The 57,671-nt window shown below is 29.0% G+C and carries 47 protein-coding genes (1 of these 47 running past the window's edge); 5 read left to right on the top strand and 42 right to left on the bottom strand.

What is annotated here, in order from left to right:
* The 8 genes from RWJ08_RS06485 to RWJ08_RS06450 form a co-directional block, all read right to left on the bottom strand.
* A protein-coding gene (locus RWJ08_RS06485) for an ABC transporter ATP-binding protein (protein ID WP_313961491.1) crosses the window boundary here: on the bottom strand, positions 1-297 show its start. It extends 465 nt beyond the left edge of the window; only the first 297 of its 762 coding nucleotides appear in the window; it begins with the start codon at positions 295-297; its stop codon lies off the left edge, out of view.
* Positions 297-1,316: an ABC transporter permease subunit gene (locus tag RWJ08_RS06480; protein WP_313961490.1), complete on the bottom strand. Its 1,020-nt coding sequence runs from the start codon at positions 1,314-1,316 to the stop codon at positions 297-299. The genes RWJ08_RS06485 and RWJ08_RS06480 overlap by 1 nt, the downstream gene beginning before the upstream one ends.
* A 12-nt stretch (positions 1,317-1,328) precedes the next feature.
* A complete protein-coding gene (locus RWJ08_RS06475; protein WP_313961489.1) occupies positions 1,329-2,411 on the bottom strand; it encodes an ABC transporter substrate-binding protein in 1,083 nt (360 codons plus the stop codon).
* A gap of 273 nt (positions 2,412-2,684) precedes the next feature.
* Complete coding sequence (locus RWJ08_RS06470) at positions 2,685-3,755, bottom strand: ABC transporter substrate-binding protein (RefSeq protein ID WP_313961488.1); 1,071 nt, start codon at positions 3,753-3,755, stop codon at positions 2,685-2,687.
* Between the two features lie 204 nt (positions 3,756-3,959).
* The gene (locus RWJ08_RS06465) at positions 3,960-6,866 is read right to left on the bottom strand and encodes an insulinase family protein (protein WP_313961487.1); all 2,907 of its coding nucleotides are present in this window, start codon (positions 6,864-6,866) and stop codon (positions 3,960-3,962) included.
* An 8-nt stretch (positions 6,867-6,874) separates the two neighbouring features.
* Complete coding sequence (locus RWJ08_RS06460) at positions 6,875-8,002, bottom strand: M20/M25/M40 family metallo-hydrolase (protein WP_313961486.1); 1,128 nt, start codon at positions 8,000-8,002, stop codon at positions 6,875-6,877.
* A gap of 1 nt (position 8,003) precedes the next feature.
* Positions 8,004-9,374 (bottom strand): UDP-N-acetylmuramoyl-tripeptide--D-alanyl-D-alanine ligase, encoded by a 1,371-nt coding sequence (gene murF, locus RWJ08_RS06455; protein WP_313961485.1) that lies wholly within the window; start codon positions 9,372-9,374, stop codon positions 8,004-8,006.
* A 2-nt stretch (positions 9,375-9,376) separates the two neighbouring features.
* Entirely contained in the window at positions 9,377-10,450 is a 1,074-nt protein-coding gene (locus RWJ08_RS06450; RefSeq protein ID WP_313961484.1) for a D-alanine--D-alanine ligase family protein, read from the bottom strand.
* Positions 10,451-11,060: 610 nt separating this feature from the next.
* Here RWJ08_RS06450 and RWJ08_RS06445 point away from each other — a divergent pair.
* Positions 11,061-14,177 (top strand): hypothetical protein, encoded by a 3,117-nt coding sequence (locus RWJ08_RS06445; RefSeq protein WP_313961483.1) that lies wholly within the window; start codon positions 11,061-11,063, stop codon positions 14,175-14,177.
* Positions 14,178-14,510: 333 nt separating this feature from the next.
* On the opposite strand, the gene RWJ08_RS06440 is transcribed toward RWJ08_RS06445, so the two are convergent.
* From RWJ08_RS06440 to RWJ08_RS06425, 4 genes are all read right to left on the bottom strand, one after another.
* A complete protein-coding gene (locus RWJ08_RS06440; RefSeq protein WP_313961482.1) occupies positions 14,511-15,281 on the bottom strand; it encodes a TIGR02206 family membrane protein in 771 nt (256 codons plus the stop codon).
* Between the two features lie 2 nt (positions 15,282-15,283).
* Entirely contained in the window at positions 15,284-16,189 is a 906-nt protein-coding gene (locus RWJ08_RS06435) for a C39 family peptidase (RefSeq protein WP_313961481.1), read from the bottom strand.
* Positions 16,190-16,192: 3 nt separating this feature from the next.
* Positions 16,193-17,263 (bottom strand): peptide chain release factor 1, encoded by a 1,071-nt coding sequence (gene prfA, locus RWJ08_RS06430; RefSeq protein WP_009354571.1) that lies wholly within the window; start codon positions 17,261-17,263, stop codon positions 16,193-16,195.
* Between the two features lie 288 nt (positions 17,264-17,551).
* Positions 17,552-19,150: an ABC transporter ATP-binding protein gene (locus tag RWJ08_RS06425; RefSeq protein WP_313961480.1), complete on the bottom strand. Its 1,599-nt coding sequence runs from the start codon at positions 19,148-19,150 to the stop codon at positions 17,552-17,554.
* A gap of 432 nt (positions 19,151-19,582) precedes the next feature.
* On the opposite strand from RWJ08_RS06425, the gene RWJ08_RS06420 reads away from it, so the two are divergent.
* Both RWJ08_RS06420 and RWJ08_RS06415 read left to right on the top strand, forming a co-directional pair.
* Positions 19,583-20,188, top strand: coding sequence for a helix-turn-helix domain-containing protein (locus RWJ08_RS06420; RefSeq protein ID WP_313961479.1), 606 nt, complete (start codon positions 19,583-19,585; stop codon positions 20,186-20,188).
* Positions 20,188-21,090, top strand: coding sequence for an alpha/beta hydrolase (locus RWJ08_RS06415; protein WP_313961478.1), 903 nt, complete (start codon positions 20,188-20,190; stop codon positions 21,088-21,090). The genes RWJ08_RS06420 and RWJ08_RS06415 overlap by 1 nt, the downstream gene beginning before the upstream one ends.
* Positions 21,091-21,137: 47 nt before the next feature.
* On the opposite strand, the gene RWJ08_RS06410 is transcribed toward RWJ08_RS06415, so the two are convergent.
* The 4 genes from RWJ08_RS06410 to RWJ08_RS06395 form a co-directional block, all read right to left on the bottom strand.
* Positions 21,138-21,515 carry a hypothetical protein gene (locus RWJ08_RS06410; RefSeq protein ID WP_293440427.1) on the bottom strand — a complete coding sequence of 126 codons (378 nt, stop codon included), beginning with the start codon at positions 21,513-21,515 and terminating at the stop codon, positions 21,138-21,140.
* Positions 21,516-21,582: 67 nt separating this feature from the next.
* A complete protein-coding gene (locus tag RWJ08_RS06405) occupies positions 21,583-22,668 on the bottom strand; it encodes an MGDG synthase family glycosyltransferase (protein ID WP_293440429.1) in 1,086 nt (361 codons plus the stop codon).
* Between the two features lie 52 nt (positions 22,669-22,720).
* On the bottom strand, positions 22,721-26,383 hold the full coding sequence (gene rpoC / locus RWJ08_RS06400; RefSeq protein ID WP_313961495.1) for a DNA-directed RNA polymerase subunit beta': 3,663 nt from the start codon (positions 26,381-26,383) through the stop codon (positions 22,721-22,723).
* 23 nt (positions 26,384-26,406) lie between these two features.
* The gene (locus RWJ08_RS06395; RefSeq protein WP_313961477.1) at positions 26,407-30,165 is read right to left on the bottom strand and encodes a DNA-directed RNA polymerase subunit beta; all 3,759 of its coding nucleotides are present in this window, start codon (positions 30,163-30,165) and stop codon (positions 26,407-26,409) included.
* Positions 30,166-30,447: 282 nt separating this feature from the next.
* On the opposite strand from RWJ08_RS06395, the gene RWJ08_RS06390 reads away from it, so the two are divergent.
* The gene (locus tag RWJ08_RS06390) at positions 30,448-30,597 is read left to right on the top strand and encodes a hypothetical protein (RefSeq protein ID WP_313961476.1); all 150 of its coding nucleotides are present in this window, start codon (positions 30,448-30,450) and stop codon (positions 30,595-30,597) included.
* A gap of 130 nt (positions 30,598-30,727) precedes the next feature.
* On the opposite strand, the gene RWJ08_RS06385 is transcribed toward RWJ08_RS06390, so the two are convergent.
* From RWJ08_RS06385 to RWJ08_RS06345, 9 genes are all read right to left on the bottom strand, one after another.
* Positions 30,728-31,255 carry a GNAT family N-acetyltransferase gene (locus RWJ08_RS06385; RefSeq protein ID WP_313961475.1) on the bottom strand — a complete coding sequence of 176 codons (528 nt, stop codon included), beginning with the start codon at positions 31,253-31,255 and terminating at the stop codon, positions 30,728-30,730.
* Positions 31,256-31,263: 8 nt separating this feature from the next.
* Positions 31,264-31,584 (bottom strand): DUF1294 domain-containing protein, encoded by a 321-nt coding sequence (locus RWJ08_RS06380; protein WP_269755359.1) that lies wholly within the window; start codon positions 31,582-31,584, stop codon positions 31,264-31,266.
* Between the two features lie 48 nt (positions 31,585-31,632).
* Positions 31,633-32,058, bottom strand: coding sequence for a Fe-S cluster assembly sulfur transfer protein SufU (sufU, locus tag RWJ08_RS06375; RefSeq protein ID WP_313961474.1), 426 nt, complete (start codon positions 32,056-32,058; stop codon positions 31,633-31,635).
* Positions 32,048-33,277, bottom strand: a complete 1,230-nt coding sequence (locus RWJ08_RS06370) for a SufS family cysteine desulfurase (protein WP_313961473.1) — start codon at positions 33,275-33,277, stop codon at positions 32,048-32,050. The genes sufU and RWJ08_RS06370 overlap by 11 nt, the downstream gene beginning before the upstream one ends.
* A gap of 1 nt (position 33,278) precedes the next feature.
* A complete protein-coding gene (locus tag RWJ08_RS06365; RefSeq protein ID WP_313961472.1) occupies positions 33,279-34,310 on the bottom strand; it encodes a SufD family Fe-S cluster assembly protein in 1,032 nt (343 codons plus the stop codon).
* Positions 34,311-34,321: 11 nt separating this feature from the next.
* Positions 34,322-35,737: a Fe-S cluster assembly protein SufB gene (gene sufB, locus RWJ08_RS06360; protein ID WP_313961471.1), complete on the bottom strand. Its 1,416-nt coding sequence runs from the start codon at positions 35,735-35,737 to the stop codon at positions 34,322-34,324.
* Between the two features lie 2 nt (positions 35,738-35,739).
* Positions 35,740-36,480, bottom strand: coding sequence for a Fe-S cluster assembly ATPase SufC (sufC, locus tag RWJ08_RS06355; protein ID WP_293440441.1), 741 nt, complete (start codon positions 36,478-36,480; stop codon positions 35,740-35,742).
* A gap of 97 nt (positions 36,481-36,577) precedes the next feature.
* Positions 36,578-36,937, bottom strand: a complete 360-nt coding sequence (locus RWJ08_RS06350) for a hypothetical protein (protein WP_009354411.1) — start codon at positions 36,935-36,937, stop codon at positions 36,578-36,580.
* 2 nt (positions 36,938-36,939) lie between these two features.
* Complete coding sequence (locus RWJ08_RS06345) at positions 36,940-38,217, bottom strand: DUF1576 domain-containing protein (protein ID WP_313961470.1); 1,278 nt, start codon at positions 38,215-38,217, stop codon at positions 36,940-36,942.
* 480 nt (positions 38,218-38,697) lie between these two features.
* On the opposite strand from RWJ08_RS06345, the gene RWJ08_RS06340 reads away from it, so the two are divergent.
* Positions 38,698-39,513, top strand: coding sequence for a hypothetical protein (locus RWJ08_RS06340; RefSeq protein WP_313961469.1), 816 nt, complete (start codon positions 38,698-38,700; stop codon positions 39,511-39,513).
* Positions 39,514-39,647: 134 nt separating this feature from the next.
* Here the strand turns inward: RWJ08_RS06340 and RWJ08_RS06335 are convergent, their stop codons facing one another.
* The 17 genes from RWJ08_RS06335 to RWJ08_RS06255 form a co-directional block, all read right to left on the bottom strand.
* Positions 39,648-40,175, bottom strand: a complete 528-nt coding sequence (locus tag RWJ08_RS06335) for an isochorismatase family cysteine hydrolase (protein ID WP_313961468.1) — start codon at positions 40,173-40,175, stop codon at positions 39,648-39,650.
* Positions 40,176-40,196: 21 nt separating this feature from the next.
* Positions 40,197-41,285 (bottom strand): type II secretion system F family protein, encoded by a 1,089-nt coding sequence (locus tag RWJ08_RS06330; protein WP_313961467.1) that lies wholly within the window; start codon positions 41,283-41,285, stop codon positions 40,197-40,199.
* A 1-nt stretch (position 41,286) separates the two neighbouring features.
* Positions 41,287-42,477, bottom strand: a complete 1,191-nt coding sequence (locus tag RWJ08_RS06325; protein ID WP_313961466.1) for a GspE/PulE family protein — start codon at positions 42,475-42,477, stop codon at positions 41,287-41,289.
* Between the two features lie 8 nt (positions 42,478-42,485).
* Positions 42,486-43,292 (bottom strand): Cof-type HAD-IIB family hydrolase, encoded by an 807-nt coding sequence (locus RWJ08_RS06320; protein WP_313961465.1) that lies wholly within the window; start codon positions 43,290-43,292, stop codon positions 42,486-42,488.
* A 46-nt stretch (positions 43,293-43,338) separates the two neighbouring features.
* Positions 43,339-45,165: a glutamine--fructose-6-phosphate transaminase (isomerizing) gene (glmS, locus tag RWJ08_RS06315; RefSeq protein WP_313961464.1), complete on the bottom strand. Its 1,827-nt coding sequence runs from the start codon at positions 45,163-45,165 to the stop codon at positions 43,339-43,341.
* A 211-nt stretch (positions 45,166-45,376) separates the two neighbouring features.
* Positions 45,377-45,826, bottom strand: a complete 450-nt coding sequence (locus RWJ08_RS06310) for an ASCH domain-containing protein (protein WP_313961463.1) — start codon at positions 45,824-45,826, stop codon at positions 45,377-45,379.
* Between the two features lie 335 nt (positions 45,827-46,161).
* The gene (locus tag RWJ08_RS06305) at positions 46,162-46,446 is read right to left on the bottom strand and encodes a CC/Se motif family (seleno)protein (RefSeq protein WP_264175399.1); all 285 of its coding nucleotides are present in this window, start codon (positions 46,444-46,446) and stop codon (positions 46,162-46,164) included.
* A gap of 63 nt (positions 46,447-46,509) precedes the next feature.
* Positions 46,510-47,466, bottom strand: coding sequence for an RluA family pseudouridine synthase (locus tag RWJ08_RS06300; RefSeq protein WP_313961462.1), 957 nt, complete (start codon positions 47,464-47,466; stop codon positions 46,510-46,512).
* Positions 47,467-47,555: 89 nt separating this feature from the next.
* Positions 47,556-48,140 carry a TetR/AcrR family transcriptional regulator gene (locus RWJ08_RS06295; protein ID WP_313961461.1) on the bottom strand — a complete coding sequence of 195 codons (585 nt, stop codon included), beginning with the start codon at positions 48,138-48,140 and terminating at the stop codon, positions 47,556-47,558.
* 94 nt (positions 48,141-48,234) lie between these two features.
* Positions 48,235-50,295 carry an elongation factor G gene (fusA, locus tag RWJ08_RS06290; RefSeq protein ID WP_313961460.1) on the bottom strand — a complete coding sequence of 687 codons (2,061 nt, stop codon included), beginning with the start codon at positions 50,293-50,295 and terminating at the stop codon, positions 48,235-48,237.
* Positions 50,296-50,443: 148 nt separating this feature from the next.
* Entirely contained in the window at positions 50,444-51,277 is an 834-nt protein-coding gene (locus RWJ08_RS06285) for an RnfABCDGE type electron transport complex subunit B (protein WP_313961459.1), read from the bottom strand.
* Between the two features lie 10 nt (positions 51,278-51,287).
* Positions 51,288-51,863 carry an electron transport complex subunit RsxA gene (gene rsxA / locus RWJ08_RS06280; RefSeq protein ID WP_009354833.1) on the bottom strand — a complete coding sequence of 192 codons (576 nt, stop codon included), beginning with the start codon at positions 51,861-51,863 and terminating at the stop codon, positions 51,288-51,290.
* Entirely contained in the window at positions 51,863-52,477 is a 615-nt protein-coding gene (gene rsxE, locus RWJ08_RS06275) for an electron transport complex subunit RsxE (protein ID WP_293440467.1), read from the bottom strand. The genes rsxA and rsxE overlap by 1 nt, the downstream gene beginning before the upstream one ends.
* A 10-nt stretch (positions 52,478-52,487) precedes the next feature.
* Positions 52,488-53,066 carry an RnfABCDGE type electron transport complex subunit G gene (locus RWJ08_RS06270; protein WP_009355019.1) on the bottom strand — a complete coding sequence of 193 codons (579 nt, stop codon included), beginning with the start codon at positions 53,064-53,066 and terminating at the stop codon, positions 52,488-52,490.
* Positions 53,066-54,523, bottom strand: a complete 1,458-nt coding sequence (locus RWJ08_RS06265; RefSeq protein ID WP_313961458.1) for an RnfABCDGE type electron transport complex subunit D — start codon at positions 54,521-54,523, stop codon at positions 53,066-53,068. The genes RWJ08_RS06270 and RWJ08_RS06265 overlap by 1 nt, the downstream gene beginning before the upstream one ends.
* 10 nt (positions 54,524-54,533) lie before the next feature.
* Complete coding sequence (rsxC, locus tag RWJ08_RS06260) at positions 54,534-55,859, bottom strand: electron transport complex subunit RsxC (protein ID WP_313961457.1); 1,326 nt, start codon at positions 55,857-55,859, stop codon at positions 54,534-54,536.
* 301 nt (positions 55,860-56,160) lie between these two features.
* Positions 56,161-57,671: Ig-like domain-containing protein (locus RWJ08_RS06255; protein WP_313961456.1), on the bottom strand; the 1,511-nt coding region annotated here is incomplete at its 5' end.

Below are 57,671 nucleotides of genomic sequence, written 5' to 3'. Positions count from 1 at the left end.
TTGTCTAAGTGTCAACCAAGGAAATAAAGTATGTTTTTGAAAAACCATTCCTCTATTAACATTCGTTCCTTCAATTAATTTATCATTTAACTTAAGCTCCCCAGTAGTTACAGGAATTAATCCAGAAACTAATCTTAACAGGGTAGATTTTCCACATCCAGAAGGTCCTACTATACAAACAAACTCTCCTTCTTCAACAGTTAAATTTATATCGTGAAGAACTTCGGTGATACCCTTATTATCAAAATTTGGAAAAATCTTTGTGACATTCCTTAATTCTAATTTTCTCTTTTCCATTATTGTATCACTCCTTCTTGCCATTTAAGAACTTTCTTTCTAATATATCCCAAAGCAAAATTTACTATAACAAATATAATACAAATTATAATTATTGCACCGTACATATTAGAGAATTTTGCCCAACCCCTTTGCCAAGTTATATACCAACCCAGCCCAGATTCAACTCCTATCATTTCAGCAGCTAACAATGATACACAGGCCGTACTCATACCCATCACTAAACCTTGAAAGATATGTGGTAGTGCGGATGGAATTGCTATATTTAAAATTAACTGTCTTTCACTAGCACCCAATGTCCTCGCTGCTTCATAATAGGCTACATCGATATTTTTAATTCCCGTATAACTAGACATTGTTACTGAAAACCAAACTCCAAGTGCAATTACTATTACAGCACCTTTGAAAAGAGAACTTGCGAATACCATTATTACAGGAATCCAAGTAATAGATGGAATTGCTCCTAATAATTTCATAAAAGGAGAAATCCAATAACTTACAATTTTACTATAACCACAAGCAATACCAGTTATAAGTCCAATTAAAACTCCCCAAAAATAACCAGTAAATAATAACTTCAATGAATTTTTAATACAATCTAGCAAATAAGCTCTATCAGTTAACATTGCATTTAAAATATTATCTACCCAAGGAAAATAAGGTAGTAAAAGTGAATTTGTCTTTAAGGTTGCATAATCATATAAAATAAGCAAAATATAGACAAATGTAGCTAGAGGAGCAATATGTCTAATTTTATAATAAACTCTCTTTATAAAGAATGATAAAATTCCAAAAATTAAAAATAAAGCAAGTTGTACTCCCAAAAATATGCCATAAACATCAGTTATTCCATTTTCTCCATAATTAGGAACATAATAAAATTCTAATAAAGCCATTACTATAGCTATTACAGGCAAAAATATAATAATTTTATCAAATAATTTATTTAAATTGCTTTTTGGCTTCTGTTCTATTTCCTTTAACTGTTCCTTAGTCAAGTTTTTTACATCAATACTCATATTTACTCCAAATTATTTTTTCATAGGTCTCCAAATTTCCGCTAAAGTTTCCTTTGAATTAGCTTCTGGTTTTATTAATTTAAATTCTGCATAATCTTTTAAAACATCTGTCAATGATTCAGTAGTTCTCTCATCAGTAACCTTAAAATTATATGTTTCTAAAAATTTTTGGTCAGAATCAGCATTTCCTGAACCCCAATTGTTTTGATTAATTACTTGTGCAGCTTCTTTCTTATTTTCTTCAATCCAATCACTAGCTTCCTTATGAGCCTTCGTAAGTTTTGCTGCAGTTATAGGATTTTCTTCAACAAATTTTTTATTTAAAATAAGTACACAGCAAGGTTCGATTTTAAAATCATCATCAGTAGTTATTGAACGAATCGGTCTAATAATTCCTTGATCAACAAACTTTTGTGCAAACTGATCTGAAAACATAGCTGCATGAATTTCTCCATTTTGCATAGATTGAATAGTTGCAGCAGTTTCTACATTTTTAAATTTAACTTTTGAATAGTCAACCTTATCTCTTGATAAAAATCTTAAAGCTATATTATGGTCAGATGCTCCAATTCCATCATGAATAGCAACCTCTTTTCCAATTAGATCACTTGTTTTTTGAATATCTGAATCTTTTAAAACAAAAAGAGATTTACAACCAGTATGCGCTCCCCTTGTAAATACCATATTAGTTCCGTTTACCGCAGGAACAACAGAAGTAGAAATATGGTCTGTAGTCGCATCTAACTTACCTGTACCAATAGCATCTGCAACAGATAATTGTAAGTTTTTAATCTCACCTTCTAAACCTTGTTTAGCCAAAAATCCCTTAACATGAGCAATTCCTAAACCGGAAGTACAAAGTCCCCCGTTGTATCCTAAAATGATTTTTGTTCCATAACGTGGCTCTTTTTTCCATTTTTCCTCTAAATCAGGATCATTCAAATCAACATCCGCGATGGTCATCTTACTTTCATTTTTTTCTTCTTTCTTTTCAGAACTTTGGCTGTTATCAGCCCTCTTTGCAGTATTTCCACATCCTGAAACACTAAATAGCATAGCTGATAATAACAATAAACTAATTCCTTTCTTATTCATAAACACCCTCCATATAAATAATCATCAAAAAACTTTGTTAATTTATGTAATAATCTTTTTTATAATTTAAAATATTTTTGACTAAATAAATTATAACATCTTAAATAATTAAGTCAACAATTTATTTATATTAATTTTTAATAGTAAAAGTCCTATTTATTAGTAAATTTTATGAAATAGTTTTACTCAATCAATAATACATTATTAACATATCATAATATATAATAAAAAAGAGTTATAATTAAACAACTCTTTTTTATTAACAATTACTATTTATTTTTGATTAATTGGTTTCCAAACATCTTTCAAAATATCTTTAGCTTCTTTATTTTTATCTATCAAATCAAACTTTTTATAATCTCTAACTATATCATTTAAGGATTTTTCAGTTTGTTCATCTGAAATTCTAAAGCTATAAGCATTTAAAAAGTAAATATCTGTATCTCTATCTCCAGAACCCCAGTTATTTGCCTTTACAATGTCAGCTGTTTCTTCTTTGTGATCTTCTACCCATTCACTTGCTTGTCTATGTGCCTCAGTAATCTTTGCAGCAGTAATAGGATTTTCTTCAACAAACTTTTTATTTAAAATTAGTACACAGCATGGTTCAATTTTAAAATCATCATCCCAAGTTATTGAACGAATTGCTCTAATTATTCCTTTATCAATAAATTCTTTTGCATATTGATCTGACAATACACAAGCTTGTATTTCACCGTTTTTCATAGCTTGGATTAAAGCTGCACTTTCTACTGGTTTAAATTTAACCTTAGTTTGATCTACATTATCTTTTGCAAAAAATCTAAGACTTATATTGTGATCACCTGAACCAATTCCGCCATGAACTCCAACAGTTTTTCCTTCTAAATCTTTTGTTGACTTAATATCTGAATCTTTCAAAACAAACATAGTTCTACATCCTGTATTTACAGCTCTTGTAAAAGTTATGTCTAGACCATTAACAGCAGGAATAAGTGATGTTGAAATATGTTCAACCATAACATCAATTTTCCCTGTTGATATCGCATCTTTAGGTTCTGGATTATTAACAACTTGAGTTTCTAATCCTTGTTTTGCAAAATATCCCTTTGCATGAGTTACCCCTAAAGTAGAAGCACAAAGTCCACCATCAAAGTTTATAATTATCTTTCTTCCATAAGCTGGTTCTTTTTTCCACTTTTCTTCCAAATCAGGATCATTTAAATCAACTTTTCCAATAGTCAATTTTTCTTTAGTATCATCAGTTTTTGTAGTAGTTTTGTCGTCAGCTCTCTTAGCCGTTTTTCCACAAGAACATAGAACTAATGCAGAAACTAATAATAAAACAAGATTTCTTTTTTTCATAAAATTCCTCCATTTAATAAAATAATTTTTAAATTTTAACTATCTATTTTATTTAATTATATTTGTAATAATTACTTAAGTCAATAATTTTATTATATTAATTTCTTATACAAAAAGCTCTATTTATAAAGATTTTCTATATAAAAAGCACTGCATATGCAGTGCTTTTTATCTTGTGTGATATAATAATATAAAACTTATTGGTTATTTTTTTAAAACCAGAATATTCTTAAATTCTTCAGAATTTTCCTTTATTATATTTGCATTTCCTACAACTACAAAAGTATCTTGATCTAATACTTTACCTATTATTTCTGAAAGTCCTTTTAAATCTTCTAATCTTGCATTTAAAAGCTCCTCTAGATAGATTTCTAATTCTTTTTCATCTGACCCAGTAATATACATAATCATAGAAGTATAACCTTTATGTTTTGGTGTAAGTAATGGATTAAAATCTTTTACCATTGAAATTTTAAAACTTTCTAAATCTTCTTCTGAAAGTTCCATTTCTGAAACAAATTCCCCTACTGTTGAAAAAATTTCTTTTGTGGATTTTAAATTAGGATCTCTATAGCTGAACATAATTATTTCACTATCTCTAGTTATACTAAATCCAGCACCATAAGCTCCGCCTATCGCTCTGATATTATTATGCATATGAGTAGTACTCAAAATTTTAGAAAGCAATGCAAAACTTCCTGAATACTCTATACCGTACTTTTTCATATCCCCCGCAAAAGTAACATAATTTACATCAGATGATGTTGCAATTCCTTCTTTTAAATTCTCTTTTTCAAATGTAAAATCATAAGGAGAATCTTCTATTTTAGGAAACTCTTTTACAAGTCCAACAAATTCTTTTTCTATATTATCAAAATTATCCTCTGTTGTTGTTATATTTACAATTGTTTCGTTTAACTTAAACATCCTATTGTAAACAAATTCCATTTTTTCAATCACATTATCAATTTTTTCATCAAAATTCTCAGCTAAATCCTGAATAAATCTCAAATAATCAATACCTTTAACTTTTTCATCATAATAAGCCTTATTTGAATAATATGATTTTGCTCTGTTTATTCCGTAAAGATGACCAGCTCCGATAATATCTTGTTCCAATTCACCTTTTATAGCTAAAACTTCTTCTTTTATTCTATTCTTATCTGTAAAAATTGTTTCTTTTAATAAGACTTTTACAAGCTCTGCAGTTTCTTTAAGTTTTTCAGAGAAAAATTTTACACTTACAACAAATTTTGGAACAAATTTTTCCCTATTTTTTGAATTTGTCAAAGTTGCAATTGTAGTTGAAATTCCTCCACAACGTAAAAATGTTTCAACTGTAAAATCTTTGTAAGACATTGATTTTTTATCCAAAGATTTTAATAGATTTTCGATTAATGATAAATATACTATTTCATCTTTTGAGATATGTTTTAAATCAAAACAAATATCTACATAGTTAATACCTGAAGTAAAAATATCATGTTTTAAAACTGTTATATCTTCCACTTTATCTATGTCATTCGGAATTTTTAAAGTTTCCTTATCAATATCTTCAATTTTTAATTTTGGAATTGTAGCTTTTTGTTCATCAGAACTTTCTGTTTGTTGATATTTAATTAAATTTTTAGTATTTTCAATTATTTTTTCAACTTGAATTTTATTTAATGAGTCTTTATATCTCTTTAACCACTCTTTTTGAGCCAAATCTTTTTTGTCATTAAGTCCAGCACTCGGTGAAAGAACAATAAATGCCTTATGATTGTTATTTAAAATCTTTTCTTCAATAATTCTTTCTAACAATCTATTATTTAGAATTTCTTCTCTAATTTCTGATAAAGCATCATCAAAAGCTAAAGATTCCATAGGATTTTTACCATACAACCAATTGTCACAAACATGTAACATACATTCTATTCCAGCAGTTGTAGAATTTAAAAGTTCTCTTACAGAAAATTCTGTTCTATTCAATACCGCAATTAGTTTTTCTTTTTCAATTCCTTTATTAACAACATCTGTTAAAGTTTTTTCTACAACTTCCTTAAATTTATCTAAATTTTCCCTTTCTGAATTTGTAACATAAACCCCAAAACTTGAAAATTTTGTAGATTCCATAGAAATCGAAGAAACATCTTCGCATATATTTTCTTTAAGAAGAGCTTCTTTTAAATATGCACCTTGCATTTCAATCAAAACTTCATTTAGTAATCTTGATATAATTCCATCTTTTAGCCCATCACTTTCCCCAAAGCAAGAAACATAAGCTAAGAATGTCTTATTTTTAGTATCTTCATCTTTTGAAAGTGAATATTCATCAAAGACATTTTTAGGTTTTTCAAAAGGTACTTGACTTCCTTCAAAATTATCAAGTTCTTCTTTTTCAAAGTTTGAAAGATATTCTCTATCCAAAAATTCAAGTCTTTCTTCCATGTCACAATCCCCATATAAATAAATATATGAGTTTGAAGGATGATAGTATTTTGAATGAAAGTCACAAAAATCTTCATAAGTTAAATTTGGAATTTCATAAGGTTCTCCCCCTGATTCTTTAGCATAAACAGTATCAGGACAAAGGGCATTATTTACTTTATAATAAAGAGTTGTTTCAGGAACAGAATAAGCTCCCTTCATTTCGTTATAAACTACACCTTTAATATTAAGTTCATCTTCTTCATTTTCAAGTTCATAATGCCAACCTTCTTGCATAAAAATCCTTCTATCAGATTTCATCGCAGGATAGAAAACAGCATCTATATATACATCCATCAAATTTTTAAAGTCTTTTTCATTTCTACTGGAAACAGGATAAACAGTCTTATCAGGAAAAGTCATAGCATTTAAAAATGTAGCTGTACTTATCTTTACCATATCCATAAAAGGTTCTTTTGTTTGAAATTTTCTTGAACCGGATAGTACACAATGCTCAATTATATGGCAAATTCCTGTGTTATCTGTAGGAATAGTTTTAAATCCGATACTAAAAGTTTTATTGCCATCATCATTTTTCATCAAAAAAACTCTAGCACCAGTTTTTTCATGTTCAAGTAAAATACAATCAGAATTTACATCCTTTATATATTTTTCTTGAATTAATTTATATCCTTTATACATATTCCCTCCTATTTTGTAATGAATTCCAAAACCGCCTCAGCTGTTTTTTCCATATCGGAAATAACTAAATATTCTTCAATCGTATGAATTTTGTACATTCCAACTCCTAAAATTACAGAATGGAATCCATTTTTTAAATAAATATTTCCATCACAACCGCCACCGATTTTAATTGGTTTGGCTGTAATTCCAACTTTTTTATATGAATCTAAAACTCTATTTAATAAATTATTTCCATCAATTTGTTTTAGTGGCGGATAATCGTATTTTACTTCGATATTACATTTAACTTCAAAGTCTTTTGCAGTTTTTTCAAAAATAGCTATATAATTATCAACATTTTCTTTTGCTTCAATTTCATTTAAGCATCTAACTTCCATCTTGATTTTACAATCTTTAGGAACTACATTTGTAGGAAATTCAGATATTATGCTACCTATATTTGAAGTAGTATGGTCATTAATTCTTCCTATCTTCATCTTTGAAATAGCATTACTCATAGCTATAATTGCACTTCTTCCCTTTTCAGGTTCAATTCCAGCATGTGCTGAAGCTCCTTCATAATGAACATTTATCTTATACATACAAGGTCCTTCAACAGCTACAAGATCTGATCCACCACCATTATCTAGTACAAGCATATCTTTTGCAGGCATAAATTCAGATGGAATTTCTTCCCATTTAATTGATTTTGCTCCCAAAAGTCCGATTTCTTCAGATGGAGTTATAACTGCAAATATATCATTATGTGGTAAATTATTTTCAACTAAATTTTCAAAAGTTTCTAAAATAATTGCAACTCCACCCTTATCATCTCCACCTAAAGTTGTTTCTGTTCTTGTTTTAACAAGTCCATCCTCAACATAAACATCTAAATCCTTTGAAGGTTCTACGACATCCATATGAGCTGAAAGAGAAATTGGTTTAAGTTTTTCATTATCACTATTTTTTTCAAGTTTTGCAATGATTACAGGAGTGTTTCCACCATATTCTGCAGAATGGTCATGCAAAATATATTTAACCCCAAGTTTGTCTAACTTTTTAGTTATATACTTCATAACATTTATTTCATTTCTTGAAGGTGAGTAAATCTTTACTAAATCTAAAAATGTATTCAAAAGTCTTTCTTTATTCATATTAAATCTCCTTTAACATTTCAATAATATTTTCTAGTTTCATTCCTCTACTTCCCTTTACCATAATTAAAGTATTTTCTGAAATGAGTTCTTTAATTTTATTTACGACTTCTCCATTAGTTTCAAAATAGAAAAGATTGTTTACATTGAAGTTTCTGTTTGCACCATTGTAAATTTCCTTAGCTAAATCTCCAATACATATTACATAGTCAATCTTATCTCTATCTATTTTTTCACCAATGGAAAAATGTAATCTTCTCTCATCCTCTCCAAGTTCCAACATATCAGAAAGAATTAAAATCTTATTTTTATAACCTTTCATAGTATAAACAGTTTCAATACAGGAAGTTAAACTCTGAGGATTTGACTTATAACAGTCATTTAGAATATCAAAATTAGACAAATGCATTAGTTCCATTCTCATTCCAGTAAGCTTTACTTTTGATAGACCTCTTACAATATCTTCATAACTCATTCCCATAAGACCTGCTATTGTAATTGCTACTGAAACATTGTAGATTTGATGTTTTCCTATAAAAGGGATGCTATAAGCATACTCTCCGATTGAAAAACTACTTCCCTCTTCATCAGAACGAATAGGTCTTATAATCACATCAGAATCTTCTCTTGTACCTATTTTTATAATCTTTTGATGAATTGTATATTCTTTTATTACTTCCCTTAAAATATCATCATCATTGTTATAAATAAAAATTCCGTCAGGCTTTAATCCTTCTAAAATTTCAAACTTTGCTCTTGCAATATTCTCTTTAGTTTTAAGTTCTTGTAAGTGGCTATCACCAATATTTGTGATAACTGCTATATCAGGTTTTGCAATATTTGTAAGAGTTTTAATATCTCCAAAACGATCCATTCCCATCTCTAGAACAACAGCTTCATCATCTAAGTCCATTTCCATAATAGTTTTAGGAACACCAATATCATTATTAAAATTTTTTGCAGTCTTATGAACTCTATATTTTTCTTTTAAAATTGCAGCTAAAATATCCTTTGTACCTGTTTTACCATTTGAGCCTGTTATTCCAATAACCTTTGCTCCTGTCGCTTTTAAATAACTGCTTGCGAGTTTTTGATATGCTTGTAATGTATCATCAACAACAATAATTCCAGCATCAAGATAAGGAGTAGGATGCTTTTTATCCCATAAAGTAGCAACTGCTCCCTTTTGAATAGCATCAAAAGCAAAATTATGTCCATCAAACTTTTCTCCTACAAGCGGAATAAATAAATTGTGAACTTGAATATCACGAGTATCTGTAGAAACTCCCTCTACAACATTATCTTTCATACTTGTAGTAACCAAATTTCCACCTACTATTTTAGCAATTGTCTCCAAAGTTGCTTTTAACATAATTACCCCCTATTTGTAGTCAAAGAATCTTTTTCTTTTTTATTCTCAACAGCAAGTTCAATCAACTCATCTAAAAAGTCGCTATAAGTCTTTCCAAAAGTTTTCATATACATTGCAGGCGCCATAGATACAGCAGTCATTCCAGGAATTGTATTAATTTCATTAACTAACATTTTTCTATCGCTATCTCTTACAAAAATATCAACTCTAGCAAAGCCCTTACAATTTGTAACTGCATAAGCTCTCTTTGCTACTGATTGAATTTCTTTAATTTCTTCTTCAGTTAAATCCCAAGGTATAATGTGGTCTGTTGTTTCGTCCAAATATTTTGCTTCATAATCAAAAAATTCTCTAGTAACTTTAACCCCACCAGGTAAACTAGCTTTTAAAATATTATTTCCCATTACTAAAACTTGAAGTTCATCTCCAATAACAGCCTCTTCAACTAAAACTCTATTATCATATTTAAAAGCTTCAATAAGAGCAGGTTCAATCTCTTCTTTTTTAGTTACCTTTGTAACTCCAACACTTGAGCCAGCATTACAAGGCTTTACGAAAGAAACCTCACCGATTCTTTCAAGAATATTTTTTATTTGCAAATCTTTATTTTTATCAAACTCATACTTTGTAACTAAGTAATATTCAGGTTGTAAAATACCATTACCCGCAAAAACATCATTTGCAGTTCCCTTATCCATGCAAACAGCAGAGGATAAAACATTATTTCCCACATATGTAAGATCCATTATATCAAAGAAACCTTGAATAGTTCCGTCTTCTGAAAATGTTCCGTGCATCGCAGGGAAGAAAATCGCATTTTCATTTACAAAGTCATTTGCAAAGAAATTTGAAATAGAATCTGCAACTTTCCCGTGTCCCTCAACTATAAGCTCTTTTTCATCTTCAATATTTTTTGTATTTTCTCCTAAGTAATTCCATCTTCCACCTTTATCAACATAAATAGGAAATATCTTATATTTTTTTCTATCTAAATTATTTATAACGGACTTTGCAGTTAAAACTGAAATTTCATGTTCTGCACTCTTTCCTCCATATAACAAATATAAATTTTTCATAATTAAAACCCCTTCTTTATAATATAAATATCACCTTATAGTATACCATAAAATGAGATTTTTTCATAATTCAAGCAAAAAATATTACCTAATTTTTTATAATAGTTATTCCAATTTAACATTATTTTTTATATTGTATAAATTTAATGACTTTATATCATTATATAATTGGTATTATATAAATTCTTAAAGTTTTTTACTTCTATAAAAAATTTTAATCAATATTTAATCTTATTTAACGATGTATATTTACTGCTGATTAAATTACTATTTATTCATCTTAAAAATTTATCACTTATAAGTTTTTCTGTTGGATTTATTTTGATAAAGTTATTTTGTAAAAGTTATAAATCCATACAATTAAAAAACTTTAAATCTATATAAAATAAAAATTTATCTATAGGGGTATATATGGTTTTTTATTTAACAAAAAAATCATATACAGCAAAAAAATGTCAATTATTTTAATACTTATTTTTAAATTTCTCAAAAAAAGAAAATAGTCGTAAAATAATGAAACCCAGAAAAATTAAAAATTTAAATGCATATTGACAATAAAAACTTGTTCATTATACAATTATATTGTAAAAAATATTTTATGGAGGAAGAAATGAAAACAAAAAAAGGCATTTTTAAAAAATGTGTAGCTACTTCTTTGCTTTTTAACTTAGCATTGAATCCTATGGCTACTATGATTAGTAATACTGTTTATGCTGAAAAAACTAATTCAGTTAATGACGTAAAATTTGCTGATTTTACTTTGGAGGCCATTGATAAGGCTACTGGAAAGAAAATAAGCAAAGAAATAACTCTAAAAGTAAAAACACATCCTGACTTTGCTTATTGGGGAGAAGAAGAATATTCTATTAAGAGTACTAATGGTGTTTTTGATTTTTCAGTAATTGAAGATATGGATAATCTTTATACGGTTGAAATCGAGGGAGAAAATAACTTACAGATTTCTAATATTAAAAAAGATGAAAACAATCTTAATATTCTAAAGTTCGATAAGTCTAAAAAGAAACTTAGAACTTCTAATTTAAAAGGTGATGAAGCTGAAATAACTAATTTGATTTTTGAAAAGAAATCAAATGATAGTGACCAATCAGACAAAGAAAATAAACTTGTTAGCATCAAAGATATAGATGTTGTATTTCCAGATGGAACAAAGGTTCCTGATGGAATCAACTTTCATACATTTAATAAAGAAAATAAGGATATGTCTGATTATGTAACTTCAAATGGAAAATTATCAGGAATTAAAGTTCCAGTAGGTGCAAGACTTAAATTAGGTATTTCAACAGATAAAGATAAATATACTTTAAAAACAGATAATGGGTATGAAAACTACATTTGGTTCAAAGTAGATAAAAATGGTGTAGCAAAATTATATAACGAAGTAACTGGAGAAGTATCAGAAAAAATTCTAAAAAGATTAGTAGTAGTTAAAAAATCGGATTTGATTGGTGAAAAACCAGAAAACGAAAAAATTACTAAAAAAGTCTTAGAAGTTTTTGACACTACTTCAAATAAAGCTGTTACTGAAGATAATATAAAATTTATTGTAATAGGTGGCGGTGAAACTAAAGAATTTGTAAGTAAAAACGGTAAGGTTGAATTACAACTCTATAAGAATACTGAATATACTATAAATATAGTTAGAGCGGTTGAACATCCTTATAAGATGAGTGGTTTTAAATTCAAAATCAATGATGATAACATTGTTGAAAATGAATCAAAAGAAAAAGTAGAAAAACTTAATGTCTATCAAGGTTCATATTTAATTAGACTTTATGTTATTCACGGTGGAAAACATCTAAAAAAATCCATTGATTTTAAAATTGAAGAAGTTGGAACTAATTTAGCTCAAATTAGAAAGAATGAAAATAATTTTCTAAATTTTGATGCAAAAATAGGCAAATCATACAAAATAACTATGAACGTTAAGGACTCTGAATACTATTTAGAAAAGCCTTTAGAGTTCACAATAGAAAAAGATAACGAAGATGGATTATATTGGCCTAAGGTTGCAAAAGGAGATACTTCTCAAGGTGAAAATAGAAAAGTCAAAGCTGTATTTTTAAAACGTTATGATGGTGTTGACAATCATATTCCTGGTCTTGACGGAAATGATGTAAATCCACCTTGTCCAAACTGTCCTGATAATTCAAATGCTGTTTGTGAAATTAGTAAAATCAAAGTAAAAACATTACCTATTTCAGTTAAATTACCAGAAGGGGCAGATAAAAACGATATAAAATTCAAACTATTTAACTCAAGTAAACAACAATATGAGGGTGAATTTACTCTTGACGAAAATAGCAAGTTACCAGCTCTTGAATTGTTTGAAAAAAATTCATATTTCTTACAATTAGTTTCAAATAAATATTTTATGCATAATAAACATTTTGAAGCTGTAAAAGAAGGTAAGTTTCCATTTGCTTTTAAAGATAAAGCAGAATTAAAAGAACTTATCATTCAAAATAATACTTCTAATGTTAAAAACGATGGAACTTATGAAATCGACATTAAGTTCGTAAAGGATAATAAAGCTCTTGTTAATGAAGAAATTCAATTTATAAGTTCAACTCATACTACGAAAGCTACAACTGACGACACAGGACATTTAAAGATTAGATTAATGGAAGATGTAACTTATATTGCTAAACCAACTAATGAAAATCTTATAATTGATACCTTCCCTATTGTTGTAAAAGATAAAACTGAGTGGGGTACTCCAGGAATTAAATATGTTTTTGATCATTCATCTTGTGGAAGCACAGAAATTATTAAAGTTAAGAATAAACTTATAGGTAGAACTAATGGTTCTATTACTTGCAAACCTGGTAATACTACTATAAAGGGTATGGATTTTAAAGATTTATTCTTAGTTGCTGACCACTTAGATAAAGGTGATTATCCTGAATTAAAAGATAAAGATGCAATGGTTCTTGATTTAGTTCTACTTAATCACGTAAGACAAAATTGCGAAAGATCTAAAATAGCATACGGAGATTTTGAAATTCTACGAAAAATTCCCGTTGGTAAAAAAGTTTCTTTAGTTTATTATCTAAATGGAAATAAAAAAGAAGAATTAAAATTTGAACAAGTTGGAGATATAGTAAAAATTACAGATGTTCATAGTTTAGGAATTCATCCTTTAGTAATAGAATTTGAAAAGTCAGGATTAGATATCCCAGATAACAATGAAAAAGTAAAAAACAGCTGGAAACTTATAAACAATGTTTGGTTTAGATTTGATAAAGATGGAAACATGCTTAAGGATAGTTGGTTTGAAGAAAATGGAAAATGGTACTACCTTAAATCAAATGGCTCAATGGCAAATGATGAATGGATACTAGTAGGTGGAACATGGTATTTTGCAAATACTAATGGAAGAATTTCACAAAACGAATGGGTATATGTTGATAGAAACTGGTATTTTGCAAATGAAAGTGGTCGTATTGCTACTAATGAATGGGTGTTCGTTAACGAAAACTGGTATTTTGCAAACGAAAGTGGTCGCATCTCTACTAATGAGTGGGTGTATGTTGATGGAAATTGGTATTTTGCAAATGAAAGTGGTCGCATTGCTACTAATGAATGGGTGTATGTTGGTGAAAAATGGTATTATGCCGAAGACGATGGACGTATTGCTCAAGAAAAAATACTTAACATCAACAATATAAATTATATATTCGATTCAAATGGTGTATTAATTGAATAGTTAATGATAAAGGCTGAGTAAAACTCAGCCTTTATATTTGAAAAATTTTTATTATGATAATGGAATATTCAATTTATATCATAGATATTTACTGAGAAACTATACACAAATACACACTCTTTACCTAAGTCAATTTATACCTAATTTTATATTTCTAAACAAATTGAAGTTATAACAAAATAATAAAGAATATAAAAGAACTCTTAAATATTTTATTTAACAATAAGAGCCCCTACATTATGCAACACTTCACATCATGTGGGTGCCAGAAACCTTGTTATTTCACAATAAAAAGCACTAACTATAAAGTCAGTACTTTTTTCCTTAACATTACTAATTTTCAATTTTTCTATGTGATATTTTAAATTTTCCATCTCTTGATTTCATAAAATATGAATGTACAAGATATAAACCAAAATTTAACACCAACATCATAATTGCTATATAAGTTATGGGATGCAATCTATCTGCCACATCCGTAAAAATTGGTGGCTTTGATAAAAATGCATAATTACATTTAGTAAAACTATTAAAAATAATAACGGCAATATGCAAGATATTTGTAAAAACAAAAACTTCTGTATATTTTTTAAATGAAATTTCTATTTCTTCTACAAAGAATATATAACAACTTATCCAAAGTAACAAAGTATGTCCAACAAAGAAACTTATCCAAGTATAATGTGGAAATATAAATCTGTCTAACTCTGGTGTTATTAAAGCCACTATTGAACCAACAAATCCTAAATAAATCCCAATTCTTTTCATTTTGTTACTATGAAAAAATACTCCATATATTAAACAAAGGCTCGCAACTCTACAGTCATGCAAAGGCAAGCTTGTTTCAATTGAAAATGCTCCACTAAATATATACCAAGTGTATAATATAATTTGTTGAAATAATAATACCATAACTAAAAATTTTAAAATATTTTTATTACTATTTTTAAATTTATCTCTATATTTATAAATTAAAATTGCACCCAAAAAAGCAATTAACATTAATACAATATGAGTAAATCCATATTTTTCAATGTCATACCCTTCAGGTTCTGATCTAAAAAAATAAACTAAAAAATTTATTATTCTTTCTAAAAAATTCAAAACTATTCTCCTTTGGTAAAAGACCAAGCATTTTTTATCTGAGATTTCAATCTCTCATAACTCCACTTTTCACTTGTGTTTGTAGGACTATTTGGGTCATTTATTATGAACATACCATCTTCATCAACACTAACTAAAACAATATAATGTCCTATTGAAGAAAAATCTCCAGGCCCTACATTTGCAATTATTGGTCTTCCACTTTTCAACTCCTTTTTAAAAACTTCTTCATCAGTTTCCAAGTCTTTAACTTTTAATCCATATTTTTTTGGAACTTCTGTAAAATATTTCCAACCTGTTCCTGAACCTTCAGCATATTCTTCATACTTTGCCAATTCCACAGGAGTTATCGAATTATCTTTTAGAAGCCCCGCAACAACCATCGCCATCGAAGTTGGTCCACAACCATTTATGGCAATATTGTCATCAGTGTATTTCTTTTGTCCCCAACGTCTATCCCATTGTAAATAATACGGAATATCTCTTTTAAAATCAACACTTTCTCCAGTAAAATTATCCACTGTTCTATTTTCAAGTTTATCTTTTATAAAAAGTTTTGCAGATGGATTTCTATAAAGTAAAGCTAGATATGGATAAGTTAGTTTATCCTTACTTTTTAAAATTTCTTGAATATCTGAATCTTCACTATTAGTAAGTCCTTCCATAACAATTTGTTCTGTTAAAATGCTTCCCTTTTCACCAGTATTAACTTTTGTTGAAAGTTTAGACACATCAATTCCATTAGCATTTAAAGTCTTTGTATTAGTTTCAATCTCTTTTACTGTATTAACTAAAACTTCATCTTCTTTTTTTGCAAAAACAAAATTGAAAAACACAAAAATCCCAAATACATATAATACAAGATAAACACCAAATTTAGTAAATTTATTTTGTAAATTTAAATTCATAATCTACTCCGCAATTGCTAACATTTTTTTAGCCTGATCGCTTGTGATAAGAGCATCAATCATATCAGAAATATCTCCATTTAAGAAACTATCCAATTGATAAATAGTCATATTTATTCTATGGTCTGTAACTCTTCCTTGTGGAAAATTATAAGTTCTTATTCTTTCAGATCTATCGCCTGACCCTATTTGCGATTTTCTTGCATCAGCAATATCCTTATTTTGTTCTTCTTGATACTTTTCATAAAGTCTTGATTTCAAAATTTTCATTGCCTTTTCTTTATTTTTAAGTTGTGATTTTTCATCTTGACAAGTAACAACAACTCCTGTAGGAATATGAGTAATTCTTACAGCAGAGTCAGTTGTATTTACACATTGTCCCCCATTACCACTAGCTCTATAAACATCAATTCTAAGGTCATTTTGATTTATTACAACATCAACATCTTCAACTTCTGGTAAAACTGCAACAGTTGCAGCAGAAGTATGAATTCTTCCACTTGATTCTGTAGCAGGAACACGTTGAACTCTATGAACGCCACTTTCATATTTCAATTTTGAATATGCTCCATGACCTTTAACTAAGAAAACAACTTCTTTAATTCCTCCAACTCCTTGTTCAGAAATACTCATTATTTCTGTTTTCCATTTTTGTTTATCTGCGAACATTCTATACATTCTAAGAAGATCTTCTGCGAAAAGTCCCGCCTCATCTCCACCTGTACCAGCTCTTACTTCCATAAATACATTCTTTTCATCATTAGGGTCTTTTGGCAATAACAAAATTTTAAGATCTTGTTCTTCCTTTTCAATACTATCTTCAAGCTCTGAAATTTCTTCTTTAACAAGTTCTTTCATTTCATCGTCCAAGCTTTCCTTTAACATCTCTTTATTTTCTTCAAGTTCTTTTTTATGTTTAGAATATTCTCTATATTTTTCAACAATTGGCTTCATATCGCCATGTTCTTTAGCAAGTTTTTGCCAAACATTCATATCTTTCATAATTTCAGGATCTATAATTTTCTTTTCAAGTTCCTCAAATTTTTCAACTAATAGTTCTAATTTATCAAACAAAGTATATCTCTCCTTTTTTAATAACAATTAACTTTAATTTATCTTAACAATTTATTTTTATTTATAATATGTAGCTTTATCAATAGGCATAAAGCTAATAATTAAATCATAACTCCTTTAAGATAATTTTTCTATGGTAGTTATGATGAAATATAAGTAGCTTTGCCATAGGGCGCAAAGCTACCTATATTATATCATAATTACTATACTATTGTAAATTTTTTTACCAAAAATTTACTAAAAATCAAAAGAAATCCCGACACATAAGTATCGGGAATGTAATTTTTACTAACAATTTTTTATTATATTAATTTTTTCTCCTGTAAATTCTAAAATATAGTCATACATTTTTAAATTTTCTTCTGAATAATTGTGAGAAATATTAATAAGTCCTAAGCTTTCATCACTTAAAATCATTTTTTCAATTATTGAAATTGAATTTTTATCAATATTGCTCATAGCTTCATCAAACACCAAAAAACTACTATTTCTAAGTAAAGCTCTTGCAATTATAATTTTTTGTTTTTCACCACCCGAAATTGAAAGATTTAATTCATTTAAATTTTCATTTCTATTTTCTATAAGCTTTTTATCTAGATTCACTTTATTTAAAATATCATAAATCAAATTATCCTCGATATTTTTAAATAGAGTTATATTTGAAACTATATTTTCATTAAATAAAAAAGAATTTTGTTCAACATAGACAAGATTTTTTGAAATATCTGGATAATTCTTTATATTTTTACCATTTATTTTTATATTTCCACTATAATTTTCAAGCTCTCCAAACAATAATTTCAAAATTGTACTCTTACCGGAGCCATTTTGACCTCTTATGAGATACTTTTTCCCACTTTCAAAAACAATTGAAAAATTATCAATAATATATTTGTTCTCATTATAAGAGAAACTTACATTTTCAAATTCAATTTTCTCAACTCGCTCTTGCTTATTTTCTTCAAACTCACAATCAGATAAGGTATTAAATAAATCATTTTTAACTTTCTTTATAGAAAATACAGTTATCAAATAGCTGGAAATGGTATTAATCGGATAGATTAACAAGTCAGACAATTGTAATATGGCAATAAAAGCACCTATTGTTTCTTTTCCACTAATAATTGAACTGGTTACAACATAATAAATTAGAAACTGGGATATAAATGAAATTGCCCCCATGCTAATTTCTAAAACTGCATTTTTTATGCTATATCTATAAGCATATTTTTGTTCATCGGATGAAATAGATTCCATTTTATTATTTATATTTTTTTCTACGGAATATCTTTTTATAGTGCCTATTCCCTCAACAATATCATAAAAAGCCGTATTTAATCGTCTTAGTCCTAAAATACTCTTTTCCCTTATTCTTTGCATATCTATTTCAAAAAAATAAGGAATTAGAATTGATATAATATTTGTTCCTAGAATAATAAATGATGCAATAATATTCAATGAAAATAGCAAATACATATACCAAATAATAGATACTGCTTGAAATATAATATGTGGTATTGTTAAATAGTATTCTTCTACAACTGACTCTATCTCATTATTATAAATAGAATAAAGCTCTTGAGGATTTTCTCCCTTTTTACCCTTTAATAAAATTCCTCTTACAAAAAGATTTCTAAGCTTCATATATAATAATCTTCTATACTTAGCATTCAACAATTTACCAATAAATTCAGAACACAATACTAAGACTATTAGTAGTGCATATTTTACAAAATATCCAAAAATTTTATCAAATTGTTTTTCTGTAATACTATCTGTAATTTCCTTAATTATCATTGGCATATTAGCATTTGAATAAACTGTAAAAATACTAAAAATTACAATTAAGATAGAATATAGATAAATATTTTTCTTTAATTTTTTCATAATAACTAATACTCCATAAATTTCAATTATACAAAATAATTTTTCATTATTTTACATAATTATTGTATCATAGTAAATGAGTTTTTTCAACGATTTAATAGTTTCTTATCTTTGTCTATAATATAGCTCTTGAATAAAAAAATAGCTATGCAAAAATTTTACATAGCTTATTTTCTATAAATTTTAAGTGTGGTATTTACATCCTAATAGTATATTTGTGATTAGTGTTTATACTTTTTATTTTAAATTTAATAAAATAATTATATTAAGAAGTAAATGCAGTTATTGTATACCCTTTATAATATAAATTATTTATTTTATAAAAATTAATTCAAAAACTATAGATAAAATAAATTTTTTTAACTTGACAGCTAATTGTAATTATCTTATAATATAATTAAGCTAATTTCGATTAGCTCGAGAGGAGAATTTATGAATACTAAAGATAAAATAATGTATGAAGCCTTGAAACTATTTGCTCAAAAAGGATACTCTGATGTTTATGTAAAGGACATTGCAATGATGGTTGGTATTAAGGCTCCTAGCTTATATAAACATTTTAAGAGTAAACAAGAAATTTTTGAGAGCTGTATAGAAATATTTTATAAAAAAATGAATGAGAAACGAGATCTACTTTTATTGCCTAGAAATTCTAGCAACAGCGATATGTATCTCAATAAAAAAAGGGAAGATATAATTAAAATCGCAAAGGAATTATTTGAGTTTTATATTTTAGATGATATCGCTTCAAATTTTAGAAAAATGTTAATAATAGATCGTTATAGAGAAAGTCAAATCAATGATTTGTATGAAAAAATCTTTTTAGATGAGCCTATAAAATATCAAACACAAGTGTTTTCTCAATTAATCCCACCTAAAAAACTGAAATCTACCAGTGCAGAAGATATAGCTAAAATATTTTATTCCCAAATCTATTTTTTACTTCAAAAATATGATTGTAATAAAGAAAGTTTAGAAGATGGAAAAAAAGAGCTTGAACACTTTATAAATCTATTTTGTGATACTTTGGAGTTGTGATGAAAAATTTAAAAATATTATTTATTATTTTAATTATATGTATATTTTTTTATACTATGATTATGAGTATTAAGCTTAACAATGATTTAAAAGAGGCTAATGAAAAATTAAAAAGATATCAACCAAGTCAAATGATTCTATCTTATGGAAATATAGAATATCTTGATAGAGGAAATGGAGAGATATTATTAGTCTGTCATGGAATTTTTGGAGGTTTTGATCAAGGTTATGAAAGTTTAAAAGATTTAACTAAAGATTATAGAATATTGTCCCCATCACGTTTTGGATACCTCAACAGTGATGTATTAGGAAAAGGAACTCCTGAAGAACAATGTAAAGCATATATTGAGCTTTTAGATAAATTAAATATCGACAAAGTATTTATTGTAGGGACTTCAGCAGGAGGAACTCTAGCAATTCGTTTTGCACTGGACTATCCAAATAGATGTAAAGGACTTATTCTATACAGTTCTGCAATGCCTGAGACAGAAAAACCTAAGAAAATAAATTTATATCAAGCACCTCCTAATTTTTTATGTAATAATCTTCCCATGTACTTGATTAGTCCTTTCTTTAAGACTATTATGGGTATGGAAAGTAATGTAGTTAAAATAATGTTACCAATTGATAAAAGAAAAAAAGGAGTAAAAATAGATGGAGAAATTACTAATCCAGATATGGCAGTGAATTATGATTATTATAAAATCGAAAAAATTGAAATTCCAATATTAATTTTTCAATCAAAAGATGACAAAATAACAAAATATGAAAAATTTATTACTTCTGTAAAAAGATTTAAAAATAGTACTTTGAAAATATTTGAAACTGGCGGACACCTTTTATTAGGACATGAGAAAGAAATTAATGAGACAGTAATAAATTTTATTAACAAAAATAAATAATGAACAATAAAAAATGAGGGTCTAAAACCCTCATTAAAAATATCAAATTATTTTTTTTCGCCTTCTGATTCTTTTACATTCTTAACATAATTTTCAGCAGCTTTTCCTAATTTAATAACTTCTTCTTTGTCAATTTTGTCTTCTTTAACTGAAGAAATTAGATTTTCGTATTTCTTTTCAATACTTTCTTTGTCTGCATCACTTAAATTTGGAATTTTTAATTCAACTGATTTTTGTTCTTCTAATGCTTTAATAGTTGAATTTTTTTCTTCTTCAGAAGCTTTTTCCATTTCCTTCTTTTCTTCTTTCTTTTCTTCTGTTTTTTGTTCGGCTTTCTTGTTTTCAGCTGGTTTTGATTGACAAGCAACCATTGATCCCATTAAAAATAAAGCCATAGCAGAAATTAAATATTTTTTAATTTTCATACAAAACCTCCTAAAAATCTCTATCCATAGTGCATTATACTATAAGAAAACATTTTTGTCAATGAATTTAGCTTATTTTTTCAACTAATTCTACAATTTTATCAACTGAAAATCCATTTGCTATATCTTTCATATTCAAAGCCATGTATTCTACCCTTCTCCTATTATTATAGAATTTTTTAACTTCCTTTACAACAGCGTCAATACCGTTTGCATATACACCTATTTCTTCTTCAACAATGAAATTTTTATTTTCTTCCTCGTGACCTGGTATAAAGAAAGGAATTATAAGCGGTATATTTTTAACTATTGCCTCTGAAACTGTAAGTCCACCAGGTTTTGTAATTAAAATCTGATTTTCTTCCATTAGTCTTGCAATTTCATTTGTATAGCCTAAGATTTCAAGTCTATTTTCATCTATAAACAAACTATATTTTTTTTCTAATTTTTCTTTTAATTCTTCATTTTTACCACAAACCATGGTAAGTCTAATATCATTTGAAATTTCTAATATAGGCATTATATACTCCGAAAAATCATTCATTCCCAATGTTCCAAATATAGTTAGGATATTAAAACCATCTTTCTTTTCATAATGTCTTTCTTTAAAACTATCACTTATAGGTATTCCAAAAGCACAAATCTTATCTTGTTTTATTCCGTCGTCAATCATTCTATTTTTTGTAAATTCACTTGCTACAATATAATAATCAACGTAATCACTAAAATACATCTTATGTGTAATAAAATCTGTAATTACTGAAATAAAAGGAACATCATAATATTTTTTTTGCTTAATATGTTCCATAATTCCAATCGCAAAAACATGAGTACCTATAACTACATTAGGTTTTTTTTCTTCTAAAATAGGTAATATTTTATTACTCAACATATTTAAAATTGGTTTTGAGAAAACATTTTGTGATTGAGTTATATTAGTTCCCTTGTATATTAGTCCATAAATTTCAGGAGTTTTTGTTACAATACCTAAATATCCTCCAACGAGTAAACTATCCAATTTTTCAGAAATTTCTTTTAGTAAATCTATTTCTTCTACATAAAACCCCTTTTGTTCAAGTTTTTCTCTTATATTATTAGCAGCTTTATTATGTCCACCACCAAAAGATGCTGTTAAAATTAAAGCTTTTTTCATATTAATCCTCACTTTATAGAAAGAGTCGGAAAGTTTCTTCCGACTCTAAATATTATTCTTCAACTTCTTCCATGATTTCAACTTCTTCAGTTTCAACTTCAGATTCGATTTCAGTTTCAGTTTCTTTTGCTTCATCTGATTCTGCATTTTCTTTTGATTCATCAAAAATATGATCTTCTTCTGATTCAGCATTTTCAAGAGCAGCTTCTCTAGCAAGTCTATCTTCTTCTTCCATTGTTTCATAATCAATTTCGATTGATTTATAAACTTTCATACCTGTTCCAGCAGGGATAAGTTTACCTAAGATTACATTTTCTTTTAATCCTATCAATCCATCTGCTTTTCCTTTGATAGAAGCATCAGTTAAAACTCTAGTTGTTTCTTGGAATGATGCTGCTGATAAGAAACTTTCAGTAGCAAGAGATGCCTTAGTAATACCTAATAATACATTATCAAAAGTTGCCGGCATCTTATCTTCTTCAAGCATTTCTCTATTAACAGCTTCAACTTCTCTAAACGGAACTAGGCTTCCCTCTAAGAAATTAGTATCACCTGAAGTATCGATTTTAACTTTAGAAAGCATTTGTTTTATAATGATTTCGATATGTCTATCATCGATATCTACCCCTTGATTACGATAAACTTTTTGAACTTCCTTAGTGATGTATTCTTGAACACCTGTTGGACCTTTAATTGCTAAAATGTCATGCGGATTTATAGAACCTTCAGTAAGCATATCTCCCGCTTTAATTTCTTCTCCATCTTTAACTTTAATTCTAGCTCCATAAGGTATTGCATAAATTCTTTCATCACCATCATCGGCAGTTACAACTATATCATATCTCTTTTTATTATCAACTAATTTTACAGTACCGTCTATTTCAGTTATATAAGCAAGTCCTTTTGGTTTTCTTGCTTCAAAAAGTTCTTCAACACGAGGAAGACCTTGAGTAATTCCAACACCGGCAACCCCACCAGAGTGGAATGTTCTCATGGTAAGTTGAGTACCCGGTTCCCCGATAGATTGAGCAGCTATAATTCCTACAGCTTCCCCAATATTAACTGGATTTCCTGTTGCAAGATTACGTCCATAACATTTTGCACAAACACCATGTTTAGATTTACAACCTAGAACTGAACGAACTTTTATTTCTGTAATTCCAAGCTTTTCAACTTTTTCAGCCAATCCTTCAGTAATCATTTCATTTTTATGAATTAATATCTCTCCTGTAGTAGGATTTAATACATCTTCAAATGAATGTCTACCTACAATTCTGTCTGCAAGCTTTTCAACTATAGCATTTCCGTCTTTAAAGTCTCTAGCTAATACATATTCATCTGTACAACAATCATCTTCTCTAACAATTACATCTTGAGAAACATCTACAAGTCTTCTTGTTAAATATCCGGAGTCAGCTGTTCTAAGAGCAGTATCTGAAAGTCCTTTTCTTGAACCGTGAGTTGAAATAAAGAACTCTTGTACAGAAAGACCTTCTCTAAAGTTTGCTTTGATAGGAATTTCTACAATTCTACCGGTAGCAGAACTCATAAGTCCACGCATTCCAGCTAACTGTCTAATTTGGTTAATATTACCTCTGGCTCCTGAGTCGGCCATGATTGAAATACTATTTGTAGGATCTTGCTTTTCAACAAGAATCTTTGTAATATCTTCAGTAGCTTTAGTCCAAACAGAGATTACATATTCATATCTTTCTTGTTCGGAAACTAAACCGTCTCTAAATAATTCTTCATAAACAGCAATTTTCTTTTCTGCTTCTTTAAGAATTTCCCATTTTTCTTCTGGAACTATTACGTCATTCATTGAAATTGAAATAGCTCCAACTGTTGAATATTTATATCCTGTAGATTTAATATAGTCTAATACTTCAGCAGTTTTAATATTTCCATGTTTTCTAAAACATTTATCTACAATCTTACCAAGCATTTTTTTATCTACAAGTCTATCTATTTCTAATGAGAATTTATCTTTACTTCTATCAACAAATCCTAAATCTTGTGGAATATGTTCATTAAATATAAATCTACCAACAGTTGATTTTACGATTTGGCTTTCTCCTGTTTCTTCATCTCTATACAAGATATTAACAGTATCATGAATTTTAACATTATTTGTAGAATAAGCCTTAAACATTTCATCATAATCCATAAATGAACGAACCGCTTGTTCTTCAACAGTTCCACTTGTTAAGTAATATGAACCCAATACCATATCCTGAGTAGGAGTTGTGATAGGCTTACCATCTTTTGGTGCTAAAATATTATTTGTAGAAAGCATCAAAAGTCTTGCTTCTGCTTGAGCTTCAGTTGATAAAGGTAAATGCACAGCCATTTGGTCACCGTCAAAGTCGGCATTATATGCAGTACAAACTAACGGATGTAATTTTATTGCTTTTCCTTCAACTAAAACTGGTTCAAATGCTTGAATACCAAGTCTATGAAGAGTCGGTGCTCTGTTTAAAAGCACAGGATGATCTTTGATAACTTTATCCAAAATGTCCCAAACATTTGAATTTAATCTTTCTACATATTTTTTTGCACTCTTAATATTATGAACAATTCCATCTTCAACTAATTGTTTCATAATGAAAGGTTTGAATAATTCAAGAGCCATTTTTTTAGGAAGTCCACATTGGTGGAATTTCAAATCCGGACCTACTACGATTACTGAACGTCCTGAATAGTCAACACGTTTCCCAAGTAAGTTTTGTCTAAATCTTCCTGTCTTTCCCTTTAACATATCTGATAAAGATTTAAGCTCTCTATTTCCTGCTCCTGTTACAGCTTTTCCATGTCTTCCATTATCTATTAATGTATCAACTGCTTCTTGTAACATTCTCTTTTCATTTCTCATGATGATTTCTGGAGCATGAATTTCAATAAGTTTTTTCAATCTATTATTTCTATTTATAACACGTCTATACAAATCATTTAAGTCTGAAGTTGCAAATCTTCCACCTTCAAGTTGAACCATAGGTCTTAAATCAGGTGGAATAACAGGAACGACATCAATAATCATCCATTCAGGTCTATTTCCTGATTTTCTGAAAGCTTCACAAACTTCAAGTCTTCTTGAAAGTCTAATTTTCTTTTGACCCGTTGCATCAACAAGACCTTTTTTCAATTCATCTGAAAGCTCATCTAAATCTATATTTTCTAAAAGCTCTTTAATTGCTTCAGCACCCATTCCAACTCTGAAATTTTCTGCACCAAATTTTTCACAAGCTTCTCCATATTCACCTTCAGTTAGTAATTGTTTAACATAAAGATCAGTATCTTTTGCATCAAGAACAACATAATTTGCAAAATATAAGATTTTTTCAAGTGCTCTTGGGCTCATATCTAATATAAGACCCATTCTTGAAGGTATTCCTTTAAAATACCATATATGAGAAACTGGAGCAACAAGTTCTATATGACCCATTCTCTCACGTCTTACTTTAGACTTTGTGATTTCAACTCCACATTTTTCACATACATTTCCCTTGTATTTTATTCTTTTATACTTACCACAATTACATTCCCAATCCTTTACCGGCCCAAATATTTTTTCACAGAAAAGACCATCTTTTTCAGGCTTTAAGGTTCTGTAATTTATGGTTTCTGGTTTTTTAACTTCTCCTCTTGACCAACTTCTTATCTTATCAGGTGAAGCTAAGCCAATTTTCATTGCATCAAAATTATTTAATTCCAACAAGGAGTCCACTCCCTTCCTCTATGTTATTGATCAATATCTTCTTCTATAAATATTTCGTCTTGTTCTACTTCTTCTGAACTACTTTTTTCTTTTTCATCTTTATCTTCTAAGAAACTAAGGTCAAAGCCATCAAAATCTTCTTCCTTATTTCCAGATTGATCATAGAATGAATCAAAGTCAAAATCTTCTTCCTCTTCTTCTTTGGCATACTCTTCATTTAAAACAAGTTGAGCCTTAATTTCATCGGAATTTTCTCTAAGTTTGATTTCTTCTCCTTCTTCATCAATCAATTTAACATCTAAACATAATGATTGTAATTCTTTCATAAGAACTTTGAAAGATTCAGGAATACCTGGTTCAGGAATATTTACACCCTTAACAATTGATTCATAAGTCTTAACTCTACCTACAATGTCATCACTCTTAACAGTTAGCATTTCTTGTAAAGTATGACTTGCGCCATATGCTTCCAATGCCCAAACTTCCATTTCTCCAAATCTTTGTCCACCGAATTGTGCCTTACCACCAAGTGGTTGTTGTGTAACCAAAGAATAAGGTCCGATAGATCTAGCATGAATTTTTTCATCTACTAAATGGTGAAGTTTTAACATATACATATAACCAACAGTTACAGGATTGTCAAATTCATCTCCAGTTCTTCCGTCTCTAAGTTTTATTTTTCCTGATTCAGGACAACCAGCAAGCTTTAATGCATCAAGAACATCAATATCACTTGCTCCGTCAAATACAGGTGTCGCAACTTTCCAACCAAGTCTTTTAGCTGCAAGTCCTAAATGCACTTCAAGTACTTGTCCGATGTTCATACGAGAAGGTACCCCTAATGGATTAAGAACGATTTGTAAAGGAGTTCCATCTGGTAAGAATGGCATATCTTCTTGAGGCATAATTCTTGATATAACCCCTTTGTTACCATGTCTACCACACATTTTATCCCCTACATTAATCTTTCTCTTAGTGGCTACATAAACTCTAACCACTTCATTTACTCCAGGTGGTAATTCATCTCCATTTTTTCTACTATAACATTTAACATCTACAACAATACCAGTTTCTCCATGAGGAACTCTTAAAGAAGTATCTCTTACTTCTCTAGCTTTTTCTCCGAAAATAGCTCTTAAAAGTCTTTCTTCTGCGCTTAATTCAGTTTCTCCCTTAGGTGATACTTTACCAACTAAGATATCTCCCGAATTAACTTCAGCACCAATTCTTATAATACCATTTTCATCTAAGTTCTTTCTCATATCTTCACCGATATTTATAACATCTCTTGTGATTTCTTCAGAACCTAATTTGATTTCTCTGGCTTCACATTCATGTTCTTCAATATGTAGTGAAGTTAAAACGTCATCTATAACAAGTTGTTCATTTAACAACATCGCATCCTCGTAGTTATAGCCTTCCCAGTTCATAAATGCCATTAAAATATTTTTACCTAATGCAATTTCTCCATTTTCTGTTGAAGGACCATCGGCAATAATATCTCCTGCATTTATTCTGTCATTTTCATTAACTATAGGTCTTTGATTGATTGTTGTTCCTTGGTTTGAACGTTTAAATTTAAGTAATCTATATTTATCAATTACATTATCTAAATCTCTTTTAATATGAATTTCATCACTATCAACTTTTGTAACAATTCCTGAATTTTTAGCAACGATAACAACACCACTATCTCTTGCCGCTTTATGTTCTATACCAGTTCCTACGATAGGAGCTTCAGTAACAAGTAGAGGCACTGCTTGTCTTTGCATGTTTGAACCCATCAACGCACGAGTTGCATCGTCATTTTCAAGGAAAGGAATCATTGCTGTACCAACTGATACAATTTGTTGAGGAGAAACGTCCATAAGTTGAATTGTATCTCTTGGATAAATATCATTTTCTCCATTAATACCACGACCACTTACTCTTTCGTTTACAAAACGTCCATTTTCATCAAGTGGTTCATTAGCTTGAGCGATAATAACTTCATCTTCTTCATCAGCAGTTAAATAAACAATGTCCTTTGTAGCAATTCCATTATTTACAACACGATATGGAGTTTCAATAAATCCATATTGATCAACTCTTGCATAAGTTGTAAGAGAAGTAATTAGACCGATGTTTGGACCTTCAGGAGTTTCTATCGGACAAATTCTTCCGTAGTGACTTTCATGAACGTCTCTTACTTCGTATCCTGCTCTATCTCTACTAAGACCACCAGGTCCTAATGCTGATAATCTTCTCTTATGAGTAAGTTCTGCAAGTGGATTGTTTTGATCCATGAATTGTGATAATTGTGAAGAACCAAAGAATTCTTTTAAAGACGCAACAAGAGGTCTTATATTAATAAGTCCTTGAGGCGTAGCAAGATCTGGATCTTGAGTTGACATTCTTTCTCTAACAACTCTCTCCATTCTTGATAAACCAATTCTAAATTGATTTTGTAAAAGTTCTCCAACAGCTCTAACTCTTCTATTTCCTAAATGGTCAATATCATCACAAATTCCAAGACCATAGAATAAGTTAAATTCATAACTTACAGTAGCTTCAATATCATCACGAATAATATGAGTAGGAGAAAGCTCTTTAACTCTATTTCTAACAGCTCTCTTAACTTGTGTTTCATATTCTTCGCCTTCATATTCTGATGCAGCTTCTAAAATTTCCATCATAACTGGATAGTAAATTTTTTCTGAAAGTCCATTGCATGAAATATCAAATCCCAATTCAAACGCACTAATATCAACAAAGTGGTTACCAACAACGATAATCTCTTTGTCTTCAACTTTTACATGAACTCTCTTATATCCTGCATTTTCAATTTTTTCAGCAAGTTCTTCTGAAATATAATCTCCAACACTTGCGATTTTTTCCATTTCACCGAATTTATCAGTCTTGAAAATATCTTCAGCTAAAATTGTTCCTATTAATCTATTTCTTAAAGCTAATTTCTTATTAAATTTATATCTACCAACTTTTGCAAGATCATATCTTCTTGGATCGAAAAGTAAATTATGTAATAAACTTTCCCCACTTTCAACAGTAGCAGGATCCCCCGGTTTTAATTTTCTATAAATTTCAAGAATAGCTTCTTGATAACTCTTTGTTATATCTTTTTCCAAAGTAGTATGAAGTTCTTTAATATCTCCGAAATTTTCAACCATTTCTTCATTTGTTTCATATAACAACGCCCTAATCATAGTTGTTATAGGCAATTTTCTTGTTCGGTCAATACGAACACTTACAACTCCGTTTGTGTCGGTATCATATTCTAACCAAGCACCTCTGTTCGGAATTACTGTTGAAGAAAATAACTTATTACCTGACTTGTCAATTTCTTCTCCATAATATACACCCGGACTTCTAACAAGCTGACTTACGATAACTCTTTCAGCACCATTAATAATAAAAGTCCCGTTGTCAGTCATCAAAGGAATTTCTCCCATAAACACTTCTTGTTCTTTAACTTCGCCTGTATTATTATTTGTTAAACGAACATCAACTTTTAGAAGTGTAGAATAGTTCATATCCCTATCCTTACATTCTTGTTCTGAATACTTTGGAGCATTTTCTAAACGATAATTTAAAAATTCCAGCTTCATAGCTTCGGAATAGTCTCTAATCGGACTAATATCGTCAAAAACATCTCTAATTCCTTGCTTAATAAACCAATCATAACTATCAGTTTGAATGGCAATTAGGTTTGGAAGATCCAAAACATTTTGAATTTTTGAATAACTAACCCTTTCTGTGATTCCATACTTTTCAGTATGTGTCATAAAACTTCACCCCTTTGAAAAATTAAAAAAAGATAAAAATACATATTATCCCACTATTACATTATTATCTTTAAATTTTAACAGATTTTTTATAAAAAGTAAAGACTTTTTTTGGAATTTTTTCATTTTTTTTAACAGAAATTGACCTTTGAACCTAATAATTTTAATTTCATATTATGAATACTTTAATTAAATGCTATATTATGGTATAATATAGTTGTAAATATATTGTTTTGATAGTTCAATAAATTACTATTTAATATTAATCTAAAGGAGTCAATTATGAGAAAAAAATGGATGAATTATTTAGTAACCACTTTATTAATATTTTTAATTATATTTGATTTCAACAACCTTTCCACTATTACAATTACTTGTATGGCAATAGCAATAGCTTTTAATTTATACGATTTATTTAAAGATAAATTTTAACTTTTAATATTTTTTTATAAATTCCGCTTTTTAGTGGAATTTTTTCATTTAAAAAGGAAGTAAATTTATTACTTCCTTTTTAAATAATTCCTAATTCTTTCATATCTTTGACTTTAATTATTTAATTGTTTTATAATTTTTTTCTAAGTTCATATGCTGAATATTTTATATCCGTTCCTGATTTAATAAATTCAGTTTCTTTAAAAATCTCAAATCCATTCTTAAAACAAATCTTCAGAGATGAAATATTTTCTTTTGCAATTAATGTGTTTATAATTTCTACATTATATAATTTTAAGAATTCACACAAACCATTAACAAGTTCTGTTCCATAACCTCTATTCCATTCAGTTAGCTTTATCGAATATCCTATGCCCCATATTTTCTTACTCTTTTCAACTTCAAAAGCACAAGCAGTTCCTATTATTTCATCATTTTCTTTTTTAAAAACTGAAAAATAGAAATCGTCAGTCCATTTTTCCGAATTTTCCAACTCATCTTTCAATATATCTCTAAGTTCTTCTCCATTTTTGTAAAATGGATCACACATATATTTTCCGGATATTTCATTTCCCCATTCTTTCGCTGCGTAATCACAATCGAAAAACTGCATATCTGCTATATTCAATCTTTCTGTAGAAAATCTAATATTTTTCATAACATCACCTAAAACATATATTTATATAAATAATATAAAATCAAAACTTTAACTACAAAAAATAGCGGAACTAAAATTCTAAATTTTAGCTTTTTAGTTTTATGTCTAAATATTTGCATGGATAGAAAAGCACCAATAGAGCCGAACAAAAAAGCTGATAACAATAAGCTATTCTCTGAAATTCTATTCTTGCCTTTTATAGCTTTTCTTTTATCAATATAAAATATTGTAAAAGATATTAAATTCATTATAAAAATTATAGAAATCAATAATTTATAGTTGTATAACAAACCGTCTAAAAGCAAATATAATATAAAAAATATCCTCATATACCCTCCTATTCAAAAAGTCGCAACTCAAAAGAGCTACGACCATATTTAATTAGCTTCAAGTATATTTTTTAATGTATGCCAAGCAAGAACAGCGCATTTAACTCTTGCAGGCATTGTAGAAATATTTTGAAGAGCTACAGCATCCTTAAGTTTTTTAAGCTCATCGCCCTCAAGACCTTCTGTAATCATTGCCAAAAATGTTTCACAAAGTTCCTTTGCTTCGTCTAAAGTCTTTCCCTTAATTAAATCAATCATAAGAGATGTTGAAGCTTGGGAGATTGCACAACCTACTCCAACATATGAGGCATCTTTGATTATACCATCTTCAATATCTAATTGTAATGTAATTTCATCTCCACAACTTGGGTTATGACCTTTTTCTTCGTGAGTCGGATGTTCCAAATATCTTTTATTTTTTGTATTTCTACTTTCTTCTGTTATTATCTCAGTATAAATTTCTCTAATGTCCAAGATGTAATATTCTCCTTACTTCTTTTAATTTCTCAATGAAATATTCTACTTCTTCTTTAGTGTTATAGAAAGAAAAACTTACTCTACAAGTTGCATTTTCATTCAAATATCTATGCAAAGGCTCTGCACAATGATGACCACTTCTTATTGCAATTCCAAAGCTATCTAGTATTGAAGATACATCATGAGGATGAGCATCTTTTACATTAAAAGCTATTACAGGGCATCTGTTTTTGTCCTTTGTAGTATAAGTCTTTATGAAATCTAGCTTTTTCATTTCTTCAAAAGCAAAATTCATAAGTTCTCTTTCCAATTTTTCTATATAATCAAATCCCAATTCTTCTAGGTAGTCAATAGCAGAACCAAGTGAAGCAACTGCTCCTACATTTTGCGTTCCCGCTTCAAAACGACCTGCCGGTAAAAGATATGTTGAATAATCCTCATAAACATATTCAATCATGTCTCCTCCATAAAGGAAAGGATTCATTTCTTTTAAGAGGTCAAATTTTCCATAAAGTACACCAACGCCCATTGCACTTAACATTTTATGTCCTGAAAAGGCTAAGAAATCAACATCTAAATCCTGAACATCCAGTTTTTTATGTGCAACTATTTGTGATGCATCAACTAAAACTTTTGCTCCGTTTTTATGAGCGATTTCAATAACTTTTTTGATGTCAGGCATTGTGGCTACTACATTTGATGCAGCAGTTATACATACCAATTTTACTTTATCGGAAATTTTTTCTTCAAAAGATTTCATATCCAATTGGAAATTGTCATCAAGGTAAATATAGTTAAGTTTAGCACCTGTTTTTTCTTTTAAAAATTGCCAAGTACATAAATTACTATGATGCTCCATAATACTAAGCATTATTTCATCATCTTTTTCTAATTTGTTAAGATAACAATAGGCAACTAAATTAAGTGCCTCACTAGCATTTTTTGTAAAAATTATTTCAGTAGTTCTCTTTGCATTAAGAAAATTCTTAACTTTTTTTCTTGTTCCCTCATAAATTTCTGTTGCAGACATACTTAAGTAATGACTGCCTCTATGTGGACTTCCATTTTGATAAGAATAGTAATTTGTTATAGTATCAATAACAGCTTGTGGCTTTTGGCTTGTAGCTGCATTATCTAAATATATAACTTTTTTTCCAACTTTTTCTTCGTTCAAATATGGAAAATCTCTTCTAATATCAAGAATAGTTTTAGTCATATTATACCTCCGAAAGTTTTTTGGATAAAGTTGTATAAACTCTCTTTCTTATTTCTTCATTTTCTATTAAATCAATAGTTTCGGCAAATTTTGATTCTAAAATCAATCTCTTTGCTTCTGATTCGCTAAAACCACGGCTCATAATGTAGAATAATATGTTTTCATCAATTTTACCTGCACTTGCTGCATGAAGTCCTTCAACATCATCTTCAGTACAAAGTAAAATAGGAACTGCAACATTTCTTATATCATCTGAAAGTAATGTTACATATTCTTGTTCAGAACCTTTAGAAGTAGATGATCCACGCTTAAAGTCAATAGTTACTCTACAAGTCTTTTGAGCTTTGTCCGCTAATGCTCCCTTAATCGCCAAATCATAATTTGTAGCACGTCCTCTTTGAGTTGCCACATAATTAAAATCTAATTTTTGTTCGTTTTTGCCGAAATAAATAGAATTTACGTTGACATTTGAATTGTTATCAACGAGATCTCCTATATAGGAAACATAATTTTCTCTGCCTCCTAAATCGACTTGAACAAATTCAACATTTGCATTTTCTTTAACTTTGTAATAAACGCTTTGAATACTCAAAACATCTAAAGAAAATCTTTGAGAAATATAAATTTTTACATCACTGTTTTCTTCCGCTTCAACTTCTATAATAGAATGTCTAAAACCTTTAATATTTTCATCTGAAAAATAGTCCAAAGTCAAGTTTAAAGTTGAATTTTTTTCTGCTCTTATTTTTATAATATCAACTAATTGATTATTTTCTTCATTTAATTCTAACGAAACAACTTGATTTAAACAATTTTCTTTTGTTGAAATAAAATCCATTTTAAGATTTGTAAACTCTTTTAATTTTTCAGTTATCTCATCTGAAAAAGAAAATTTTTCATAAGAAAAAATAAGATTTTTGCTTTCACTCTTAATTAAAGAATACTCTTTTGGATTTAAATTAGGTAATAGTACTTCTGTATTATTAACTCTTGTTGCATTCCAAGTATTACTTGGTATAAAATTTCCTCTCATACAGACACCCCCTAACCAATAGTTCCTTCAAGTTCTAGATTAATCAAAGCATTCATTTCAACAGCATATTCCAAAGGTAATTCCTTTGCAATCGGTTCAGCAAAACCTCTAACAATCATGGCTTTTGCCTCTTCTTCAGGAATACCACGACTCATTAGATAGAAAATTACATCATCGTCAATTCTACCAATTTTTGCTTCATGACCTAAGTCAATATCTGATGTTTGAATATCTATTACAGGGATTGTATCTGATTGAGATTCTTGATCCAACATCAAAGATTCACAAGTTACAGTTGATTTACAACCTGGACAATTTGGTTTTACACTTACAAGTCCTCTGTAAATAGCAACTCCATTACCCTTTGATATGGATTTTGAATTTATTGATGAGCTTGTTCTTGGAGCAGCATGAATAACTTTTGCTCCTGTATCTAAGTACTGATCTTTACCTGCAAAAGTGATTCCTGTAAATTCACTCTTTGCTCCTTCTCCTCTCAATACACTCATCGGATATAGTAAACTTACCTTTGAGCCAAAGGATCCAGAAACCCATTCAATAGTTCCATTTTCATCAACAATTGCTCTTTTTGTATTTAAGTTATACATATTTCTTGACCAGTTTTCAATTGTAGAATATCTTAAAGTTGCATTTTTCTTTACAAAAAGTTCAACCGCTCCAGCATGAACATTTAAAACATTATATTTTGGAGCTGAACAGCCTTCGATAAAATGACAATAAGCTCCTTCCTCAATGATAATTAAAGTATGTTCAAATTGTCCCGCACCCGGTGCATTAAGTCTGAAATATGATTGTAGTGGAATACTTACATTAACTCCCTTTGGAACATAAACAAAGGAGCCACCACTCCAAACTGCATAATGTAATGCAGCATATCTATGATCTTCAGGCTTTATGCAAGTCATAAAATATTCTTTTATTATATCAGGATATTCTCTTACGGCAGTTTCAAAATCAGTGTAGATTACACCTTGATTTTTCATTTTTTCAGTTAAGCTATGATAAACAACTTCACTGTCATATTGAGCTCCAACCCCTGAAAGTTCTCTCTTATATTCAGCTTCCGGAATTCCAAGAGCATCAAATGTACCCTTAATATCTTCAGGTAATTCATTCCAATCTCCACTCATTTTCGCATCCGGACTGATATAAGTTGTAATTTCATTTATATCAACAGGAGATAAATCAGGTCCCCAATTTGGATTTTTAGACTTTTCAAAAACTTCCAAAGCTTTAAGTCTTAAATCTAACATCCAATTTGGTTCATTTTTCTCCTTAGAAATTTGTTTAACAATATCACGAGTTAAGCCTTTCTCTGTTTTTGAAGAGTATCTTACCTCGTTTTTTATATCATAGACACCTCTGTCCATTTCTTCTACTTGTGTTTTTTTTCTTTCTGATGCCATAACTACACCTCTTGTTCAATCCATAAATAACCTTCTTTTTGAATTTTATCAATCAAAGAAGCATCTGATGTTTTAACAATTTTACCATCATATAAAACATGAACATAATCCGGTTTAATTCTTGATAATATTGCTCTATGATGAGTTATGATTAAAATTGATTTATTTTCATTTTTAAATTTTTCAACATTTTCTGAAACAATTCTAACAGCGTCAATGTCAAGACCTGAATCTGTTTCATCCAACATTACAAATGTAGGATTTAACATTACCATTTGTAAAATCTCTGTCTTTTTCTTTTCACCACCTGAAAAACCAACATTCAAATATCTTTGAGCATAGGAAGTATCCATTGTTAAACTTTCCATTTTTTCTTCAAGCTCTTTTTGAAACTCAACAACACTTTCTTTTTCTCCTGTTATTGACATTCTTGCAGCTCTAATAAAATTAGAAACAGTAACTCCAGGTACTTCTTCAGGATTTTGAAAAGACATAAACATTCCAAGTTTTGCTCTTTCATCAGCTCTTAATTCATTTATGTTTTCGCCCTTGAAAAATATGTCGCCTTTTGTAACTTCATAGTTTGGATGAGCCATAATTGAATTAGTAAGAGTAGATTTTCCTGCACCATTAGGTCCCATAATAACATGAACCTTTCCTTCAAAAATATCTAAATCTATACCTTTTAAAATTTCTTTATCTCCAACATTAACATGAAGATCCTTTACCTCTAATATTTTCATATATGTTACTCCTTATAGTAGTTTTATTTAGCATAATTGTAATACCCCATAGAGCAAGACAATAAACTAATATGTACAATTCACCAAATACTAAAGGCTAGAAATTTCTAACTAATAAAATAGTCAAAAGACCATCATCGGAATAAGAAACTATAGCTTCATCAACCATAGAGCCTAATGCATCTATATTTGATATGTCACTTGAATTGCTTCCTAATCCTATTAAATTATCATAATAATTTTCAAACTCAGGAAGTCTTGCAGAATTCGAAATTCTATTTAATTCTTCTAAATCTTTTGGCTTTATTTTTACATTTCCCTCAGCAATAACTCTTAGAGAATCTTTTTCTATTTTAAAATCTATTTTTAAATTTTGAACTCTTTTACTAAAATAATAATGAACAAGTCCACTAACTATTAACTTAGCACAATTTTCTTCATTTTTTATTGTATTCAAAATTATTCCTCTCCTTTATTATAAAAAAATCTCGAATTTCTAATTGACTCAAAAATTGGAACTAATGTTGCTGCTACAAAGCCTCCTGAAAAGCCATTGTTATAAAGGTTTAAGCCTCCATGCAAGACTCCAACACTAGAAACAATTGATACATGGCAGAAGCCTGCAAATACTCCAGCTATAAAACCATACTCTCCAGCAACTGGAGCTAAATTTGTTGCAAATAAAATAGTAACTGTTGCAGAAACACTATGTGGATTATAAATATTTAAAAAGTACGCAATTAATGTTCCTACAAGAATAGGTAATACATTTCTAATATGTTTACCGAATATTCCAAAACCAAAAATGGTAAATATACCACCAAGAACTGGTCCGTTTAAAGGTTGGTTCATAATTAACACATAAGTAGTATATATAATTCCAAGTGCAGCCATATTAATCATGCTGACACCTCTACCATAAATATTCCCAAAATCAGATGGAGCCCTACCACTATTCTTTAATAAATTTCCTAAATTTTTAAAACTAAATCCATTTAGATAAAATCCTAAAACAAAAACTATAGTAAAAAATATATACATTATAATTGCAATTCGTAAATTTCCATCACTTACAACATTTACATTTTTTACTTCTAAATTAAAAGATTTAAAAACCCCTTGAATGAAAAGACCAATAACTCCACATGTAAAACCAATATTATATAGGCTGTAACCCTGATGGAAACGTAAAAATGATGCAGAGAGTGCAGGAATAATCATTCCAATAAAAATCCCAATTGCATAAGAAATAAGTAATCCTTTAAAAAACGGAAGCCCTATTCCAAAACATAAATAACTTACAACAGGACCGAGTGCTGTTCCAAACAGACTATTCATTGTCAATGTATTAAATTTTAAACCTTCGATTTTACCATAAAGGTAAACTCCAAAAGTTATTGGAATTGTATTAAATAGATTTTTTCCAAAAAGAGAAAAACCAAAAAGCGTAAAAAGTGCTGCTATAATAGGACCTGTCAACAACTGCTGTCTTTTCCACAATACAAAAGATGCAAGTAACATAAGAAGACCAGCATTTAAAAATGTTGCTCCTATTCCTCCTACCGCCATGTAATCAGTAAGTAAGTGACTTGGAGATTTTAAAATATTAATATATCCGTATAAAATTTCTTTAGGACTGTCAAAAAGAAAGCTGACAGACATCGCTAAAATAGAAAATACAAATATTGCATCATATCTATAATGGTTTTTTACATATATTTTTTCTCTACTCAACACATTTCCTCCAAAATTTTCTCATATATATTGTATCATAATAAAAAAGAAATGTGAATAACTAAAGTACTTAAATATAAAAAAGATTATAAAATTTAGTGTCGACAAAAAAATTATTTATTTTCTTATCGATATTTATTATTAATAACAAGCCTTAAAAATTATATTTTAAATAATTATATACCTTAAAGACGTTTTCGTCGTTAATTAAATTATACAACTTATGTTAATAATTTTCAAGAATTATACTGAACTTAATTATATATAATATTTTACATTATTTTCATATTTATATATAAATTCTTAATAATAAAGTTATATGAACTAAAAAACTATATAAATTAATGTAAAACAAGCCTGCTTTTTTAGGTTATTTTATTATGAAGGTATTGAAAAAAATTTATATTTGTTTATAATAGATAATAGAATTTATATTTGTATGTTAATTTATACATTATAAAAGGTAAAAGGAGATGAAAATTTATGAAAAAGAAATTAATTGCTTTATTCTTAACAGGTTTACTTGTCGTAGGTTGTGGAAAACAAGAAGCTAAAAAAGAAGGATTAAGTCAAGAAAAAATCGAACAAATCAAAAGTAAATTAGGCAATGAAGTTGAAATGGATTCAAAAAAAATATTGACTAAAAAATTAAAACTTCAAGAATTAAAAGATGAAGAAGTAGCTGAAATGATAAAAGTTTATGATTTTAACTATAATCAAAATGCACTTAATGCAGCAAAAAATTATAAGAAACAAGCTGAAGAAAAAGGAACAGAACTTACAGAAAAAGATTTAAAATCATACTTAACAGAAGAAAAAGAAACTACTGGTGGTTTTACTGATGATGAAGTAACTTATGCTATTTCAAAAACTGATCTTAATAACTCACCTTTAGTATTAAAAAGCAAAGACGATACTTGGGAAGTAAAAGGAAAGTTCAAATTAAAAATTAATAGCGTAAAAACTACAACTGAAAGAAATAGATTTACAACTAAAAAGCCCGCTAAAGTTGTTTATATAATTTACTCCTATGAAAATTTAGGCTATAAAGGTAAAGGACAAGATTTATATATAAGACCAGCTTTAGTTGTTGATGAAAAAGGGGAAAATGCAGATACATATCCATTGAATGTAGAAAAAAAGGTATCACCTACTCCAATCGGTTCAAAAACAACTGGACAAGAATGTTATGGCTTAACTAATGACAGTAAAAAAATAAAGATTAAATTTGAACATAATGATGATTCAGATTATAACAAAAAATATAAAGTAACATATGAACTTGATATAGAAGACTAATACTAAATTATGGAACAAAAAAGCAAGTTAGTTTTAAAATAACTTGCTTTTTATTGTGAAACAACGAGGTTCCCGGCTACCCACCCGATGTGAATAATCGTGGAAGGGTGGGGTTCTTATTTATTGAAAATTTATTAAATAAATTCTTCTTTATATTCATCTAAATACAAAACATTTACCATATTTGACCAATTTAGTATTGACCCTATAAAATCTTGAATATCTAATCCAGGCATTTCATAAGTATTTTCATCACAAACCGTTCCAGTTGCATCTTCTATAAAATAGACCTTAAAATTTTTATCAGCAGCAACTATAGACGTAAACAAACAACAATATTCAGTATTAAAGCCACAAATAACCAATTCTGTGATGCCTTCATTTTTTAAAATTTTTTCAAGATTAGTATTGAAAAATGAGTCTGGCTTACTTTTCTCAACTATATATTTTGCATTTATATCCAAATTATCTATTATTTCAATACCTTCACAATTTTTGTATAAAGGGCTTTCAACATTTTCATCAAGATGTTTTGTAAAAATAATTGGCATATTCTTACATTTAAAATCCTCAATCAACCACCTAATTTTATCTATTTCATTACTACAATCTCTTTGACTTATTATCCCTTTCTGTAAATCAATTACAAGTAATGCTCTCATATATTACCTCCATTAAAATAATTATTCTATACTTATTCCATTTGATAAATCAAAAATTGGAATAGCTATTGCAAATACAATGAATGCTACAAATAAGGAGATTAAAACTATAATTAAAGGTTGTAAATACTGTAATATTTTATCAACTGAATAATTTATTTTTGAATCATAGTATTCCGTTGCACTCTCTAGTATTTCAACTAAATTTTCACTACTTTCCCCTATTGCAAGCATATTTATAAAAGCGGGATTAAAAATCAAATCATCATTTAAAGACTTTGAAATTAAATTACCACTTTTTATTTCTAAAATCGCCTTTTCCAAATGTTCTTGTATAAATACATTTCTAGTAGAATTTTTTATTATCTCTAAGCTATCAACTATATTTATATTTCCATTAAGCAAGATAGTAAAGTTTTTGGCAATTACCGAAGTTATATAGTTTTGATAATGTGATTTTATATATGGAATTTTAAATAGTAATTTTCCAAAAAATCTTCTAACTTTATATTTTTTTAAAATTAGTTTTAGAAATAGGATAAAAACCAAGATTCCTAAAATAATATAAAGATAATTATATTTAACAAAATCAATGCTTTTAACTAAAAACTTTGTAATAGCAGGTAATTCAATATTACTATCTTCAAAAATATCCAAGAATGTCGGTATAACATTATTCAAAAGAAAAATTAAAACTATAACTGTAACCGACAATAAAATAAAAGGATAAGTTAATAAACTTATAAGTTTTTGTTTAAGTTTATACTTTTTTTCATAGTACAAAGATAGATATAGAAAAACTTCAGACAGTCTTTCCGAACTTTCCCCCGACTTTATCAAAGATAAAAATAAATTGTCAAATTTATTAACTTTTAAAAAGGAGTTATACAAATCATGTCCCTGCAATAAATTTTCATAAACTTCTGAAAAAATTTTCTTTAAATTTTTATTTGGTGAAGTTTTTGAAAGCAAGTTTATAGTTTCTGCAGTATTAATATTTGATTTTAAAAGAAGTCCTGCTTCTTTTAAAGAAATACTTAAATCTAATAAGTTGTGTTTATTTCCAATTTCCATATTCAAAATATTAAAAACTTTTTCTTTAAAGCTCATTTTAAAATTCTCCTAATGAAAATAAAATTTTATTTACTTCCTCAAAACTCGTTATTCCATCTGCAATTTTTCTTAATCCATTTTTATATAAACTTTCATTTCCGTTTTTCTTAAAATATTCATAAAGTCTTACACTATTACAATTTCCATTTATTATTTCTTTTATTTCATCATCTAAAATTAAAGATTCCAAAATTAAAGTTCTACCAATATATCCTCTATTGCAATGTTCACAACCACATTTTTCATAGATATATTCGGGTATTTCAAGATTATTTTTCTTAAAAATCTCTTTTTCAAAATTTGTTAAATCTCTTTTAATTTTACATTTTGGGCAAAGTTTTCGAACAAGTCTTTGAGATAGAATTGCTATTACACCCGAAGAAATAACATAATTTTCTATTCCTAAATTCAAAAGTCTTATTATTGCCGAAACCGTGTCTGCAGTATGCAAAGTCGTAAAGATAAGATGCCCTGTTATTCCTGCTCTTAGAGCAATGTTTGCAGTTTCCCTATCTCTCATCTCTCCAACTAAACCAACTTCAAAATCTTGTCTTAACATCGCCCTAAGACCTGTCGCAAAGTCAAGTCCCAAAGCCGAATTTATATTTATTTGATTTATTCCACTAATTCTAACTTCAACCGGATCTTCCAAAGTAATTATGTTGATATTTTCATTTTGTAATTTTTTTACAAATGAATACAATGTAGATGACTTTCCACTTCCCGTAGGACCACTTATAATTAGAACTCCATTTGGACTTTTTATTATATTTTCAATTAATCGTCTTTCTTCATCGTATAATCCTAGATTTTCTATATCTATTTTAAAATTTCCTGCATTTAAAATTCTCATTACAATTTTTTCACCCAAAATTACAGGAACTGATGCAACTCTAATGTCAACTAAATTTCCATTAAAATCAAAATCCAGTCTTCCATCTTGTGGCATTCTCTTAATTGTAATATCCATTTTTGAAATAATTTTTATACGAGAAATGATGATGGGAGCATTAAAACTATTTATTTGATAAATGTCAATTAGCTCTCCATCTATTCTGTATCTTATATAAAAATTGTCTTCTCTAGGTTCAAAATGTATATCTGAAGCATTATTTTTAATTGCATTTAAAATAACTTCATTTACAAAACTTTCCACATTTTTGATTTTTTCAACAAAATTCTTTTCCATAATTTCCTCTAAACAAATTTTCTTATGGCTTTTGCAACCCCGTCATTTTTATTCGTATCAGTTATATAATCAACATTTTTCTTAACATTTTCCATTGCATTTCCCATTGCAACAGAAAGTCCACAAATATTTAACATAGGTATATCATTTTCTCCATCGCCCATTGCAATAGTTTCTGATATATCTATATTGTTAAGCCTGCATATTTCCTTTAAGCAAGAGCCTTTATCCGTATCTTTTGCCATTAACTCAAGAAAAAATGGAAGAGAAAAAGAAATAGTGTATTCATTCTTTATGGTATTGGTAAATTTATCGTCCAATTCTTTTAATACATCATATTCTTGACATATTCCTATTTTCAAAACTTTTTCTTTCAATTTATTATCTTTAATATATTGTTTTACATCTTTAACTCTAGCTATTTTTGGATTTATAAATTTTGAAATAATTTCAACATATTCATCTTTTGAATCTTTTGTAAAAATAAAGTCCTTTAAGAAAATAATAGGTGAAAAACCGTTATTTTCAATAATATCTAAAACATCAAAAATATACTTTTTTTCTAAACTCTTTACGAATTTTGGAACCTCACTATAAGTTGTTGAAATCAAACTACCATTTAAAGCCCCATAGTAAGTATCTAAACTTAAACTTTTTAAAATTTCTTTAACTGTAAACTCTTCTCTACCTGAAATAAAAGCGATTTTAACACCTTTGTTCATCGCATAAAATAAGCTGTCTTTAACTTCATCAGATATTTCATGATTTTCGTTAAAAGTAGTGCCATCCATATCAAGCGCTATTAACTTATACATAATTTTCTCCTTTATTTAAAAAAGGGACTTCCCAGTCCCTTTAAATCTATTCAACCGTAACAGATTTTGCTAAATTTCTTGGCTTATCAACATCATTTCCCTTTGCTAATGATGCATAATAAGCAATAAGTTGACTTGCAACAATCGAAATTATAGGCATTAAAATTTCTATAGTACCTGGAATTAATATTCTTTCATCAGAAACATCAAGATTGTTATCTAAATGAGTTATTTCAAAAACTTTAGCTCCTCTAGCTTTAACTTCTTTTACATTTGAAATAATTTTTTCATATAATCTTTCTTGAGTCGCAATCACAAAAACAGGTGTACCGTCCTCAATCAATGCAATAGTTCCATGCTTTAACTCTCCGGCTGCAAAGCTTTCAGTGTAAATATATGAAATTTCTTTTAATTTCAATGCACTTTCCATAGCAGTATAGTAGTCAAGACCTCTTCCTAGATAGAAACAAGTAGTCTTATCCTTTAATTCTAATGCAATTTTTTTGTAAATTTCTGTATCTTTTAATAATAATTCTATCTTACTAGGCAATTCCTTTAAATGATTAATTATATTCTTATATTCATCGTCAGAAATTGTTCCTAAAATTTCAGCAAATTTCAAAGCAATCATATAAAGAGCTGTAACTTGTGTTGTATATCCTTTAGTACTTGCAACAGCAATTTCAGGACCTGCCCAAGTATAGAATACATTGTCAGATTCCCTAGCTATTGAAGAACCTACAACATTTGTAACACTCAAGATAGTTGCTCCTTTTGCTTTAGCTTCTCTAAGAGCAGCTAAAGTATCAGCAGTTTCTCCTGATTGACTGATTATTATAACTAAAGTTTTATCATCAATCATTCTGTCTGAATATCTAAATTCGGAAGCAACATCAACAATTACCGGAAATCTCAAAGCCTTTTCTAAAATTTCTCTACTTACAAGACCTGAATGGTATGCTGTACCACATGCAACAACATAACATTTATTGAACTTTTTCAAATTTCCTTCTAATAAACTTTCCATTCCATCTAAGATTAATTTATCATTTTCATTTAATCTTCTACGGAAAGTTTCTTCAATTACTTTTGGTTGTTCGTAAATTTCTTTTAACATAAAATGATCATATCCGTCCTTAGTAGCTGATTCAATGGACCAATCAATATGTTTAATCTCTCTTTTTACAACATTATTTTTTTCATCATAAATTGTATATTTTCCATCTTTAAAATGAATTAAATCTCCATTTTCAAGATAAATAACATCTCTTGTATATTTTAAAACTGCAATAACATCTGAAGCAATATAAAATTCGCCATCTCCAATACCTACAATTAATGGACTTTCTTTTCTTGTTCCGATAAGTTCATTAGTATCTTGTCTTAAAATACCAAAGGCATAACTTCCCTTAACCTTATTTCTCATCTTGAAAACAGTGCTTAAGAAATCTCCATCATCCAAATCTTCCAATAATTGTGGAATAACTTCAGTATCAGTTTCAGACTTAAAAACAAAATTCTTCTTTAAAAGTTCTTCTTTCAAAAGTAAATAATTTTCAATTATTCCATTATGAACAACTGCAAACTTTGAATTCATACTCAAATGTGGATGTGAATTTTCATTTGACGGAACTCCATGTGTAGCCCATCTTGTATGCCCAACTCCAATATTTGAAATCTTATTTTTATATTCACTTTCTAATTTTTCTCTTAAATTACTAATTCTTCCAACAGTTTTAACAACATCTATCTTATTATTATCTAAGAATGCAATTCCTGATGAATCATATCCTCTATATTCTAAAGTTTCTAGTCCATTTAAAATTATATCAATGGCATTTGAACTGCCAATATATCCAACAATACCGCACATAAAATTTCCTCCTAACAATAATTTTACTGCTACTTATTCACATATTTTATCATATTTTACAATTATTTTCAAGTGACAAACTAGCTTAGATTGATAATTCAATTATCTTACTATTCTATTAATGTAAAATTATTAAAGTTGAATTTACATAATAATCATAAGAAAGGCAACAAAAAAAACAGTAAAACTTTTAATTTACTGTTTTCAATAATTAATACACTTTTTCAAATACTTCACATACCATAGGAGCTTGTTCATAAAATTCTTTCCCCGAGTTTTTAAATTCTTCAGTAAAATATTCATCGTGAACTTTTTTCCAATACTCATAACTTCTATCACCTTCACCTTCAAGCCAAGCATGATTAAATGATATTAAATTATATTCTAAAATATATACCTCTCTTGTTATTGTAATACATTTGGGCTCTCCTGACCCATCTAAAATAATATTGTATTCACCAACCTTTGGAATTTCTTCATCTTCTTCGAAAAGATCGTAAGCTCCAGTTGTGGCAGTTTTAATTCCACTATTTACTAAATCAGCTAATTCATCAGCCATTTCTTTTGTGTTTCCAAAACTCCACGCTTCATATTTTGTACCTATAGGAATATTTTTTTCCTTACAAAATTTTTCCCAATATTTTTTAATTTTATGATTCATAATCTTTAACCTCTAAAAGTTATTTTATAATTGCTATTAAATATTCCAAACCGTAAAAATTTCCAGAAGAAATTTCAATAAATGCATCTTTTGGAATTTTTCTACTTACATATACATTATATTCATCAACTTCAAAAAAGTCAAAAGCATTAGTATTTTTTGGTATACCAATCGAAACCGACGGTTTTAATTCCGTTGGGCAATTTCAGTTGCTCCAACCTTTAAGCTCAACAATTATATCTCTTTGATTTTCTTTTAAAAGTTTCACAGCTTTATTATTTACAACAACTTTAATAAAAATCACTCCTAACAAAAAAGGCTGAATTAACAGCCTTTTAAACAATTATTCCATTAACTACTAAATTTTCCATAAAAAGAAAACTCATAGTTGAAACATTAACAGTATCATTAACTGCTTTAATTCCATTCATAAGATACACATCAATTCCATCTACATTTTCTAATGTGTATTTTTCTACATCTAAAGGTCTACCTAATGAAGCCATTGGTTTAAAAACAGTACCACTTCAGGAACTACAACCTTTAACATCAACAGTTATAACACTGTTATTTTTGCTATTCAAAAATTTTTTTGCTTTTTCATCAATTATAATTTTCATAATACTCTCCTATAATGTTCTGTAAGGAAAATATACCCAGCACAAAAGCTATATAACTTTTTATCAAAATATTTTTCGAATTATATTTTTATAAAGATTATCCATTGGAGCAAAAAATTCTTTATTGTTAAGATAACTTAAATCTCCAGTAATATTTTTAAAAATCATCGTTTCCGCATGTAAAAATTGACTTCTTAAATCAAAATTATCTCTAAAAAACTTATTAACTTTTGCATTTCCATATTTAATATCACCAATAATACAAAATCCCTTACTACTTAAATGACTTCTAATCTGGTGTGTTCTTCCAGTAATAAGCTTTATTTTAAGCAGACTAAAATCATCATTATTTTGTTCTACATAAACTTCTGTTATAGATTCTTTCCCATTTCTAGAAATTGAGGATTTGTTTTTTTCTTCATCTTTTTCAAGCTTTTCATTAATTACAAAATTTTTTTTGACCTTTCCGCTTACTATGGTTTTATAATACTTTTCAATAGATTTTTCCTTTATTTTATTTAACTCTCTAAGGGCTTTAGAATTTTTAGCTCCTACAACAAGACCTGAAGTATTTCTATCCAATCTATTAATAATCGCAGGAACAAAAGTCTTTTCAGCTCTTGGATTATAATCACCCTTTTCAAGCAAATATCCTATCATAAAATCCACTAAATTATTTCCATAATCTTCTTTAGAAGATGCATGAGACAATAAATTTTTAGGTTTATTCATAACAATAATATTTTCATCTTCATAAACAATATCAAGCTTTTTTGAATATGAATATTTCTTTGACTTTGAAACAATCAGCTTTTCAAGTTCTTCCTCATAAATAAAAATATTAATTACATCATTTAAGGCTAATATATAACTTGAATCAACTTTTTTTCTATTAACTTTTATCTTTTTTGTTCTCAAAAATTTTTGAATCATAGAAGTACTCGCATTATTCAAATATTTTTTTAAAAATCTATCAATTCTTTGTCCGGAATCATTATTATTAACTTCAATATCTCTCATAATTATCTCACTTATTTAAAATTTAAATTCAATTAAAACAAATTATAAACCAAATAATTTTTTATGTCAATGAAAAAAGAGCTGTTATACTACTCTTCTAAATTTTTTAGATAATCATAAATAAAATTTTTAAGAACCACTCTGTTCTTAGAAAATGAATTTTTTGCAGTTAATACTTCTCTTCCTAAAATTAGACTGTTCATAAAGTCTGTTAAAAAATCATATTCATAATAATTAAAAGAAAATCCAAATTTTTCATAGAGTTTTTTTAACTCAATGAAAGTCTCTTCTTTCAATTTCAAGAATAATTTTTCTAAATTGTCATCGTATTGCTTTTCTTGAAGAAACATAACATAAACCTTAGAAAGTTCATTATCATCTAGAATTTTTTCTGTAATCATTTCTGCAACAGCATCATATTTATCCAAATTTTTATTTATAGTCAAAAAATTATCTACTATATTGTACCTATATTCACAACCATCTTCCATTAGGTCATAGAGCATATCAGAAGTACTTTTATAATATCTATAAACTCCGCCTTTACTCATTTTGCTCTCGGCAATGACATCTTCCATAGTTGTGTTATGAAATCCCTTACTAAGAAATACATTTTTAGCAGCATATCTTATCTGCCATTTTCTTTCCTCTGCAGGTAATCTTTCATTACGCATATACTCTCTCCTTTAGTTCTTCATATGTAAAAAAATCCACCCTTATATAATGTGTTATATCGTAGAAGGGTGGATTTTATAATTATCTACTTATCTATTTTTCTGCTTTTGATTCTTCCATAATCTTTTCAGCAATATTTGCAGGGACTTCTTCATATCTATCAAATTCCATAGTAAAGTCTCCTCTTGCTTGAGTCATTGATCTTAAATCTATAGCATATTCAAAAAGCTCTGAATGTGGTGCTTCTCCAATAACAAGTTGAGTTCCATCTTCAAGCATTTCCATACCTAAAACTTTTCCTCTTCTCTTATTCAAGTCACCCATTACATCACCCATATAGCTTTCTGGAATTCTAACTTCAACTTTCATTATAGGTTCAAGTAAAACAGGATTAGCTTGTTCCATACCTTTTTTAAATGCTAGAGATGCAGCAATTTTAAATGCCATTTCGTTAGAGTCAACTGGATGATATGAACCATCATAAAGAGTTGCCTTAACATTTACAACAGGATATCCCGCTAAAATTCCTTTTTCAAGACTATCTCTGATACCTTTTTCAACAGCTGGGAAGTAATTTCTAGGAACAGCTCCTCCAAAAACTTCTTCAGCAAATTCAAACTCTTCTGTAGTTGGTTCAAATCTCATAAATACATCCCCGTATTGACCTGCACCACCAGATTGCTTTTTATGTTTTCCTTGAACATCAGACTTTCCTTTAATAGTTTCTCTATATGCAATTCTTAAAGGAACAATATTTGTTTCTACACCATAAACATTTTTTAGTTTATCTAAAACAATTTGAAGTTGAACATTTCCTTGTCCACCGATTAAATGTTGTTTTGTTTCTGCATTTCTTTCAGAAACAAAACTTGGATCTTCTTCATGTAATTTATGAAGAGCTTGGGAAATCTTATCTTCATCATTTTTTGATTTAGGTTCAATTGCAAAATAAAGATTTGGTTTAGGATACTTAATCTTCTTATAAAGAGTTTTATTTACTTTATCACAAATAGTATCTCCTGTTTCAGTTAGATTAAGTTTTGAAACAGCTCCAATATCCCCTGCAATAATTTCTGATGTTTCTATTTGAGTTTTTCCTCTTAAGAAGAAAAGTCCAGCAGCCTTATCTAATTCATCTTTAGTTGAATTAAAAATTTCAGTATCTTTAGTAATCTTACCACTCATCACTTTGAAAATTGAAATTCTTCCAACAAATGGGTCAACAACAGTTTTAAAAACAACTGCTGAGAAAGGTTCATTAACATCAATTTTTCTAACATTATCATCTTCATTTCTAAAGCCTCTTTTTGCTCTTTCATCATTTGGAGCAGGCATATAATCAGTGATAACATCAAGTAACATATCAATTCCGGCTCCTGTTGTAGCAGAACCACAAATCAAAGGAACAGCAGAACCATTTAATAATGCACTTGTAACACCCTTCATAAATTCTTCATGACTAAATTCTTCTCCATCGAAAAATTTTTCCATAAGTTCATCATCTGTTTCTGCTACAACTTCCACTATTGTGTCATAAACATGATTTACTTCTTCAATTCTTATTTCAGGAATTTCAACTTCTTTTCTTTCAAATCCATCATATTCATAAGCTTTTTTATTTAAAACGTCAATAATACCTTTAAAATTTTCCCCTTCGCCTAAAGCAAGTGTAAATGGAATAACTTTTTTACCAAAAGCTATGTGTAAATCACTAACTACTTTCGCAAAGTTTACATTTTCTTTATCCATTTTATTTACAAAAATGATTCTTGGTAATTCAATACTTTCAGTATATTTTAAGACCTTTTCAGCTCCTACTTCTATACCATTTTGTGCATCTAAAACAACCAAAGCAGCTTCAGATGCCCTTAGAGAACTATAAACTTCTCCACTAAAATCAAAATACCCCGGAGTGTCAATTAAATTTATCTTAAAGTCTCTCCATTCAACTGGTGCAATAGCAGTTGAAATAGAAACTCCTCTTGAAATTTCTTCTTTATCAAAGTCAGTTACGGTATTTCCGTCCTCAATCTTACCAAGTCTTTTCAAATTGCCTGTTTTATAAAGTAAAGCTTCACAAACTGAAGTCTTACCACTGGCACTATGTCCGACTAACGCAAGATTTCTAATCTTTTCTGTAGAATATGATTTCATATCTAATTCCCCCTAACATATTGTAAAATAGATAAATTAATACCTTAAAGATATTATAATATGGAAATGTTTTCAAGTCAAGTTTTTTTATAAAAAAATTATATTAAAAGGATGCATAAAAAAAGAGCGAATTTTCTTCGCTCTTAAGTTATGCTACTTCATTTACTTTTTCAGCCATTTTCTTTATTAGTCCTGGATGAATTGCATTTGTAGGACATTTATCCGCTGCTTGTAAAAGTAAATCTTCATCTAAACCATGTTTGTAATTTAGAACAGCCAAATTGTTTTCGATAACAAATGCTTCAGGATATACTCTTGCACACATTTTACAACCAATACATCCAACTTTACAAGCATTTTTAACAACATTCCCAGCTGCAAAACTCTTACATTTTACCATAACTGTTTGTTCGTAAGGAACTAAATCAATTAGGTTCTTTGGACAAATTTCTATACACTTATTACAAGCTGTACAATTTTCTTTATTTACAACTGCAATCCCATTTATCATATCTATTGCATTGAATCCACAAACATCTTGACAAGTACCACAGCCTAAACATCCATAAGCACAAGTCTTACTTCCACCTTGCATTGAGTTGTTTACTCTACAATCTCTAATGCCAGTATATATGTATTTTTCTTTTGCAAAGTCTTTATCACCTTGACACATTACACAAGCTACCATTCTTTGAACTTCGCCAGCTTCAGTTCCTAAAAGTTTTGCAAGTCTTGCAACTAAGTCAGCTCCACCAACAGGACAAGCATTTATTCCTGCAGTTCCTTCCGCAATGGCTTTTGCAAGACCATCACAACCTGGAAATCCACAAGCACCACAGTTTGCCCCAGGTAATTCATTTCTGACTTGTATAACTTTTTCATCTACTTTTACAAAAAATACTTTTGATGCAAATCCAAGTATCAATGCAAATACAATACCTAAAATACTAAGTAACAAAACTGGTATCATTATATCATTCATAATCTCACCTCTATACTAATCCCGCAAATCCATAAAATGCTAAAGACATAAGTCCAATGGTAATTAATGTAAGAGGAACTCCTTCAAGATTTTTAGGAACTTCTGTTACTTCCAATTTTTCTCTTATAGAAGCCAAGCAAACAATGGCTAATAAAAAGCCTAGAGATGCTCCTAAACCATTAAATATTGTTTCTAACAAATTATATTCTTTTTGTATATTTGTAATTGCAACACCTAAAACTACACAGTTTGTTGTTATAAGTGGTAGGAAAACTCCCAAAGCATTATAAAGATTTGGACTCATTTTTTTAAGTACCATTTCAACAAATTGTACTAAAGTTGCTATTACAAGTATAAATACGATTGTTTGTAAATATTCAAGTCCTAAAGTATCCAATAATGTTTTTTGAATTACCCATGTTACAGCACTTGAAATTGTAATTACAAATGTAACTGCCATACCCATACCAAATGCAGTTTCAACTTTATTTGATACACCAATCAGTGGACAAATTCCTAAAAATTGTCCTAAAACATAGTTATTTACTAAAATTGATGCAACTAAAATTTTTAATATTGTACCCATTAGTTACCTCCTTCTTTTTTAGCATTAACTTTTTTACTTAACATATTAAATCCTGCTACCAAAAGTCCAAGAATAATGAAAGCTCCTGGAGCTTGTGTGATAACACCAATACTTACATAATTTTTTCCAAGAATTGGAAATCCTAGCCAAGTTCCATTACCTAAAACTTCACGAACACTTGCTAGTACAATCAATGCACAAGTAAATCCAATTCCTTGTCCTACTCCGTCTATCATTGATGAAAAAACTGAATTTTTTGATGCAAAAGATTCTGCTCTTGCTAAGATTAAACAGTTTACTACTATAAGTGGTATAAAAAGTCCCAAACTATCATAAAGTGCAGGTATGTAAGCTGATAAGAACATTTGTACCAATGTTACGAATGTAGCTATAATTACTACATAAGCAGGAATTCTCACTTTATCTGGAATAAATTTTCTAAGGCTCGAAATTACAATATTTGAACAAGTTACTACAAATATTACTGATGAACCCATACCTATCGCATTTACAACACTTGTTGTTACCGCTAAAACGGAACACATACCAACAAGTTGAACAAGTACAGGGTTGTTTGAAAATATACCATCAAAGAAAATCTTTTTTAATTTCATATTGTCCCTCCTACTTTGCAAGTTCTTGTAATGCATCTATTGCGGCATTTAATCCATTTAAAACTGCATTAACACTTATTGTTGTTCCTGTTATTGCTTGAATATCATTATCTGCATCTGGATGTAAATTTTTTACTAGATGTTCAGTAACTTTGTTTCCGACAACACTTTTTGCATATTCATCAGTCGTTACTCTACTTCCAAGTCCAGGTGTTTCACTATGTTTTAAAACTTTAAACCCAACTATAGTTTGACTTTCGGTATTTACAGCCATAAGCATTGAAATGTCTCCACCATAACCATTTTTTCCTAATGTTTTAAAAACATATCCCACAGTTTTATCTGATTTCTTCGCAACTTCTATTTTTTCTATATTTTTTATCTTTGTTTTTATTGTATTAAGTTTTTCTTCTTCTAAAGTTTCAAACTTATCTGCATCAGAAAAAACTTCCTTCAAAGCTGCCTCATATTGAGCCTTTTCTCTTGCTTTAATAACCGGAGAAGTAAAACTATTTGCAAACGCAAGGACGAAACCTGCAATTGCAGTAATTATAAACAATCTGACTGTCAATTTAATAGTTTCTTTCATTACTTTTTAACTCTCCCTTCTCCAAAAACTTTAGGGACACAATATTTTTCCAAAAGTGGTGTTAAGATATTCATAAATAGAATAGAATAACTTACACCTTCAGGTAAATTACCAAAGTTTCTTATAAGTGCGGTAATTATACCACAACCCATAGCGAAAAATATTTGAGCTTTTCTATTAACGGGAGCTGATACATAATCAGTAGCCATAAAGAATGCCCCTAATATAAGTCCACCCATTAAAAGTTGAACTGGCAAATCAGCTATAGCTGTTCCTGTAAGAGCTAAAACAACTGCTGTTGTGGATATAAATACTAGTGGAATTCTAAGTTGAATAACTCCTCTATATAACAAATATCCAGCTCCAATCAATAAGCATATAGTTGAAACTTCACCGATACAACCTCCTCTAACACCAATAAATGCTTCAAGAAAATTAACTTGAGTTCCCTTTGATAAAGGTGTTGCAAAAGTTGTAGCATCTAGTGAAGAGTAAGTTGATGAATTTATTAAATTTGAAATTGTTGTATTAGGTGCAGCATAATTTGCCATTGCTGTTGGGAATGACGCCATTAATGCAGCTCTTGCAGCAAGCGCAGGGTTCATAAAGTTCATTCCCAGTCCACCGTATAATTGTTTAACGATTATAATAGCGAACATACTTCCAAGTGCAACCATCCAATAAGGAATTGTAGATGGCACATTGAAAGCTAAAAGCATTCCGGTAATTACTGCTGAATAATCTTTTATAGTAATAGGTCTATGTGTTAATTTTTCGTAAATATATTCAGAACCTACTGCAAAAACTACAGATACTAATGTAACTAATAATGCTCTTAACCCAAAGAAATAAATTCCAGCAAGTAATGTTGGTATCAAAGCTATAACAACATCTCTCATAACAGTACTTACTGTTGCTTCACTTCTTAAATGAGGAGATGATCCAACAAATAATCTCATTTGTGGTTCTTCGTTACGTCCTCCTCTTGCGGGTCTTTCTCTTCTTTCCCTTGTAGGCCTTTCTTCTGAAGAATCTCCAGCTTCAGCAGATCTCTCTCTTCTTTCTCTTGCAGGACGTTCTGCCCTCTCCCTAGGTTCTCTTGGAGTTCTTTCACGTCTTTCTCTTGCAGGTCTTTCTGCCTTCGCTTCTTCACATGATTCTGAATTTTCTACAGTTTCAGAACTTGTTGATACATCATCAGATGCAACTCTTGATCTTCTTTCCCTTGCAGGACGTTCTGTCCTCTCTCTAGGTTCTCTTGAAGTTCTTTCTCTTCTTTCTCTTACAGGTCTTTCTGATTTTGTTTCTTCAGTAGTTGAAGCTGTTTCAATATTTTCACCTTCAACTTCTTTTACTTCTTCAACATTTTCAGTTATGACTTCAGTTTCTTTTGTATCTATATCTGTTCCCTTTTCCAATTCAGAAGGGACTTCAACTTTTAAATCTTTTTCGTCCATAGTACCCTCCTTATTCTCTCTTTCCTTTACCTTGTTTTCTAACTTCAGCTTTTCCAAGTCTAATAGTTTCAACTAAAGGTCTATTTGACGGACAAATATATGAACAGGATCCACATTCAATACAATCCATTAAATGTAATTTTTCAGCTTCTTCAACTCTATGCTTCAAAGTATATAGCTGTAAATACAAAGGCTGTAAGTATACAGGGCAAATATCAACACATCTACCACATCTTATGCAAGGACTTACAGCTTTAGGAGCGCTTTCTTCCTGAGTCATAAAAAGTAGTCCACCCATAGGTTTACCTGTAGTTACATTAGGAGTATATTGAGTTTCACCCATCATTGGTCCACCTGAAATAATTTTTCCAGGTTCACTTTCATATCCTCCAATAAATTCTACAATATCAGAAACTTTTGATCCTACTCTAACCATAACATTTTGTGGATCTTTTAGTGCATGTCCTGTCATAGTAACCAACTTTTCATATAGAGGTTTCCCATGTAAAACAGCATCATTAATAGCAATCGCAGTATTAGCATTTATTACTCTTATCCCAACCGCAGAAGTAGAAGCTCCTGAAGGTACAACTATTCCGGTTGTAGCTTGGATAAGTCTTTTTTGATCACCTTGAGGATATTTAGTCTTTACAACACTTACTGTTATCTCAGGATAAGATTTTGATGCTTCTTTTAACTTATCAATAGCAAGTGGCTTATTATCCTCAATACCTAATATACCTTTTTTGGCCCCCATTGCTTTCATTGCTAATAAAAGTCCCATAACAACTTTTTCAGGATATAATTCCATCATAAGTTGATCACTTGTTAAATATGGCTCACATTCAGCGCAGTTTATTATTATGTAGTCTGTAACTTGTCCTTCTCTAGCAGTTAACTTAACATGAGTAGGAAATCCTGCACCTCCAAGTCCGACAATTCCGGCTTCTTTTATGGCGTCTATTATGTCTGTCGCGCTTACTTCATCAATTGTTAAATTCTTTTCTTCATATCCCAATTCGTCTAAACCATCATTTTCGATAGTTACTCCTTGACACATAACACCTGTTGCAGTCATAATCTCATCAATAGATTTAACTTTTCCACTAACACTTGAATGAACATTTGCAGAAATAAAAGCTGAAGCTTCACCAATTTTTTGTCCAACTTTTACTAAATCATTCTTGCTAACCAAACAAGTAGCGGGTGCACCTGAGTGTTGTGATAGAGGTATGGTTACTATCTTAGGTACAAAACCAAAATTTATCGGCTTCGAATTAGTCAACTCTTTAAAGTCGTGGATATGCTTTCCACCTTTAAAAGTGTTCACACTCACTTTATTCACCTCTTTTTTCATATCACAATTTTTAAAACTCTCTGTATAAACAAAATTAATAATAAAAAAATTGCTAGTACAGAAAAACTAAATTTTAAAAACTTGTATTCATAATTATTTTACATCATTTTTACTTCAATGTCAATTTAAATTTAGACAGCAAATCGATTGATAATCTTAAAACTTCCACAAATTATTCTTTTTTAAATAAAAAAATTTTATTGATTATTATACAAAAAAAGATTGGAGTTTTAATTCCCAATCTTTTCTTTCTTTTTATCAAATATTAACTTTTAAGAAACTATTTCTTTCTCTTTCTTCTATATCTGATCTTCATTCCTCCAAGTGCCCCAGCTGATAATCCTAGTAATACTGTATATAATCCTGTATTTACTCCATATCCTGTCTTTGGTACTTGTAGTCTTGGTCTTAATGGTGTTGGATTTGTTGTTTCGTTTGTATCAAAGTTATTACTTCCATCTACTACATTTGCTTTGTTTACTATCTTTTCGCCATTTACATTTTCATCTACTTTTACTTTGAAAGTAACTTCGAATGTTTCTCCATTAGCTACTTTTTCTTTTGTCCAAGTGATTTCTCCATCTTTGTAAATTCCGTTATTATCTGCTGAATTTTCTACATAAGTTGTATGTTCTGGAATTCTATCCTTTATTACAACTTTTTGGTCTTTTCCTGTAGTATTTGTATAAGTAACTTTATAAAGTAATTCTTGTCCTGCCTTAACTACTTGTCCATCAATACTTACACGATCATTTTGTGGTTCAAATACATCCTTTACTGGCTTTGTAGGTGTTGGATTTGTTGTTTCATTTGTATCAAAGTTGTTATTTCCATCAACTACATTTGCCTTGTTAAGAATCTTTTCGCCATTTACATCATCATTTACTTTAACTTTGAAAGTAACTTCAAATGTTTCTCCATCCGCTACTTTTTCCTTAGTCCAAGTAATTGTTCCATCCTTGAAACTTCCGTTATTATCTGCTGAACCTTCTACATAAGTTGTATGTTCTGGAATCTTATCAGTTATTGTTATTTTTTGGTCTTTTCCAGTAGTATTCTTGTAAGTAATCTTGTAAAGTAGTTCTTGGCCTGCTTTTACTTCATTACCATCGATGCTAGTTTTGTTATCACTAGGAGCAAAAACATCTTTTACTGGCTTTGTAGGTGTTGGATTTGTTGTTTCGTTTGTATCAAAGTTGTTACTTCCATCAACTACATTTGCTTTGTTAAGAATCTTTTCGCCATTTACATTATCATTTACTTTTACTTTAAATGTAACTTCGAATACTTCTCTATCAGCTACTTTTTCTTTAGTCCAAGTAATTGTTCCATCTTTATATACACCATCATTATCCGCAGAAACAAATGTTGTATGTTCTGGAATCTTATCAGTTATTGTTACTTTTTGTTCTTTTCCAGTAGTATTCTTGTAAGTGATTTTGTAAAGTAATTCTTGGCCTGCTTTTACTTCATTACCATCAATACTTGTCTTATCATCTTTACTATCAAAAACATCTTTTACTGGTTTTGTAGGTGTTGGATTTGTTGTTTCATTTGTATCATAATCATTATTTCCATCAACTACATTTGCTTTGTTAAGAATCTTTTCACCATTTACATCAGCTTTTACTTTTACTTTGAAAGTAACTTCAAATGTTTCACCATCAGCTACTTTTTCTTTAGTCCAAGTAATTGTTCCATCTTTATATACACCATCATTATCTGCAGAAACAAATGTTGTATGTTCTGGAATCTTATCAGTAATAGTTACTGTTTGTTCTTTTCCAGTAG

Source organism: uncultured Parvimonas sp., assembly GCF_963524015.1.
Lineage (GTDB): Bacteria > Bacillota > Clostridia > Tissierellales > Peptoniphilaceae > Parvimonas.
This window is presented reverse-complemented; position numbering and strand designations above follow the sequence as displayed.

Bases quoted from the DNA above. Each gene is read 5' to 3' on its own strand.
- RWJ08_RS06295 (WP_313961461.1), bottom strand. From the start codon at position 48,140: ATGCGTAATGAAAGATTACCTGCAGAGGAAAGAAAATGGCAGATAAGA.
- murF (WP_313961485.1), bottom strand. From the start codon at position 9,374: ATGTTAAAAGCAACTTTGGAGACAATTGCTAAAATAGTAGGTGGAAAT.
- RWJ08_RS06475 (WP_313961489.1), bottom strand. From the start codon at position 2,411: ATGAATAAGAAAGGAATTAGTTTATTGTTATTATCAGCTATGCTATTT.
- RWJ08_RS06390 (WP_313961476.1), top strand. From the start codon at position 30,448: ATGAGAAAAAAATGGATGAATTATTTAGTAACCACTTTATTAATATTT.
- RWJ08_RS06370 (WP_313961473.1), bottom strand. From the start codon at position 33,277: ATGACTAAAACTATTCTTGATATTAGAAGAGATTTTCCATATTTGAAC.
- RWJ08_RS06410 (WP_293440427.1), bottom strand. From the start codon at position 21,515: ATGAAAATTAAAAAATATTTAATTTCTGCTATGGCTTTATTTTTAATG.
- sufC (WP_293440441.1), bottom strand. From the start codon at position 36,480: ATGAAAATATTAGAGGTAAAGGATCTTCATGTTAATGTTGGAGATAAA.
- RWJ08_RS06380 (WP_269755359.1), bottom strand. From the start codon at position 31,584: ATGAGGATATTTTTTATATTATATTTGCTTTTAGACGGTTTGTTATAC.
- RWJ08_RS06425 (WP_313961480.1), bottom strand. From the start codon at position 19,150: ATGAAAAAATTAAAGAAAAATATTTATCTATATTCTATCTTAATTGTA.
- RWJ08_RS06480 (WP_313961490.1), bottom strand. From the start codon at position 1,316: ATGAGTATTGATGTAAAAAACTTGACTAAGGAACAGTTAAAGGAAATA.
- RWJ08_RS06265 (WP_313961458.1), bottom strand. From the start codon at position 54,523: ATGGACGAAAAAGATTTAAAAGTTGAAGTCCCTTCTGAATTGGAAAAG.
- RWJ08_RS06405 (WP_293440429.1), bottom strand. From the start codon at position 22,668: ATGAAAAAAGCTTTAATTTTAACAGCATCTTTTGGTGGTGGACATAAT.
- RWJ08_RS06310 (WP_313961463.1), bottom strand. From the start codon at position 45,826: ATGAATCATAAAATTAAAAAATATTGGGAAAAATTTTGTAAGGAAAAA.
- RWJ08_RS06395 (WP_313961477.1), bottom strand. From the start codon at position 30,165: ATGACACATACTGAAAAGTATGGAATCACAGAAAGGGTTAGTTATTCA.
- RWJ08_RS06420 (WP_313961479.1), top strand. From the start codon at position 19,583: ATGAATACTAAAGATAAAATAATGTATGAAGCCTTGAAACTATTTGCT.
- RWJ08_RS06465 (WP_313961487.1), bottom strand. From the start codon at position 6,866: ATGTATAAAGGATATAAATTAATTCAAGAAAAATATATAAAGGATGTA.
- sufB (WP_313961471.1), bottom strand. From the start codon at position 35,737: ATGGCATCAGAAAGAAAAAAAACACAAGTAGAAGAAATGGACAGAGGT.
- RWJ08_RS06300 (WP_313961462.1), bottom strand. From the start codon at position 47,466: ATGAGAGATATTGAAGTTAATAATAATGATTCCGGACAAAGAATTGAT.
- glmS (WP_313961464.1), bottom strand. From the start codon at position 45,165: ATGTGCGGTATTGTTGGATATATTGGCAGTTCAAATGCCATTGATATA.
- RWJ08_RS06435 (WP_313961481.1), bottom strand. From the start codon at position 16,189: ATGAATTTAAATTTACAAAATAAATTTACTAAATTTGGTGTTTATCTT.
- RWJ08_RS06325 (WP_313961466.1), bottom strand. From the start codon at position 42,477: ATGGAAAAGAATTTTGTTGAAAAAATCAAAAATGTGGAAAGTTTTGTA.
- RWJ08_RS06460 (WP_313961486.1), bottom strand. From the start codon at position 8,002: ATGAATAAAGAAAGACTTTTGAATACATTTTTAGATTTAGTAAAGATT.
- RWJ08_RS06415 (WP_313961478.1), top strand. From the start codon at position 20,188: ATGAAAAATTTAAAAATATTATTTATTATTTTAATTATATGTATATTT.
- RWJ08_RS06330 (WP_313961467.1), bottom strand. From the start codon at position 41,285: ATGAGCTTTAAAGAAAAAGTTTTTAATATTTTGAATATGGAAATTGGA.
- RWJ08_RS06470 (WP_313961488.1), bottom strand. From the start codon at position 3,755: ATGAAAAAAAGAAATCTTGTTTTATTATTAGTTTCTGCATTAGTTCTA.
- rsxE (WP_293440467.1), bottom strand. From the start codon at position 52,477: ATGAAATTAAAAAAGATTTTCTTTGATGGTATATTTTCAAACAACCCT.
- RWJ08_RS06320 (WP_313961465.1), bottom strand. From the start codon at position 43,292: ATGTATAAGTTAATAGCGCTTGATATGGATGGCACTACTTTTAACGAA.
- RWJ08_RS06445 (WP_313961483.1), top strand. From the start codon at position 11,061: ATGAAAACAAAAAAAGGCATTTTTAAAAAATGTGTAGCTACTTCTTTG.
- RWJ08_RS06340 (WP_313961469.1), top strand. From the start codon at position 38,698: ATGAAAAAGAAATTAATTGCTTTATTCTTAACAGGTTTACTTGTCGTA.
- RWJ08_RS06385 (WP_313961475.1), bottom strand. From the start codon at position 31,255: ATGAAAAATATTAGATTTTCTACAGAAAGATTGAATATAGCAGATATG.
- RWJ08_RS06335 (WP_313961468.1), bottom strand. From the start codon at position 40,175: ATGAGAGCATTACTTGTAATTGATTTACAGAAAGGGATAATAAGTCAA.
- RWJ08_RS06450 (WP_313961484.1), bottom strand. From the start codon at position 10,450: ATGAAAAATTTATATTTGTTATATGGAGGAAAGAGTGCAGAACATGAA.
- rsxA (WP_009354833.1), bottom strand. From the start codon at position 51,863: ATGGGTACAATATTAAAAATTTTAGTTGCATCAATTTTAGTAAATAAC.
- RWJ08_RS06365 (WP_313961472.1), bottom strand. From the start codon at position 34,310: ATGAGAGGAAATTTTATACCAAGTAATACTTGGAATGCAACAAGAGTT.
- RWJ08_RS06270 (WP_009355019.1), bottom strand. From the start codon at position 53,066: ATGAAAGAAACTATTAAATTGACAGTCAGATTGTTTATAATTACTGCA.
- RWJ08_RS06285 (WP_313961459.1), bottom strand. From the start codon at position 51,277: ATGAATGATATAATGATACCAGTTTTGTTACTTAGTATTTTAGGTATT.
- fusA (WP_313961460.1), bottom strand. From the start codon at position 50,295: ATGAAATCATATTCTACAGAAAAGATTAGAAATCTTGCGTTAGTCGGA.